This window comes from Paenibacillus apii (assembly GCF_011043685.1).
GTDB lineage: Bacteria > Bacillota > Bacilli > Paenibacillales > Paenibacillaceae > Paenibacillus_AQ > Paenibacillus_AQ sabinae.
Map to the genome: position 1 here is coordinate 1 of NZ_JAAKGU010000007.1, position 57,671 is coordinate 57,671.

Sequence of the window (57,671 nt, forward strand, 5' to 3'; positions counted from 1 at the left end):
TAATAGCAGGTATCCCCTCCAGTGAAAGCTCCAAGGCCGGAAAAAGATGTACAATTTCAGGTTTTCAGTGTCATTTGGTTCGTTTGGGTCATTTGGTTCGTTTCATTCATGTGGTTTGTTCGGTCCATCGCACCTCGCTGCTGCTTGTACCGGATACATTTTTGCTCGTTGCTCCGGTTTCCCCAATCCCCACTTCCGTCCGGTACGAACTCCCCTACCGGTCTCTCCCCAGCGGGTTCTGCCCGCCTGGCTGCCGTCCACTATGGCTTCCGCCCATGCGGGATTTAGTCCGTTTCCGGTTTTCACCTGCTACGAATTCCACCCTCCCGGCCTCCGCACAGCGGGTTCTACCCGTCCCTGGCTTCCGTCCGTCAGGCTTCTGCCCATCCCCGCTTCCGTCCACCACCGCTTCCGCCCCTCCCGCCGCCCGCTGCCGATTCGGCCGGTCCCTGCCTGCCGCACAGCAGGTGCCGCCTGAACATCCCCGGCACGGCTAACGGGCAGGATTAGCTACCTTCCCCAGCGAGCGCCAGATGCAGTCGATCACCCGCTGCTGCTGCTCCGCGCTCAGGCTCGATCCGGAAGGAAGGCAAATGCCAGATTGGAACAGGCGCTCGGACACGCACAGCGTCCCGCTGTGCGGATAGAAGCGCGAGCCCGCGAAGACCGGCTGAAGATGCAGCGGCTTCCACAGCGGCCGGGCTTCGATATTGTCAGCGGCAAGCGCCGCAAGCAGGTCGCTGATGTTCACCCCGGCTTCCTCTTCATCAAGGGTGAAGGCGGTCAGCCACCGGTTCGGGCGCGTACTCGGCAGTTCCGGCATGAACTCGATGCCCTTCAGCTCGCCGAAAGCGGCCCTGTAGTTCTCGAACACCGCTCTTCTGGCCTCCACCCGCTCTTCCAGAACCTGAAGCTGGGCCCGGCCCACTCCCGCGAGGAGATTGCTAAGCCGGTAATTGTAGCCCATGACGCTGTGCTGGTAATGCGGCGCCTGGTCCCTTGCCTGCGTCGCCAGAAAGCGCGCTCTGCTTAACGCCTCCTCGTCGTCGGATACGATCATGCCTCCGCCGGAGGTCGTAATAATTTTGTTGCCGTTGAACGAGTAGATGCCGAACTTCCCGAAGGTACCGCTCGCCTTGCCTTCATAGGTGGAGCCGAGCGATTCCGCGGCATCCTCAATCACCGGCACCTCATACCGGTTGCACAGGGCCAAAATCTCCTTCATCCGTGCGCTCTGCCCGTACAGATGAACGACGATGACCGCCTTGGGGAGACGGCCCTCCCGGTCGGCGTCCTCGAAGGCTTTTGTCAGCGCATCGACAGACATGTTCCAGGTCTCCGGCTCCGAATCGATGAAGACCGGCTCGGCCCCGACATACAGCACGGGATTGGCGCTCGCTATGAAGGTAAAGCTGGAGCAGAACACCCGGTCTCCGGGCCCGATATCCAGCAGGCGGAGCGCGATATGAATGGCGGCCGTGCCCGAGCTCAGCGCAGCGGCTCCGAGAGAGCCGGTATATTCGGCAATCTCCCTTTCGAAGGCGTCGACATTGGGGCCGAGCGGGGCAATCCAGTTCGTATCGAACGCTTCATCGATATATAATTGCTCTCGGCCGCTCATATGGGGCGGGGACAGAAAGATCCGTTCTTGTGCCATTTTCATCAACCTCGACTTCCTTCTTCTTTATTCACGCCTCCCTGAAATACGGGCATGGTCACATGATTTCCGCTGCTGATGCCCTCCGATTTGACGACTTTCAGCAGGGTCAAGGCCAGGATTTTCAGATCCAGAGCGAAGCTCCGGTGATCGACATACCACGTATCCAGCTTGAATTTCTCTTCCCAGGAAATGGCGTTTCGTCCGTTCACCTGAGCCCAGCCGGTGATTCCCGGCTTGACCAGATGCCGCCTGGCCTGCTCTTCCGAATACAGCGGCAGATAGCTCATAAGCAGCGGCCTGGGTCCGACGAGGCTGATGTCCCCCTTGACCACATTCCACAGCTGGGGAAGCTCGTCAAGGCTGTATTTGCGGAGAAACTGTCCAAACGGCGTCAGGCGGATATGATCGGACAACAGCTGCCCCGAACCGTCCCGCTCATCCGTCATTGTCCTGAATTTATAGACATGGAACGGATGGCCGTGCAGACCGGGCCTCTGCTGCTTGAACAGAACCGGCGAGCCGAGCTTCAGCCGGACCAGCAGCGCCGTAACCGCGATAACCGGAGAAAACAAGAGCAATACCGTGAGCGACACGGCGAGATCAAACCCTCTTTTCATCCTCTTCACGACCCTTGAGAAAATAATTTTCGCATTCTTGCGATATTGTCCGGACCAACCACCCGGCTGACCGTCCGCTTCACACCGCTCCTGATCCTGACGCGAAGCGGCAGCCAGGACTGGGCGAAATGGTGAATCGTATAGCTGTCCCCGGTCAGATAGCTTCCCCCGTTGATGTAGTCATAAGGGCTGAAGTAGGTCCTTGGAAAAAAGCTCACGCCATTCGCCGTCACCTGATACTTCCCGTTAAGCTCCAAACCGTGCCGCGTGCAAATCCCGCTGATTACCGCTGTGTTCGTCGTCGTATCGGGCGAGCCGTCCGGCAGCAGAAAGCTCCGGGTCTCGTAATAATCCAGAAGCTCCTTGATCCAGGGATGCCCCGCGACCGCGCCCATCGTGCCGGATTGCAGAAAATGCGCGTCCTCGAAGCCCGAGAAAGCCCCCAGCTCCAGAAAACGGTCCAGCGGTCTGATGACCTCAACATCCGTGTCCAGATAGATTCCGCCGTGGTCGTATAAGGCCTGCAGCCGGGCGTAGTCGCTGACAAACGCGTATTTTCGCCGCTCATAGGCTTCCCGCACATACCGGTTCACCGTGACATCGAAGTTGTCCTCGTTCCATTCCACGAACTTATATTCAGGCAGGTGCTTATGCCAGCTTCTGATGCACTTCCTCAGCTTTCCCGGCTTCTCGCCGCGGCCGAACCAGCAGTAGTGGACAACCTTGGGGATTTTCTCCGAAGAATTCATCCGGCTGCCTCCTTAATTGAACCAAGTAATGAAATTGCTTCGATATTCGATGCCGAGCGTAAGCACATTTTCATAAAAGAAATAGGCCAGATACACACCAAGCAGAATCATATAGACCAGCTTTTGATCCTTTTTCCGAAACGCTTTGACGATCCAGGCCACAAGCAAAACCTGATAAAGGTTAAAATATATCGCCAGCCTTGCGAAAATCCAGTTCTGGGTGGAAATCAGCATCAGGACAAAGCCGATCAAAGACATGTTCACGATCACATCGCTATCGGAAAAGATGGCTCTCAGCTTCTGCCTGCCGAGATAAGCGGCCACCAGCGGCAGTCCATAGAAGAGCACCCGCAGCATGTTGGCGCCACCCTCCGAGAACGTTTCATACTTGCCGTAGTTCGTGTCCTTGATCGCCGAGAACAGCAGCTCCGAAAATTGATTGAAGCCAAAGACGATAATAACCGCGACTCCCAGCAGCAGCAGCGTCGACAGGGTCCAGGCCTTCCGGCGGACTAGAAAATAGATGGGAATAAGGACCAGGGCGCTCTGATGAAACAAGGCGGCGAACAGGACAACCGGGAAATACCGCTTCCAGTCCCCCGCAAAAAGATATTTCGAAGCCGCAAAGACGATCGAAGCCGCCAGATACTGCCGGATTCCGTTCATCGAGACAATAAACGAGCCGGAAGTAATATAGATAAACACGCCAAGCTCGAACAGCCGGGCATATTTGTAGAGCACCAGAATAATGAGCATGTTGGTGACGAACGCCGTAATCAGGATCATGTATTGCGGGTTGCTCGTGTACATCTTCAGGATTTTTTGAAAAATATTGAACCCGATGTCGCCCGTCTTCCAGATATACTCCCAGGTAAAATCCACGGTCCGGTAGGTGCGGATATACGTTTCCGTGTCTCCGATATTCTTTCTCAGCCCGGAAATGAGGCAGAACCACAGCGCCGTCAGAATGAACAGCAGACGGTTCGGCCTGACGCCTGCCGGCAGCGCCCCGCTTGGCATCGAGAAGTACCTGGCCGACACCGAGAGCAGGAAAGCAAATGCCAAGTGAATCCATAACACGGTCATTGCGCGTCACGCTCCTGCAGCAGCCTGCCCGGACTCGGCGCTTCCGGTGCGGAGACCGGCGCGGAGCGCTGCGTCCGCCGGATGTACAGGTACAGCAAGAGTCCAAGCGGCGACGCGAGCAGCGTCACTCCCTTGCGGGGCGACTCGGCGACAAACCTGCGGTTCCCCATAATCAGGCTGCTCGACACATAATGAACGGCTTCGCGGAACCGTTCTTTAAACGACGGCGCATACCGCATCGCCACTTTCCGAAAAAAAGCGAAGCCCTGCGGGTTCCTGCGGTATTGGTTCAGCATGTTCAGGCTGGAGCCGTCGGTCCGGTATTCCACATGGCAGAGCACCTCGTTCATAACCAGCAGCGGAAGCTGCTGATCGATCAGCAAGTATTTATACGACAGCGGCACATACCGCTCGCCCGGAAAAACCGGATATGGCGGAACGCCGCTTGTCACCTGCGTGCGGTAGACCAGCTTCTTGTCGCCCTTGACCTTCCATTTGGCGTACAGCCCGTTCAGCGTAGACGCCTTCAGGTTCCCCGGCATTTCCGTCCCGATCACCTCTCCGTCCGGCGAGGCGTCCAGCCCCACGATGCCCGCATAGTCCAGGCTTCCGTGCTCTCTCCAGAACGAAATGATTTTGCCCACCGCATCATCGGCCAAATAATCGTCGGAGTCGATGCATACGTTAAGCTCCGTGTCGATCCGTTCATAGGCGGCGTTATGCGCGCCGTGCATCCCCTGATTGTCCTGGTAGTGGTAGCGGATCGGAACCTTGCCCTCCCGGATCCACCCCTCCACCAGCTCCCGGGTCCGGTCCGTCGAGCCGTCGTCGATAATCAGCCAGACAAAGTCTCGGCACGACTGCCTGATCAGGCTCTGGTAGCATAAATGCAGCGTATGGGCTCTATTGTAGGTTGGAGTAAAGACCGTTAGCGTTGGCGCCATTGTGCTCACCTCTGATTAAGAATCGGCTGACATTCCGTATGGTAAAAAGAAGCCAGCCACTCCGCGGTCTTCGCGGAGTCATACCCGCTCTCGCGAAGCTGCTCCGATGTATCCGCACGCTCGCAGGAGCTGTCCAGAATCTCCCGCGCCCAAGTGTCGGCCGGCTCCTGAAGACCGATGAAACGTACCCGGCCCGTCAAATCCGACTCCCGGGTAATTGAGCTTGAAGCGATGCACCTCAGTCCGGCCGCCTGCGCTTCCACCAGAACGACGGGCAGCCCTTCAAACAAGGACGGGAACAGGAACAGGTCCATGCCCTGCATCAGCCTCGGAATATCCGAACGGACGCCCAGAAAGGCGACATGGTCCTGTAATCCGAGCTGCTTAACTTTTTGCCGGATCGCCGGCTCCAGATAGCCCTCGCCGACCAGAACGAGAAGCGCATTAGGGTTCCGCAGATAAACGCTGTGAAAAATATCAATCAGGAACGTGTGGTTCTTCTGCTCGTTGAACCGCCCGACGTGACCGATAACGAGGCGATCGCCCGCCTGAAGCTCGCTTCTTACCTGCTCGCGGACGCCCGCGTCAAAGGCAAATTCCCGAAGGTTGATTGCGTTATTCATCACGACGAGAGCGCTCTCCCTCGCGCTGCCGAACAGCCAGCGTCCCGCCTTCTTCGAGCAGGCAAAGTACCGGTTCGGATTATCCTTCATCACCGCTTTGGCGTATACGCGGAAGGGAAATTTCAGATCCAGCTTCAGATCGCTAAGGTGGCTGTGGGCGATCCGGCACGGAATCCCGGCTCTTTTGGCCGCCCTCAGCACAAAGCTGCTGTTCTCGTTGATGTGGGAATGGACCACCCGGTATTCCGGGTGCACGTTAAAGAATTCCCTCAGCCTTCCAAAATACCGCCGGTAATTCCCCGGCTTGATCGGCGGCATCCGGTAGATGACTCCGCCCATGGCCTCGATTTCATCGTCGTAATGCCCCCTTTCCTCCCGGTGCACCATAAAATCAAACTGAATATCGCCCTGGTCCATCTGGCGATAGTAGTTCATGAGCATCGTTTCCAGTCCGCCCCTGTTCATGACGGTGACGACCTGAAGAATTCGAACGGGACCCATTGTCCGCACCTCCCGTCTTCCTCATTCGCAATCGGTTGATCGCGATCAGCATGAGATACATTCCTGCAGCCATTTTCCATTTCCCCATCAGGAAGAAGATTTTCCAGGCCCCCGCGCAGTACCGTAATTCAAATCCGTCAAAGGAGGCGGCGACGTCGGGCTTTGCAACCAGCGCGCGAATCTCTCTGATTTTGCCGAATGCCGAAGCCGTGTTGTCCTCGCTAATGATATTGAGGCCGAGCCCCAGCGTATTAACACAGATCCGGTTATGCAGCGCCGCCGTATATTCCTCTGGCAGCCCGCGCTCGCGGATATAGGCTTCCATGTGTGCGTACAGATTGTTGAATTTGCTCTCCAGCAAAGGGTTATGGCGTGAGGTGATGGAGGAACCGTTGGCCTTCCAGTAGTGATAGAACGGGCGGCCCAGAAAAACGAAGGAACGGGCATGGTGGCATACCTGGATGTTAAAGAGCGAATCCTCGTTGGTGCCGATCGTTTTAAGGTCGATAAAAGAGGCGGCCGCCCTCTTGATCAAATCCGTACGGTACAGCTTCCCCCATACTGTGCCCCAGGCGTCCAGATATTCGGGCTCCGCCAATTCCTCTCTCAGCGGACCGAACAGCCGCCTTGTAATCCGGTCCTGGACGTCTTGGTGACGGTATACCTTCATGTCCGGAAGCGGAAAGATTTTCTCTTTCGCATGCGTTCCGAATTCGCGCATATACGTGCACATGACGATATCCGCTTCTTCCCCCTCCGCCGCTTCGAACATCTCCATGAACATCTCGCGCTCGACCCAATCATCCGGATCGACAAAGGCGATGTACCTTCCTCTTGCGCGGCCGATCCCTTCATTGCGGGCGGAAGATACGCCGCCGTTGTCCCGGGTGACCGGAACGATTCGGCTGTCCCGGCCGGCATACTGCAGGAGGATGGAGAGGCTGCCGTCCGCCGATCCGTCATTGACGGCGATAATCTCCAGATCACTGAAGGTTTGGTTCAGCAGACTGTCCAGGCAGCGCGGCAAATAGGCCTCCATATTATATATGGGCACGATAACGCTGATTTCCGGTTTCATCGCTCTCCTCCTCCCGCATATGCCCTATGTAGATGGAGCTCAGCTCCCTGACGACCGACTTCAGCTGATACGTCTGGACAAGCTCCAGACTCTTGTTCCCCATCAGGCTCCGCAGACCGGCGGACAGGCTGAGCTCAAACATATATGCCGCCAGCCTGTCTTCCTGCCCGGGACCGGGCTCCACAAGATACCCGTTCTCCCCGGGCTTCACAAGCTCCGCATGTCCCCGGTTTCTTGTGGCGATAATGGGGAGTCCGCAGGCCATCGCCTCCATAATATTGACCGGCAGCCCCTCCCGCAGGCTTGAGGAAACCGCCGCGTCGCACAAGGGCAGCAGCCGGTCGATGTCTCGCCGGTAGCCGAGAAACTCGACCCGGCCGGCGACTCCAAGCTCCGCCGCCAGTTGGCGGCACGGCTCCTGAAGCGGACCCTCCCCCGCGAGCAGCAGCCTGATTTCGGCTCCTTGATCCTGAGCCCGGGCCAACGCGCGGATAAGGAGCTGATGGTTCTTGTTGCCGTTGAACTCCCCGGCATAGAACATCAGCACGTCCTCCGCTGCGTAGGGGGATTGCTGCCGGAGCCTGAGCTTTTCGGCAGGGGCGGCGGGCCTGAATTTGTCGGTATCCACGCCTACGCCGTGCACATGCTCGATCACCCCGGCTTTGAACCTCCGTCCCGCAGCCAGCCGGTAATCTTCTTCATTGATGGTAATCAGACAGTCCGTCAGCCGCGACAGGCCCCTCTCGACCGGATAATAGAGCAGCCAGCTCGCAAGCGAAGAACCCTTGCAGAAATGAAAGCCATGGGCGGTGTACAGCATCCGGGTTCCCTTCTTGCGCGAACCCGCCGCGGCCAGACGGGCCAGAACCCCGCCCATCGGCGTATGCGCATGAATCAGGTCATATTCGTTGGTCCTCATAATTTCCTTCAGCTCGCGGTAAGCCGCCCAATTCCCGCCGCGCAGCGGAGAGCGTTCAATGGGGATATTGAACTTCCTGTCGGTGAAAGGCAGATCAAGCTCGCCGCGCGCCGCGACATGAACCTCCCAGCCCCGCTGTTTAAACCATTCCATGACAGGCAGATGAAAGGCTCTGAAATGAAAGTCGACGGTCGCGCAAAACAACACTTTTCGGGACATGGGCGGCCTTCCTTTCCTTGGCGTCTACACAACCGTCGCTTTCTTCACAGGAACCTTCTCAAAGCGGTTGTTGGCGATATCCAGCAGCAGGCTTCTCAGCTCTTCGATGGACAGCGAATCATAGACTTGGAGCAGGTGATTGATGGCTTCAAAGTTCACTTCATATGACTTGCCGACATAAATCTTGGGGTAGACCTGCACATCATGAACCTCCGTATCTCTCAGAAGCTCCTCGTACAGCTTCTCTCCCGGTCTCATGCCGGTGAATTCGATGCCGATTTCCTGGGCGGAGTAGCCCGACATGCGGATGAGATTTTTGGCCAAATCGACAATCTTGACCGGCTCTCCCATATCCAGCACGAAGATCTCTCCCCCGCGCGCCAGCGCGCCCGCCTGTATGACCAGCCGCGACGCCTCGGGAATCGTCATGAAATACCGGACCATATCCGGATGGGTAACGGTCACCGGCCCGCCCTGTTCAATCTGTTTCCGGAACAGCGGGATGACGCTGCCGCGGCTTCCCAGCACATTTCCGAACCGGACGGCGACAAACTTGGTTGCGCTGAACCGGTCCATATGCTGGATAATCATCTCGGCGATCCGTTTGGTCGATCCCATGACGCTGGTCGGATTGACCGCTTTGTCCGTGGAGATCATGACAAACGTTCCCACTCCCGTCAGGCTCGACGCCTCGGCGATATTCATCGTGCCGATAATGTTGTTCTTGACCGCTTCCTCGGGATTGCGCTGCATCAGCGGCACATGCTTGTGGGCGGCGGCGTGATAGACAACATCCGGCTGATGAAATTTCATCAGGGTCATAATTTTGCTCTCATCCTGCAGATCCGCAATCTCGGTATAGAATTGGATGCCCGAGTCCCGGAACATCGCTTTGAGCTCGATTTCAATCGTGTAGATGCTGTTCTCCCCATGGCCGAGCAGCACCAGCTTTTTGGGCTTGAATCTGGAGATCTGCCTGCATACCTCCGAACCGATGGAACCGCCCGCTCCCGTGACAAGCACAACCTTGCCCGTTACATACCCGGAAATACTGTCAAGATCCAGGCGCACCGGCTCTCTGCCGAGCAGGTCCTCGACCTGAACGTCCCGGAACTGGCTGACCGCCACTTTGCCGCTCGCAATGTCCTCAAGCATCGGAATCGTCTGGGTCTTGGAAGAGGTCTTGGCGCATTCTTCGTAAATCGCCTTCAGCCGGGTTTTGGGCAGGGAAGGAATGGCGATGACGATATGCTCCACTTGATACCGCCCCGCTACGTATTCAATATCCTTGATTCGGCCGGCAACGGGAATCCCCATAATATCAAGGCCAAGCTTGCTCAAATGATCGTCAACAAAAGCGACCGGTTTCAGCTCCTTATCTGCTCCGGACAGAAGCTGCCTGGCAACCATGGTTCCGGCCGACCCTGCGCCGATGATCAGCGTCCGTTTAGCGCCGTCCGGCGCGCTGCCCGTCTCCTGCTTGGCATGTGCGGTTCTGAGCACCCGCCAGCAAAACCGCGATCCGCCGATCAGCATCATATGAAGCATCCAGGTGACCAGCAGCAGCCGGTACTGAACGTCGTACGAGAAGACGAACTGTACGGTGGCCGCCGCAAGCAAGGAGAAGGACACCACCTTCGCAATGAGTAGGCTTTCTTCAACGCCGGCATATTTCCAGGCTTTGCGGTAGAGATGGTACACAAAAGCGAAGATGTGATGACTGAGGAGCAATGTGACCGAACTGATAATCACCGGATATGTAAAGACGTCTAGAGTAGCGTTAACCAGAAAGCTGCTTGCGAAGATGGCCGTCAGCACAATAAACGAATCCACCACAATTAAAACGGATAGCCGATGCTTATAAAACAACGTTCACCCAACTCCTTCCTGAAAAGAAATGAACTGCGCATTCGTCCCTGTTCCTAACTCCGGTTAAGCACGGTGCCCAAGAGGTTCACCTTTCCAAAATCGAGCAGACGCTTCGCTTCAATGGCTTTCTTCTGCTGCGTCTTTCCGCTGCGCAGAACGAGCACAGCTCCATCGCATCGGCCTGCCAGCGCGATCGCGTCGGGCGTATCGAGTACCGCCGGGCTGTCGATCAGGATGACCGTATACTTGGCTTTGGCCCGCTCCAATAGCTCCTCCATCGCCAGGGAGTCCAGCAGATCGGCCGTTCCCGGCATGGGCGACCCGCCGGGAATGACGGCCAGCCCCTCAATGCTCGTCGGATACACGATTTCGTTAAAATCAATCCCGGTAGCCAGCCCGTCGGAGAGTCCGGGCCATTGCTTGATGCCGAACACCTGGTTCAGAACCGGGTTCCTGACATTGCCATCCACAAGCAGCACTTGATCCCCCCGCTGGGCGAAGCTTACCGCCAGGTTTGCGGCCGAGGTCGATTTCCCTTCCCCTGGCGAAGGAGAGGTAATGACCAGCGACAGCCGCTCTTTTTTCCCCGATGCTATCCGAATGTTGTTCCGTATCCTTCTGTACTGCTCGGAAGCCGCCGCGGCGGGAATGTGATGGACGAGAAGACAGCCGTACGCCGCACGCGAATCCAACTTTCTCTCCCTATGAGCCAATAGCCTCACCCCGTATATACTCATTTTTTCTTCGGGAATTGCCCGAGAAGTTCTTACGCTGGAATTTGGAGACCTGACCCAATGAATCTACGCCAAGTATCCGTTCAATGTCTTCCTCGGAGCGCAGGGTGTCGTCCAGCGAATCCAGCAGGAAGGCCAGCCCCAAACCAATGACAAGACCGGCGAATAGCCCCACCTTCAGCGCACGGTCGCTCGGCGGATTAATCGGTGCAGGATTCGGAGATTTGGCCGCTTCCGTAAGCATATTGATTCCGGTAAAGCCCATGCGCTTGTTTACTTCATCGGCGAACACGCGAACGACGGCATTGGCGAGCTGCGGCGCGACCGCAGGGTCGGGGTCAACAACTGAAATGAGCGTAATGATGGAATTGTCTACACTGTCCACGCTGATCTGGCCGCGCAGGCCTTCAGGCGATCTCGGGATACCGGTCTCCCGGATCACACGTTCCAGAACAACCGGTTCCCGAATGAATACTTTGATTGTGCTGAGCTGCTCGGGTGTAGTTGCGGGAATCATGATTCTTGCCGAAGAAGAGTACAGGGGCACTTCCGGCTGTGAGCTGTACAGCCCCCCCAGCACGGCAAAAAGGAGGGTTGGCAGGAGAATAATCCATATTCTCCGTTTGATGACTAAAGCCCATTCTTTCAAGTTGATTTCCTTGACCGGGGCTCTCGCTGGAGGTTCTTTTTCGTATGCCGTGTTCTCATCTTCCATGTTCTCACCCACTTTAAAGAGTAACGTAATAAAGAACGTTGTGCGTTAATTTTAGTTCTTTATATAGAACGTGTCAACTATTATCCCCTTATTTTCGGTGATTTTGTTTGTTATAAAGATCAGTACCTGTTCGTTCATGCGTACCAAAAAAAGCGGCTTCCACTCATCACAGGAATGACAAATGGAGCCGCTTCTTCGCCCGGTCAATATTTAAGCTGCTTCAATATATTGTTATTGACTCTATCATTCGCTTTTAAAGAGAGACGCGCATTAACTAGGATATTGCCTTCGATTTGATAGGGAGGCGCCTTTATTCCGGCATACTCCGTCGAGATCCCTACGGCCTGCAGGTTGCTCGTAATCTTGTTCTTCCGGATTACCGCGCCCAGCACATCATACGGTTCGTTCCGCTTCCAATAATCACCTATTTTGATCAACTCCGTGCCCTTGGAAGTCAGATGCTCCGCGTTCACCGCATTGTTCTCCACGAGGACGCTCTGCGCCGCTTGAATGCTGACAGCCTGCATGTTGCCCGGCAGCTCGAAGGTAGAATTCTTCACGGCCAGCTTTAACTGCTTGTTCTCGGCGTACAGCGTGCCCGCCCCGTCCGCATTCCCTCTAAACGTGCAGCCGTCAAACACGTACTCTCCGGCCAAGACGGCTGAAAGAGTCCCGAATTTCCCGCTTTCCGCCGCCTCGAAGCGGCTGTTCTTGTAGATTCCCGGCGGCAGGGACAGCCCGTAAGCGGCATTGTAGCCAATCACCTTCAACTGATCGAACACGCTTCCCGGGGCGGCGTTCCCCGAAACACTACGCAAAGAGGGCTCGCCGGTAATCGTAACATTGCTGAGGCGCACCGGCTGATTGTTAACGCTAAGCCCTGCATCCACTTTTTGCGTAATGGCGATGTCGACATTGGACACCTTGATTCCGAACGCCTGTTTCGCGCTTAAAGCAAGTGTGCCGTTCGTAATCTTCATTCCATCAATCACAATATTCGGCCCTTCGAAAAAGGTGACGGAATCGTTCATGCTGTTATTTTGCAGGGTCGCATCCCGGTAAGCATAAATGCGCGTACCATCAAATTGGTTGCCAGAAATCCAGGCGCCGCGAAACGGCTCGGATACCGCAAGTCCAATGGCTCCCCTGGAGGCAAAATGATTCCCGTCCACCCAGGCGTTCCGCCCGTCGTACAGAATGGCGTCATAGGCGGCGTTGTTGTAGAACTGATTGTTCCTGATCGTGATGTTAGTGTTAAGATTGCCGTTCTCCCCGTATCCGCCCTCCACATCGACGCCGGACTGCGGGGCCGTTCCCTTGATATCGTGGAGCAGATTTCCGGTAATCAGCACATTGTCGGCCCCGCCGACCGTGATCCCCTGGCGGCGGTTGAACGCGGACTCCGAGTTTCGTACCGTAATGTTCCGGCTGACGACCCGGTTCCACACCTCCAGATAGCCGCCCTTGGAGGACGCCTGATTCAGCACAAGATGACAATAGGCGGCTCCGGGCGGAATGGCGATTTGATCGCGGGCCTTGGCCGACATTTTCTTGATGAACTTGCCGCCGCTTTGGTAGAAATAGACTTCAAATGTATATGGCAGCTTTTTGACGTTTGAGATTTCGATAGTTTTTTCCGTTTGAAGAATGGGAGCGGTCAGCGGAATTGGCGTCTGGGTGCGGATTTTGTTCTTGTTGTTCACGGCCTGGCCTTTGGCGCCCAGCGCTCCGGAAACAAATCCTTTCTCATACAGGTCTTTAATCAACGTGCCAACGCCGCCGATCGTCATCCCGTCACCGGTAAAATTAACGGTCTTGACGCCGTCGACCACAACATTGGACGCTCCCTCCATCAAAATGCCGTATCCGTTCTCGTGCGTCCCCGCGCTGTGACGGTTGTCCTTCTTGGAGAAATCATGCCGGTCCTTGTCACCGCTGTAGGTTCCGCCCTTTAAGGTAACATTGTCCACACCGTAGCCAAGATACATCGTTTCGTACCGCTCTTTTCCGTTGGCTTCCTTCTGCAGCACGGCGTCATCCGGCAACACAAACGTCATATCGCTGACCATGTTAATGCGGCTGTCCTTATCAATCAGGTAGGTGCCGGACGGCAGCGTTACAGCTTGAACCCCGCTCTTATGCAGCGTGCTTAAAGCCGCGTTGATGCCTTTGGTCGTTTCCGCCGGATGGGTTCCGTCATTGTAAATCTGCCACTTGGACAGCTCGATCATCACCGGAGGCTGCGGTTCGGATGAATCCTGACCATAGATCTGGGGCGGCCCCCCCGAAAGCAGCAGCAAAACAAACAAAGGCAGAAGAAATCTCCATAAAGCTTTGCTCATTCCCATTTCGTCCTCCCGCTTCAAGATTCAATGTCTATATCAAACGTTCTTTAAAACGAACTATGCTATTTTAGACTATCACGTTTTTTTTCGAATGGAAAGGCTTAAGTCCCACTCCGCAAAAACGGTTCTTTAGACCTGCCCTTTTTCCTCCAAATCTCCTGTTTTCCGTCTTCAATCCTTTATAGCGAATTCCGATAAACTATGTCAGGCAACAATTCCGATTACAAATTACCTCAACAGAAGGGATAATCCGCATGAAAAAAATAGCAGGAACTCTCACATTGCTTCTGATCGCCGCCCTGCTCACGCCAAGCTTTCCCCGGGCGGAGGCAGCCGGTCCGGCGTTGTTCTCTGACATTTCGTCCAAGCACTGGGCGCAAAAAGAGATCTACCGCCTGAAAGATGAGCAGCTGGTCGGCGGGTACAACGATGGAACCTTCCGTCCGGACAATCCGATCACCCGGGCCGAAGCCGTCAAAATCATCGTTCAGGCAAGTCAGCTTGACATCGACCCGAATGATGGCGTTCCGCAGGCGATTTCCGATGTGACGCCGGCCTATTGGGCCTATCCGTACATCGAAGCCGCGAAGAAGTCCAATCTCATCACCGGCTATATGGACGGCTCGTTCCGTCCCGGCGAGACGCTGACCCGGGCCGACAGCGCCGTGCTTCTCGCGCGCGCCTTCGATCTGAACAGCCAGGGGGCGAATGATGCGGCCCTCGCCTCCGACGTCGGCAACCACTGGGCGGCTTCGTCCATCGACAAGCTCTTAACGAACGGCATCGCAGTCGGAGACGAGAACGGCAAATTCCAGCCGTCCAAAAAGGTAACCCGCTCCGAATTCGCGGCCCTGCTCGCAAGAACGCTCTACCAGGATCTGCGGTACGGAGACGCCGGATTACAAGAGGCATCGGCTGCTTCCAGCCCGTCCGCTTCGCCGGAAGGCGTATCCGCGAGCGAGCCTTCCGCCGCTGTTGCGATGGCCGCCATTGGCGGCGGCGGAACCGGAGGCGGGGGTGCTTCGGCTCCTTCGGCTGAACCGTCCCTTGAACCGACCGTAGCCCCGTCGCCCGGTACGACGCCCGGACCCGTGCCGACGCCGACTCCCGCGCCGACAGCCACGCGGACGCCTGCACCGACACTGACACCGGCGCCTGCGCCAACACCGACACCGACACCGGCGCCTGCGCCAACACCGACACCGACACCGGCGCCTGCGCCAACACCTACGCCAACACCTGCGTCCAGCCCAACGACTGTGCTGCAGGAAGTGTACGGCTTGAAGCCGCTCAGCGGTCCGACCAGCCTGTCCTTTACCTGGACCAATCCGGCTTATGCCGATTTTAAAGCTGTTAACATTTATAAAGAAGGCAGCCTGAAGGTATCAACGGCTGATAGATTCTATCAGGAGACCGGTCTGGTTCCCGGCACAACCTATCATTATGTACTCAAAACCGTTAACCGGGACGGCCTGGAGTCCGCAGGCACCAAATTAAGCGTGACGACGGCCACTGCCAGTCTCCCATCCCCTCCAGCAGGACTGTCCGCCTCCGCTACGGACAGCGCGGCGCTGTTAAATTGGACGGAGAGCGGCGAGAGCGGCATTATCGGCTACAATATCTATGTGGACGGCTTAAAGAACAATACCGATACGGTAACCGGCGTCACCTACAAGTTGAACGGATTGAAGAATGGCCAAACCTATAAGATGTATGTGACCGCTGTGAATGACGCCCTGCTGGAATCGAAGCCCTCCATCACAGTATCGGTCACACCGCTGGCTCCGGATTACGTGGAGCCCGAAGAAATCAGCGGGCTGACTGCTGTGGACGATGGCACATCGGTAACGCTGACCTGGAATAATCCCGTCTCTCCGGGCTTTGACCGGGTGGATATTTACCTGGGCGGCGTGCTGATCGGCTCTTCGAAGGACGGCAGATTCAAGGCGGAAGGACTATCCGGGGCGACTGAATATTCCTTCACGCTCAAAACGGTCTATACGGTTGTGAAGACTTCAAGCGGCATTGATCTTTCCATCCGGACGAAAGACATTACCCCGCCGGCCGTTCCCGCGGAGGTAACTGCGACAGGCGGTCCAAGCAAAGTTTCCGTCTCCTGGGCGGCCGGCAAGGAAAGCGATCTGGCCGGATACAACGTCTATGTGAACGGGCAAAAAAAGAATGCCGCGCCGCTCGCGCAGAACTTTTACGAGGCGAAAGGGCTGGATTTCGGCGTCACGTACAGCATTCAGGTCGAAGCCGTTGACACCAGCGGCAACCGCTCGCCCCTGAGCGCGCCCGTGACGGCCTCTCCCACGCACTATCTGATTGAACTGGCACGCTGGGGAATCTATAACGACGGCACGCATCCGGTGGAGACCGTCAAGGGCATTAACAACGCCTTGGTCTGGGCCCGCCAGAACGGTATTACCGCAACTACGCTTCCGGCCGGAACCTATCTTATTGACAAGGCGAGCCGGATCAACATGGTCGGCGATATGCTGTTCGATCTGCCGATGGATGCCGTCCTGCAGAAAGAAACCAACGGCAAGGAACGTTACGATGTCATGTATGTCGGGTACGGCGCCAACAATGTAACGCTTCGCGGCGGAACCTACCTTGGCGACAAGCTGACCCACGACTATTCCCAGAGAGACCCTTATAATACGGGTACTCACGAAGGCGGATACGGCATATTCGTCGAAGGCGCCAAGAACACGACGATAGATGGAGTCAAAGCGATGAATTTCACCGGCGACGGGCTGGTGCTTGGCGGCTTTGGCACCATGTTCAAGGATCTGTACGCCGCCAGCTTTGTGTCCGGCGGAATCAGCGCAACCGGCCAGCCGGTCAGCGACAGCGCCAAGGTCCGGACCAAAGACGGCATTTATTTTAGCCACGCCATCTTCAAGACCGAGCGGACCTTCGAAATATCCAATATCGCCAATTTGCCCGTCAGCTTCACCGTGTATTTCTATCGCGCGGACGGTTCCTTCATCAAGAATCAGCAAGCTATAGCCAGAGAAATCATGACAATACCGGATGGCGCGGCTTACTTCCACCTTGTCTTCAATAAAGCCGCGTCCACCGGAGCTTATCTGGAAGCCTGGAACCGGACTGTCACCCAGAATGCGGTCGTTAAGAACTCCGAGTTCGCCTTTAACCGCCGCCAGGGCATTACGGTCGGCGGGGCCGACAATGCGCTGATTATAAACAACGTCCTGCATGATATGAAAGGCATCGCGCCCCAATCGGGGATTGACGTTGAAGGCGGATATGGCGAGAATGGAAACCTGAACACCAATATTTTCATTAAAAACAACGAATTCTATAATAATGCGGTTTATGACGTTATCCTGTATGACGGGCATGACGCAACCGTTGAGGGCAACCATCTCGCTTCCAAAGGCATCATCGGCCTTGCCATATCCGAGCCGTTTAAGAACGCCAAGATCGTTAACAATCATTTTGACGGAACCCGGATCATGGCCTATCACGACGCCACTTTCCTTAACAACCGAATGAATGATTCCGGCACCTTCTTCCAAGGGCCCAATATCATCATCGACGGTATGGAGATCACCAACGGGAAGCTGTCCGTCAGCGCCAAGAATCCGAAAGGCATCAAAGTTTCCAATGTGAATATCCGGATTACCAAGAAGGTGGACGCGGGCTTTGCCCTAAGCGGAGAAGCCATTGACGTGTCCAACGTGACCATAACCGGGGAAGCCGCACTGGCCAGCTTCAACGGCAGCCCGAAACCGGGATCAACCTTCGAGAATATCAAAGTGCTCGGATTCAACTCCGCGCAAGGCATGACTTTACCGCAGGGAACGTACACGAGTTCTGTATTTAAAGCGGCGGACGGCAGCCGGTTCGGTTCCCCCATAGTTGCGAATGGCGTTTACAGCTTCGATAATTGCACCTTTACCTCTAACACCACCGGCAACACCGCCCTTATCGCAAGCCATGCCAATCTGGATCTGAAGATCACGAACTCCAAGTTCAACGTCAACGGGGATGCTTCAGCCATTACGGTTGAAACGGCCAACCGGGTCGTGCTCGAAAATAATACGGTGACGGCCATGAAGCTGGCCCGGACTTCGGTCGAATTGATCAAAATCAACGACTACTGGAAACGTAACGATCCCGCCGATGTCTTCAACGTCTCGATTATCGGCAATACAGTGTCCTCCAACATCGCCGCCATAGGCATTTCCACCATCTATGCGGGTGTAAATGCGCCGCCGTATACCGTCAAGAACAATATTCTGAATAAAGCCATACTTGCTCTGAAGAGCAATGACGTGCAGAGCGGCAATATCCTGAATAAGTAAAAAAAATGGCCCGGGGCATCCCGGGCCATTCTCATTTATAACTGTAATACTTTTTCCATAGCTTGTAGGAATCATGCTGATTGTCCTCCCACCAATCCTTTTCATCATCGCAGTCCCTGCCTTTTAGCCAACTGAACCAATTGCCGGATGTGTTGCTGCCGCTGTGGGACGTTGTTGCTTCCTTGTCAAACCAGGAGGCAATCACGTTGGTCAGTGAGGATAAAAAGGAGGTCGCATAAGAAGAGGAATACTTCGCTTCTGCCGGGCCGGAGGATGCATAGGCAGAGGCTGGCAGCATAATCGCGCTGGCGAGCAGCACAATCAGCGTTAGCCGTGTGTATTTCTTCATACACGTTACCATACTTCCAGGTCCTCTCTTTCACATAGTCTAAATTAACTACAAAGTGGTTCTTTATAAAGAATATTATGGAATCCGGAATTTGTAAATACATAACATAAGAGCAATCCGCCAAGCCGTAAAATCTCACACTTGATTTTTGATTGATCTTTGATAGACTTCACCTTAAGACCAGAGACATATTCCAAGTATTTACTTCCAGATGTTTTTTACAGCGAACGAACCCACACTTTAGTCCCTGCTTTACCCGTAACTATTTCCAGTAATCCGGCAGATTGGGGAGATTACGCATGAACAAACTCAGGCATCTCTTTAACACCGATATTTACCGCTGGCTGACGCAGTGCATGAAGGGAAAATGGGGTGCGCTGTCTGGGATCATCCTTTTAAATGTCGTCATTTCCCTGAGCGGCGCGGCCCTCGCCGTCGCCTCCAAGCAGGTCATCGATCATGCCGTACAGAGCAGCATGCGCCTAAGCGGAGTCTACGCCATAGCATTCGCCTTGATTCTGATTCTCCAGCTGGGCCTTTCCTCCTTGCTGACCCTGAGAACCGTTAGACTGAGAGAGACGGTAGCCAATGATTTGCAGCTTCGCTTTATGGACCGGCTATACCGGACGGAGTGGAGCGCTGCCGGTAAATACCACAGCGGCGATCTGCTGACCCATCTGACAAGCGATGCCGCCAATGTTACCGACGGATTGATCAATACCCTGCCGAACATCATCGCCTTGATTGTCCAGTTCGCGGCCGCCTTCCTTACACTGCTCTATTTTGACAAAACGCTGGCGCTGTTTGCCTTCGTGCTCGGCCCTGTATCCGTACTCATTAGTTGGTATATCGGCCGCAAGCTGAAGAGGATGCAGCATCAGATCCAGTCCGCCGAAAGCCGCTATCGTTCCCTGCTGCATGAATGCATCCAGAACCTGCTGATTGTCAAAACGTTCGAGAATGAACAAAACAGTCTGGAGAAGGTGCAGGCTTCCCAGCAGAACCGATTGTTCTGGATACTGAAACGCACGCGCTTTAACGCGGCGGCCGACCTGACCATGGGAATCGGCTACCGGCTCGGCTTCTTCCTTGCCTTCATCTGGGGCGCATTCCGCATTTCCACCGGGGCCGCGAGCTTCGGGATGTTTACCGCGTTCTTGCAGCTTGTCGGGCAGATTCAGGGACCTCTTGAAGGTCTGGCCCGCACGTTCCCGGTCCTCATCGCCATGATCACCTCGGCGGAGCGGCTGATCGTATTTCAACAGCTGCAGCCGGAAGCCAAAAAAGAGGCTCCTTCGTCTGTTGACGAGGAAAGCCTGTCCGAACTGCGCATGGAGCATGTCGCCTACAGCTATGAATCGAGCAAGCCGATTCTTACCGACGTTAACCTTCGCATAAAGCCCGGCGAGCTTGTCGCCCTGATCGGGACCTCGGGAGAAGGCAAAACCACGCTGCTCCGGCTTCTGCTGGCATTGCTCGAACCGCAAAGCGGAAACATCAGCATCATCGGCAAGAGCCGCGAACCCCTCCGTCTTTCGGCGGATACAAGGTCTTATTTTTCCTATGTGCCGCAAGGCAACACGCTGTTCTCCGGCACGATCGAAGGCAATCTGCGGATTGGCAATCCTGCGGCCACCGATGAGGAAATCCGTGCCGCCCTTGACACAGCCTGTGCTTCGAGCTTTATAGAGAAGCTTCCGCACGGCATTCATACGGTTATCGGCGAGCACGGCTCGGGCTTATCCGAAGGCCAGGCCCAGCGCATCGCCATTGCCCGCGCCCTGCTGCGGCCGGCGCCGATCCTCCTGCTCGACGAGGCGACATCGGCCCTGGATATGGATACGGAGTGGGCGGTCCTGCAAAATATCCGGAATGCCGAGCCTCCGAGAACATGCATCGCCATCACGCACCGCTTGTCCGTATTTGATGTCTGCGACCATATTTACCGGCTGTCCGGCGGCGTTTTATATGAACAAAAAGAGCTTGTCACTCAAAGCAAGTGACAAGCTCTTCCTATCAACATTAAAGGAGACCTCAAACCTTAAACCGTTTGAGGTCTCCTTCGTTTAAAATCAATTAGCTGAAAGAGTAAAAAATATGCGTTCCGTCCGTCCAGGTGGCGTCAACCTTAGGGGTAATTTTCGTGCCATACTCAGTGCCGCTCACCTTCAGTTCCTTCACTTCTGGCTTTTCCCACACCTTTTTAATCATATACTCCACCTCCTGATATTTAAATATCGCCATTGCCCCGCATATTCCCTGTTAACCTCGATGTCACTGGCAATATTTGATATTACAATACAATAGATAATTCGAAAAATCAAGAATTTTCGGACGTTATTGCGAACGATCTTGGCATAGCCGATTCCATAAATTCAATAAAATGCCACAAAAATTTACTATTACCCAATTATAAACCGCTTAATTTATGAACAATGTCCTTGATTTGTTCATCAACCGTAAAACCATTCTCCGGACGTTCGATATGGAAAACACGGATCCGGGCGGCAAGCGCAGAGCACCGCATAAAATGCTCTCCCTGCTTACCCCTCAGCTCCACAAACTCGGAACGGTAAATATTCCTTAATACGGCCATCAGCTTATCCGGTCCTTTCACCTCGGAGACAATGACCTCCGCTCCCAGATGAGTGGACAATTCAAAGAGGGCGTCAAGCCTTCGGGGGGCCTCGATAAACCCGCTGTCCATCGATACATGATACTTATCCCTTATACCCGGAATTCGTTCCAATGAATCCACACTGCCAAAAATCTGCTCGGCCGTATCCCGCCACAGCTTTTGTCTGGGAAAGGCGGGCATAATCCACGGCTCACCGTTTTCGTCCTCCTGGAGCGCCGCGATATCATCCGCCAAAAAAGCGCAGCCGCGCTGGATCAATGCCGCTGTAAGCGTAGACTTGCCCGCACCCGAATGCCCGGTCACGATCATATGCTTGCCCTCTAGCGCCAACGCGCTGCCGTGAACCGGAAGCAGGCCGCGCTGGAACAAGAGCACGCCCATGCAGGTCCCCAGAATGAACAGCACATGGGCACCCGGCTCGCAGCCTTCGGTTCGTTCCGCCAGAATCTGTGTGCCGCCCATTACGAGAAAGGTGCCGATATCCTTGACGCGAAAGGCAAAACCGTCATCTCCGACAAGAGTGTACCCATAAGAACCCGGGGGACCGGGCATGTCGACACGCACCTTTCCCTCACGGATATAGACTTCCGGCTCCCCGTCCGCGGGCAGCAGCCCTTCGAGCAGGAAATTAGAAGCGATATTCAGGCCAAACGCCTTATAACGAAACTCGAAATCGGGATCGCTCATTGTACCACCTCGGGTGTCGGATTAAATGCTCTTATAAATCTGGCGAAAATAACGGTAATGACAATCGACCGGATCAGATTTTCATCATTCTCGCTTGCGTCCCGGCTGGCTCTGGCAAGCTTCTCCTTCAGCTTATCCTTGTCCACGTATTGGTCCAGGCCGCCATGCGCAAGCGCCCTCTCCGCTTCGGCGAGAACCCCGGGCCACTGCGGAGCCAGCCTGTAGATCCAGTCCGCACTTTGCTGACCCTTGGTCCGGATATTGAGCCGGATCGGGTCCGGAAGGATGCCTTTCATGGCCCGCCGCAGCAAATAACGGTCCTGTCCGTTCCGCACAAACTGCTCGGGGGGAATAGCCATGCAGAATTCGAAGACCCGCTTATCCCGGGACGGATCGCGGATCGTAATTCCATGGGCCAGCGATAACTTGGTCTCCACCGCTCCAATATGCGCAAACGGCAGAGGGCTCGTTCTGGCCTTTCGGTCTTCCCCATAGTCTGGAAAACGGCTGATCAGCGTATTGGCTCCAATCCGGTCGAGCCCGCTCACGACATCCCATTTTTGGATTAGCGACCTTTTCACCACCATATTTTCAAAACGGTCGAACGTCCTAAGCTCCCTCCGGTGCTTCCAAACGCTCAAGCGGTACGGCATGACAACCGGAATTGCGCTTTTCAGCACCTTCCTTACCGGCGCCTTTACCAATTTGCTGAACTGATAGATTTCCCTGGCCGCCGCAGCGATTCTTCCTTGTCTGTACAGCGTCGCCAGCTGAACCCCGAAATTGCCGTATGAGATCGTGCTGTTCCCGGTCTGGCCGTTCAGCATCACCGTACATTTTTGGCCGGCGGCCATCTTCAGGAAGGAATGATACCAGGTCATGTTCTGAAAGATTTTATAAGGCTGCTCAAAAATTCGAAGCAGTTCATCGGCGTCGGTCAGGCAATCCTTGCCGGGGAAGCTGCCGTAAGTGATATCGATGTTGGGATAAGCCTGTCCGATCAGCTCCACTTCACGGGATTCGTTGTAGATGGCCGTTCCGGACGGCCGCCCGCTGAAACCGGACACCGGGACGGAGGTGAAGCCGTACAGCTTTTTTCCCTGATCCGCGAGCAATGGGGCCGCAACCGAGGCAATCGAACCGGAATCCATCCCGCCGCTCAGAAAAATCCCGGTCTCGCCCGCGCTTCTCAGCCGGCACGCCACCGCTTCAGAGAAGCACCGGTTAAAGGCCTCGACATACTCTTCGTCACTGCCATACACGATCGGCTTGATGTCCTTCAGCGGCTCCCAATACCTTTTTGTGACCAGACCCTTCATATTGACGATTCCATAGTGAGCGGGCGGCAGCTGGTAAATCCCCCGGTAAACAGTGCCTTCACATTCCAGTTCATGCTGTATTCCGTCAATCGCTAAAAAATCGGTGATCCACTTCTCATTCAGCTCGCCCGGCTCACCGGACAGACTGAGTAAGGGGGTCTCCACCGTGCAGAAGGCAAAATAACCGTTCTCGCATGTATAGTACAGCGTCCTCGATCCCATGGCGTCGCGGGCGACAAACAGCTCCTCCTTGCCGATATCCCAAATCGCAAACGCGTAATCGCCGACAAGATGCAGGGGGCAGGCGTGCCCCCAGGTCTCGTAAGCCCGGATAATCAGCTCGCTGTCGGTTATAACGTCCGAAGACCCGTCTTTAAGGTTGAACTGCTCCAGCAGCTCCGCCCGGTTGTCAATGATCGCATCCGCCGTAATGGCCAGGGTGCCGCCCGAGTTTAAGCGAGGCAGCTCCTCCCTTGCCGATTCAGGCGTGTTGTACTGAATGCCGCAGCCCAGATGCACGGACGAATCGGCCCATTCCGCGGACCGGTCAAACGCGAAGACTTTCAATTTTCCGAAAATGGACGCGCCGTCCGGGGCGGCATCCGTATCCATTCCAAACCTGTAAAATCCGCTGATCGCACCCATCCTGACCCTCCCGATCTGAAGCTTAACGCCCGATAATGCCAGGCGGCACAAATGCTTGCATCCAAGATTTGTACTTAATGTATCATCTTTTTCGTGCTTTATAAAGAACAAAGTCTCCAAACCAGGCTCAACAACATTTATCGCGTTCAATTTCAGCGGGAGATATTGTTTCTCCGCCCCACGAGATGCGTTTCATTCGGGCGGTGATTTTCAGCTGGCCCCTGTCATCCAAAAATCCCAAATCCCCGGATTTATACCAGCCGTCTACCGTGAACGAAGAGCCATTCTGCTTCTCCGTATAATAGCGCATGACCCGGTGGCTCCGGATTTGAATTTCGCCTTGCTCGAGGCAGGAAAGGACCGCCCCCGTATCCGGATTCACGATACGGACCTGCACTCCGCGGTCCACCTTTCCCCCATGGATCCAGTCTCCGGCTTCAAATTCGCCGGGGTCGATGCGCCCGCTGAGCAGATTGGAGTAGTTCAGCAGCTTGAACAGCATGGACAACGCCGCATTCTTTCGGCGATTCACGAAGCAGACGCCGTTCGAAACCGAGCCTGCTTCGGACGAGCCGTAGCTGACCATAAAGAAGACGAGCTTCAATTGCGGGTCATGTATTATATTTTTCAGAAAAGCGCTGTTCTCCGTAGGCGACGTAAACACAACGCCGAGGAGTGACGACAAGCTGCAGCCTTCCCGTCCCGGAACGGCAAGCATGTGCTGAATCATAAACGGGGTTCCTGACAGGATCGAACACTTCTCCCGCTCCAGCACCGATAAAGCGTTCACAGGATGAAAATAGCTGAGCATGACGATCCGGATATTACAGGCTTTCAGCCCGGTAAATATCGCGGTAAAGCCGCCCAGATGGTGCAGCGGAAGCAGGTTCATGAGTGAGAATTTCCGGATGATGCGGTCACTTAGACGGGTAAGCCACTCGGCTGCTCTGCCGCGCTGCGCTAAGCCGCCTTCCGATACCAGAAAAGATGAGGTTGTACGAAGGACGCCCTTGGGCCGTCCCGTCGTTCCCGAGGTGTATAGAAGAATTAGCGGATCTACAGACCTTACCGCTTGGCACGCTTCCAGGAACTCCCCTTCCCGGATTTGGCCAGCCAGCGTATATAGATCGGAAAAAGGAAGAAACGGCAGTTCGGTCTCCTCATCCCCGCCCGCCACGAATACATGGGAAGGAATCCACGGGTGTTCTTGGTCCGATTCGGCGATCAGTTCCCGGACAAGCGCGGGATAGCACTGACCATACCCTTCCGTTCCGATAATCAGAACTTCAGGCTTGGCATCGTCCAGATAACCCCGGAGCTCATTCTTTTTGGAGTATGCATTAAGCGGAACGATGATGGCGCCGATACAGGCCGCACCGAACATCGCCAGGATCATCTCCATTCTTCCCTGCATGAGCAGCGCGATCCGGTCGCCCTTTGCCACTCCAAGGCGCAGCAAACCTTTGGCCAAAGCGGAGGCGTTCTCCCACATGTCGGACCAGGTGTAATGCTGCTCCCATTCCGGGTAACTGTAGGCTATATCTCGAGGGGCGCAGGCCGCCCGCTTCCTGAGCAGCTCCGAAACCGTATCCCTGCTGGACTCCTGTGTATTCTCCATGATCCGTTCCCCCAATGTACGATGGATTATTCGGACTTGTATTAATGTATCATCTTCACTGTACTCTATAAAGAACACGAACGTTTATTATAAAGCTCACGTCCGGATAGCGGCACCAAGAATATTTTTTTATATCGACATTTAAATTAGCATCTGGTACTAAGAGTTCATGCTACAATAAGAGTGATCATGAAGACACCTAGCGCCTATAAAGGAGATGTTGGTATTGGATTATAAGCAATGGATAGCTCCGGAGCGTTACAATATTACGTCGGAGATGGAACGCCATCCTTCCGGCAAGCTTGCATTGAAATGGTTAAGCGACAAAGGGGAATATGAGGAAATTACGTATGGTGACCTGCTGAAGCGGGCCAATCGGCTGGCCGGCGGGCTGGCGGAGCTTGGGCTCCGCCAGGGCGACCGGGTGCTCGTTATGGTTCCGCGCCGGATTATCGCCTATGTGATCTACCTGGCATGCCTGAAGCTTGGGCTCGTCATCATTCCTTCGTCGGAAATGCTGCGCGCGAAGGATCTGTCCTACCGCCTTCGCCACTCTGAAACCAGAGCCGTGATCTGCTGGTCGGAGGCTACGGGAGAAGTGAATAAAATCGCGGAGGATCTTCCGGCTCTTGATTTCCGCCTCTCGGTGTCCGAGGACGCCGGAGAAGCCGAAGAAGGCTGGGTGGATCTGAACGAACTGATGGAAGGCCGGCCGGATACTTATGCCGCCGTTCCCACCGGCCGGGATGACATGGCGATCCTCGCCTACACTTCCGGCACCACCGGCAACCCGAAGGCGGTCGCCCATACCCACGGCTGGGGCTACGCGCATTTGCGCATCACTTCGCTGTGGCTCGACATCCGGGAATCGGATACGGTATGGGCCACCGCCGCTCCCGGCTGGCAAAAGTGGATCTGGAGCCCGTTCCTGTCCGTGCTGGGCAACGGAGCCACCGGCTTTGTCTACAACGGTTCGTTTCATCCGAACCGGTATTTGCAGCTGATTCAGGACCGGGAAATCCACGTCCTGTGCTGTACGCCGACGGAGTACCGGCTTATGGCCAAGATTGACGGACTCGGCCGGTACGACCTCTCCCGCCTCCGCTGCGCGGTGTCTGCCGGGGAGCCTCTGAACCAGGAGGTCATCAACGAGTTCAACCGCCACTTCGGCATCACGATCCGGGACGGCTACGGACAGACGGAAAGCACGCTGCTGATCGGTACGCTGAAGGACATGCCGATCCGGATCGGCTCCATGGGCCGGGCGACGGCGCAGGGCATGATCGATGTGGTGGACGAGAACGGTGTTCCGCTTCCTCCGGGAGAGGTCGGCGACATTGCTGTGCATGTGAACATGCCGGCTCTGTTCAAGACCTACTACAAAGACCCGGAACGCAAAGCGAGCTCCATCCGCGGCGATTACTTTATTACCGGCGACCGGGCATCCAAGGATGAGGACGGCTACTTCTGGTTCGAGGGCCGGGGCGACGATATTATAATCAGCTCCGGTTACACGATCGGGCCTTTTGAGGTGGAGGAAGCGCTCATGAAGCATCCCCTCGTCAAAGAATGCGCGGTCGTAGCCAGTCCCGACGAAATCCGGGGCCATGTGGTCAAAGCCTTTGTCGTTCTGCGGGATGAGAGCGCCGCTTCGCCGGAGCTGGTAAAAGAGCTGCAGGCCCACACCAAGCAAATTACGGCTCCTTATAAATACCCGCGCAAAATCGAGTTCGTCTCCGACCTTCCGAAGACTAGCTCGGGCAAAATCCGCAGGGTCGAACTGCGGGCGAGAGAATTTGCTCACGCCTGAGCGACTAAAGCTTCCGGCTTTAGTCCGCTTGAATACCAACAGCCCAGTCAGGCATCAGGCCTGGCTGGGCTGTTTTTGCTTGTCTTTTTTTGCCGGTTAGCCGCTGCTTTATTTCTCCTGCCTCCCCGCAAAATCCGGAGGTATCCGGCGCGCCGATCCGGTACGGATGGCTGCTTCAATGACAGCGGCGCGCACGTGCTCAACCACTTTTTCATTAAAAATGCTGGGGATAATGTACAGCTCGTTAAGTTCATCGGGCTGAACGACCGCTGCGATCGCCTGAGCGGCCGCCAGCTTCATCTCCAGATTCACGGTCCGTGCCCGGCAGTCCAGCGCGCCGCGGAAGATACCGGGGAAGCACAGCACATTGTTGATCTGGTTAGGATAGTCGCTCCTTCCCGTCGCCAGAACGCGCACATGCGGCTCGGCCAGCTCCGGCTGGATTTCGGGAATCGGATTGGCCATCGCGAAGATGATGCTCTCCGGGGCCATGCTCTGGACATGCTCGACGGTCAGAATGCCGGCTCCCGCCACCCCGATGAACACATCGGCCCCTTTTACCGCTTCCCCCAGCAGGCCTGTTATCCCTTCCGGATTGGTAGATTCGGCAAGCAGCTGCCATTCTTCGTTGGTGTAGGGCACGTTCTTGCAGAGAATGCCCTCCTTGTCCACCGCGCAGACATGTCCCGCCCCGGCCGACAGCAGCAGATTGCAGATGGAGACGCCCGCCGCGCCGATTCCGGCAACGACGATGCGGGCAGTCTCAAATGGCTTGCCGACCACTTTGAGCGCGTTCAGCAGTCCCGCCAGAACGACGACCGCCGTCCCGTGCTGATCGTCATGGAAGACGGGGATATCCAGCGCCTCCGCCAGCCGGCGCTCAATGCCGAAGCAGCGGGGCGAGGAGATATCCTCCAGGTTGATGCCGCCGAAGCCCGGGGCGACCGCCTTGACGATTCGGACGATCTCATCCGGATCTTTCGTATCGAGACAGAGCGGAAAAGCATCAATTCCGGCCAGCTGCTTGAACAGCATCGCCTTTCCTTCCATCACCGGCATGGCCGCTTCCGGTCCGATGTCTCCGAGGCCAAGCACTGCCGTTCCATCCGTCACAACCGCCACCGTATTGCGCTTCATTGTCAATGTATACGCTTTCGATTTATCCTCCGCGATAGCCATGCTGACACGCGCCACTCCCGGCGTATAGACCTGGGACAAATCCTCGCGGTTCTTGATCGGCAGCTTTGGGCTGACCTCGATTTTCCCGCCAAGATGGGCCAGGAATGTCCGGTCGGATACATTGACCACTTTAATCCCGGGCATGCCGGACAGCACGCGGATGATTTCCTCGTTGCCGGCATCCTGCACGTTGACCGTAATGTCCCGGGTCGTGATCTCCCTGCCCGCGCGGATCACGTCGATGGCGACAATATCCCCGCCAGCCGCGGCAATCGCGGAAGCGACATCTCCGAAAGAAGCGACCGATTTCTCGATATCCAGCCGGATAATCATCGTAGTTGCAATCGTCATGGTAAGCCCCCTTTTGTCCTGTGACTCCTGCTTTCACTATACCATAGACAACGCTTTCATAGGACTGTGCCGGCCATGGATTTATCAAATTTTAATGATTGAACTAGATACTTCGCCAAGAGCATTAATGTAAACTTATGTTATTTATAACAATAGATGTTTGAAATTTCTTCACTTGATTTTACTTTTTTTGGTAATATAATAGGTGTTGGCATTGCGCTTTCTGTATATTCATGGAAATTTTGAAAAGGAAATGGATTTTCAAAGATTTCAGAGACAAGGAGATGGATAGGATGAGTGCGGAAGCAGAATCAACTCTCTCTACGGCGATCGCCGCGACAAATGGTGCCAATCTGGTTGTTGACAGTTTGATATCGCAAGGGGTTCGGTACATTTTCGGAATTCCCGGAGCAAAAATCGACGCCGTATTTGACGTTTTGCGGGAACGAGGCCCGGAACTTATTGTTTGCCGGCATGAGCAGAACGCCGCTTTTATGGCGGCGGCTGTCGGACGCCTGACCGGAAAGCCGGGGGTATGCCTGGTCACTTCCGGCCCTGGGGCTTCCAATCTGGTCACGGGGCTCGCGACGGCCAACTCCGAAAGCGACCCGGTTGTGGCGCTGGCGGGAGCCGTCTCCCGGGCAGACCGGTTAAAGCATACGCATCAATCGATGGACAATGCCGGCCTGTTCAAACCGGTCACCAAATACAGCGTGGAAGTCGAACATCCGGACAATATCGCCGAAGCGATTACCAACGCGTTCCGCGAGGCTTCCACCGCCCAGCCGGGAGCGGCCTTCGTCAGCCTGCCGATGGATGTCCTTCACGGCGAAGCAGCCCCTTTCAGCTTCGGGCCCCTGAACACCCCTCAGCTTGGGACCGCCCCCTCCGTCCTTATCGAAGCGGCTGCAGACAAACTGCGCAACGCCAAACTCCCGGTTATTCTGCTCGGTATGAAGGCAAGCTCGCCGGAAGTGACCTCCGCGATCCGGAATCTCATCCGGGGCACTGACATTCCGGTTGTTGAAACCTTTCAGGCCGCCGGCGTCATCTCACGCGACCTGGAAGAGCATTTTATGGGCAGAGTCGGTCTATTCTCGAACCAGCCCGGCGATCTTCTGTTGAAAGAAGCCGATGCCGTATTAACGATCGGCTATAATCCGATAGAATACGATCCCTACCTGTGGAATCGCGAAGGCGTCCGGCAGGTGTATCATTTGGATAACCGGCATGCCGACTTCGATCAGGATTATCAGCCGGTGATCGAATTAATCGGCAACATTGCGCTGACTGTCGAAGCATTAACCTCCCATTTGGCCAGTTATCACCTCCCCCCGGAATCGCTCTCCTTGCTGAACGGGCTTCGGCAGAAGCTGGATCAGGACGGAACCGGCGTCCGCTCTCCCCACGCCGAGCGGGTTCACCCGCTGGATTTCATTCTCACCCTGCGCAAGCTCATTGACGACCAGGTAACGGTCACCTGCGATGTCGGTTCGCACTATATCTGGATGGCGCGCTACTTCCGGTGCTATGAGCCCCGCCGGCTGCTCTTCAGCAACGGCATGCAGACCCTCGGCGTAGCAATGCCTTGGGCCATTGCCGCGGCGCTGGTGCGTCCGGGCGAAAGAGTCGTTTCCATATCCGGGGACGGCGGGTTCCTCTTCTCCTCGATGGAGCTGGAAACGGCGGTCCGCCTGAAGCTTCCGCTTGTGCATATCGTTTGGAGCGACGGATCCTATAATATGGTCGCCTTCCAGCAAATAGGCAAATACGGCAGAACCTCAGGCGTAGACTTTGGCAGCATTGACGTTGTCCAGTATGCCGAAAGCTTCGGCGCGGTGGGGCTGCGGGTCAACAAGCCGGAACAGCTCGAAGAAGTGCTGCGCTGCGCGCTCGACCAAATCGGCCCCGTGGTTGTCGATATCCCGATTGACTACCGGGACAGCGGCAAACTCGGGGAAAAGCTGCTGCCTGATAAAGCAAACTGATATGATCATTTCATACCATCCAGAAAAAGGAGCTGCAGACAAATGGATAATCATGTAATCTACCAAGCCTCGACTATGATTGCACTGCTTAGCGGACTGTATGACGGGACGGTCACTTTTGGAGAGCTCCAAAAGCACGGGGATTTCGGTATCGGCACGTTTCATGAGCTGGACGGCGAGATGATCGCCTTTGACGATCAATTCTTTCATTTGTATCCGGACGGAACCGCCAAAAAAGTCAGTCTTGACGAAACCACACCGTTCTCTACCGTGACTTTTTTTGAAAAACAGCAGACCTCCCGGTTGAATAAGGCGGTTACCCGTCCCGAGCTGGAGAAGGTGCTGGACGGGCTGGTTGAAAGCCCGAATCTGTTTCATGCCATCCGGATCGACGGACATTTCCGGGAGGTCAATACCCGCACGGTCCCGCATCAGGCCAAACCGTATCCGCCCTTTGTGGAAGTGACAAAGTCCCAGCCTTCCTTTCATTTTGCCGATGTGGACGGTGTGATTGCCGGTTTCTGGACGCCCGCTTTCGCGCAAGGGATTGGAGTGGCCGGGTATCATCTGCATTTTATCAATGAGGCTCGCAACGGTGGTGGACATGTGCTGGATTTTGTCCTTGAAGGAGGTGATATTTCCATTTGCAGCGGCCGTGATTTCCAGCTGGCCCTTCCACATGATGACATGTACCTGAAACAGGATCTATCCGTTGCCAACCTGGAAGGCGATATTATGATCGCCGAAGGCTCTTACTAAAGAGGCTGGCGTTCGCCAAACCGCAGCTTTCATTACCGACGATGCTAACACTTAGAGCCATAGCCCGCCTTCTCACGCCTGAAAAAGCGGGGCTATGGCCCCTTTTTAATCCACTTTCTTGCCTTTACCGTGCAAAATCTTCAGCTTGCCGTTCTCTACCCCCACCGAATAGCTCATCTGGTACGTCTGATACACGGTTCCCGTGTCCCGGCGTTCTTCCGCCGTAATATCGACCGTAACCAAGGCTCCGTCCCCCTGCTCCTCAGCCGATAGGGTACCGACAGAAATATAGCCGGTCTCCAGATAGCCGCTTCGGAAATCTTCATAAGCGGTCCCGCTCTGCCATTCGCTGCCAAGCAGGGAGTACGCCGTCACATAATCGCCGTCATTCAGGCTCTGATAGAAGGACGCCACGAGGCTCCGGCTGCCCTCTAGCCCATCGCTTTCAGCCGTATCGTAGCCGCCGCCGCTTGCACCCGGCAGCTCGGCCATCGGCCGCTGCGACCATTCTTCCGCCTGCTTCAACACATTCGCAATCGGAATGCTGAACCCGATGCCCGCTTCCTCTGTTGCGGCGGCAGAGTTGATTCCCAGCACCTCGCCGGTATCGGCACTCACCAGCGGCCCGCCGCTGTTGCCGTGGGTGATCGGAGCCGAAATCTGGTACAGATTACTGTAGCTATAAGGCTCGATGTCGAAGCTGCGGCCCACACCGCTGATAATACCGGTCGTTACCGTATTCTCCAGGCCCAGCGGACTGCCCAGAGCCAGAACTTCGTCTCCGACCTCAGCCTTACCGCTGCGGGCAAGCGGAAGCGGCTGGGTGTCCTTAAGCTCCGGCACACGTACGACTGCCACATCCAAATCCGTGCCGATACCGATTACCTGTCCTGTGTATTCCCGGTGGTCCATCGTACGCACCATAACCTCCCGCGAGCCAGCCACCACATGGGCGTTCGTCAGCAGATCTCCTTTGGCGTTGTACAAAAAGCCCGAGCCAAGCCCGTCCCCGCTCTCTATCGTGACGACGCGCTTCTGGCTGTCTTCGATAATCTCTTTACGCGTCTTCTTCGCATTAACGGCCGTCTTCGGCGCAGCGGCCGCTTGCGCCTTGACCTGTCCCGTCGCCAGCAGCGGCCCCCCGCTGAGCTGACGCTCGGTCCAAAGATGAATGCCGTATGCGCCTACAGCTCCTAAACCTATGATCAGCATGCTGAAAAATACGCTTATCGCAGTTCCTTTACGCATGTTATTCCGCCCCCTACTCCAAATACCAGGTCGCATTGGCCACGGAAACCTTGGCCTTGCTGTATACCCCGTAATACGAAGCGGAAAAATCCCCCGACTCTCCCGGCTCCAGACGATAGGGAGATACGCTCGCATATGTATTCCCCAGATAAGCCCCCGATAAATCGTAAATATCGAGACTGATGCTTACAGATTCAATCGGCCGCGTCGCCTTGTTGGTAACCGTTCCGCTGATTTGCAAATCGCCGTAATCGTCCAGAACCACCTGCAGCCCGGATACCTCCACAGCCGCCATCCGGTTATTCAAGTCTTCCTCCGCGGCTTTCTGCTCGGCGAGCCGGATGCGGTTCGCCTCCGCCTCTTCGAACTCCTGCTTGGCCTGTACGATCTGCTCCCGGTACGCCGTCAGCTTCTCGTTGTCCGCGGCGTACAGCAGGCCGCCGTCCACCTCATCCAAGGCCCCGGCAAAGTCCTTGTCCCTAAGCTTCTTCTCGGCTGCCGCATAGCTGATCCCGACAATTTTGCCGATGATCTGCGCCTTTACCGCGGCCGCCTCTTGACCGGAAAGTCCGTTAAGCGAGTCCAGCTTCTCCGCCAAGGCGTCCACCGTATGAAGCTTGTCCAGTCCGCTCTTCACCTTCATTACCGTAAGCTTCACCTGATCCGCCGCCAGCTCCTTCTTGAGCGGCGCAAACAGCGGTTCCTCCCGCTCGCTTACCGCGGCGGCGATTTGCTTCAGCGCCTTTTCTCCGGAATCCAGCTTCTGCGCCTTCAACTGCTCCGCGGCCTCCTTCAGCTGGCTCTGCAGTCCCGCCGCCTTGGCCGCAAGGTCGCGGTCCCGGCGCAGAGCGGCGAAACCGGGACGCTTCGCCGAAGCCTCATCCAGCAGCTTGACCGCCTGCGAATATCGCCCGGCCAAGGCCTCCTTCTTTGCCTGCTGGTGCAGTGCCGCCACCGTCCGGTTCACGGACTGTTCATGGCTGTAATACAGCATGAGACCAAGACCTACGCATCCCGCAAACAGCAGCGGAATCAGCCACTGAAAGACGCCTCCGGCTCCCGAGGCCTTATCTTCGCGCTTTGCCACCGGCTCTCCCTGCCGGTACGCCGGCGGCCGCTGCATTGCCTCCGCTCCCGCAGCCACCTCCAGAACCGCCTGCCGCACCTCCGCCGTCAGCAGTCTCGCGCCGCATTTGACGCATGTTTTTTGTTCCGGAGCGTTTTTCGCCCCGCACTGATGACAATACACCCTTGCTCCCCCCAAAAATCTTTATCTATCGAAACGCCGCGCTCCCCAAGCGAAGACTGTAAGAACTAAGGCGAATCTTGCCGGTTCTTAAGACCTATAGTCGATATCTATCACTATATCATATGTTCGAAGGGAATATATGGGTGGATGAGGATTGACAGCGCTCAATTATGCGACTGGGGCGGAGTGAACAAGGAGTTCAAAGCGTTTAACGGAATTCGTATTCCTTCAAGGTCGGATATCGTGTGGAAGGAAAAGACCGGAGATTTCACCTGGTTTCAGTGCGAGATTACGGAAATCGAGTACAATGAATCCGAGCTGTTTTAGGAGATATTTTAAAAGGAGGAGCTCTGAGGGTTATGGTCTGGATCGTTTTTGCGATTATGGTGCTGCATGGGTTGGTTCATTTAATGGGAGGTCTTAGCGAGCTGGGGATTGCCGCGATTCCGGAGCTTTCAGGGGAGACGCTGATCCGGCTTCCCGGGTATATGCACCAGATTTTGGGCGCTATATGGTTCCTTTGCGTCGTTCTGTTCATTCTGTCCGCTATCGGCCTTGCGGCCCGGCGACCGTGGTGGAAGGTATTGGCCGTTATCGCTGTGGCCGTTTCCCAAACGCTGATTATTCTCTGGTGGCCGGATGCCAAAGCAGGAACCGTCGCCAACCTTCTCATTCTGGCCGCCTTATTATACAATCCGATCCATCAGGACCGGCCCAACCGTTCCAGCTTATGAATGGATGCTCAAACGGATCTTCCTTTCAGTTTCGATTTGGCTTCCGCCTTTGCGATGTTGCTTGCAGCCCGGTATTTCACGATTCGGCTGATAAGGTCATACGGGAGCGGCTCATCAATGGGAAATTGCAGGGTTCCCTTCGACTTGTGATATTTCTGTACCTCTTCCTGGAACGCTTCGATTCCGCTCGGGGCCGGATAGAAACCGATGTGCTTTTTAAACGCCGCAAAATGTACAAGATTGCCGTAGAGATCAAATGTAGGCATCTGGTAGCTAATCTTTTCCTTCGCGTCCGGCGCCGCCTCCTGGATCACTTTTCTTAACGTTTGAAGTGTTTCCTGAACCTCCGGAGCACAGGTTGAAATATACTCATCAATTGAGCCGTAAGTGATTTTTTCTTTCATGCAAATCCTTCTCCTTTCCGGGGTATGCCCTCACATTACATCGACAGCGTCAACACGCCAGCGACAGTCATTATATCCATAATATAATGGACGATCATGATGGGAACAAGCCTTCTTATTTTTATGTAAATAAAGCCTACAGCAAGCGCCAGCGGAATCATTCCGAGAAAGTGCCACTTTTCTTTGATCCACTGAACCGCCAATTTAACCGCCCCTAAAGATTTTACCGGAGGAAAACGAAATATTCTGTCTTTATTTTATTCCAGTTTTCACAGCGCGCAATAGTTTCCTCCGCTCCTCAATGGAGGCATTCGATGGAGTTGGGGATGAAAATCATATGTATTTAAAATTCTACTTCAATAAGCTTAGAACAGCCTCCGACATCTGGTTGGCTTGAGCCAAAACAATTCTCGAAGCTTCTTCCAGTATCCCATTCCTTATATTCATCATAGCTTCTTGCGCCATATCGGCGTCTTCGATTCTGGAATTTGCCGCCGTCAGGTTCACCTCAGCATTGGATGCGTTATTCATCGCATGCTCCAGCCTGTTCTGATAAGCCCCAAGTTTAGCCCGTTCCGCAGACACTTTGTGAATGGCTTGATCAAAATAGCCAAGCGCCGTTTCGGCAAGAGTCGCCGTTTTAACCGAAGCCTGCTTAATTCCCAGCACGGTTAAATCGAGGTCGGGCATATCCAATGTCATCGTCTGGCCTGCGTTTGAACCTAATTGCAAGATAAGCTGATGAGGGGGAACAACCTGTGATGGTCCGGTAAATGTTCCATATTCGCTCAGAACCGTTGGCACTCCGGTATCTTCATTCAAAATGATGCCCAGGAAATCATCCGTCGAGTTTGAATTCTGCTGAGTCCAATTCACTCCGTTCAATGAAGTGACAATTACTCCATTATCCCCTGCCGCAGTGTAATAGGTGCCATTCCATACGACTTTATTTAAATGGTAGCCCGTTGATTGCTGCACATTCCATGTGAATCCATCCTGCGAAGACATGATAATATTCCAACCAACCGCTACATATTGACTACCGTTCCAAATCACATCATTCAGATGTTCACCGGAGGCTCCGTACTGTGTCTGGTTCCATGTGATTCCGTCTGGTGAAGTCAATACTTTCGCGTTCGTGCCTACAGCCAGGAACTGATTTCCATTCCATGTCATCGCAAAAAACTCGTCGACACTAGGCGTTGGACGATTCGTCCAATTGAACCCATCGGGCGAGGTGACGATGGTACCGTCATAGGCTGCCATTACATACTGGCTTCCGCTCCACAGAATATCCAGCGGCCGCTTAGTCGTTGTAGAATTTTGCTGGGTCCAGTTCAATCCATCCGGAGAAGTGACAATCATTCCGTTATCGGCTCCGATTGCGACATACTGGTTGCCGCCCAGATCACTTTGATCAGCTGCTCGCTGCTGTTCGATACCTGAGGGCTCCAATTCATTCCATCTGAAGAGGTCGCAATGAAGCCTGCTGTGGAACCGTCTACCCCGCCGACGGCCACATATTGGCTGAGCTGTTCATTCCATAGGACATCCATGGCGTATCCGCCCGAAATATCCGATTCTTTATTCCAGCTAATGCCGTTCGTGGAATGATAAACTTCCGACCCGCCGGGACCTCCCGGCAGGTCCAAAACGACATATTTATTCCCGTCCCAAACTCCGTTCGGCATGAAGACAGACGAAACAGCAACATTGCTCCAGTTAAAATCAATCGAAAGCGTTTCTGCCTTGGGTTTGGTCAACAAAGGTATCGTATTGAACTTGGTATCGGCAATCGTTTTATCAATGCCCTGCTTCAATTGAGTGATTTCCTCATCAATCGCCGTGCGATCCGAATTGGTTAACGTTCCGTTGGCTGCCTGAACGGCGAGCTCTCTCGCCCTGTCCAGCATCTCGTGTATATTTCCGAGAGCGCCCTCGGAGGTTTGAATGAGAGATATTCCGTCCTGAATATTTCTTTGCGCTTGTGCGAGCCCTCGGATTTGTGCCTTCATTTTCTGAGAAATCGATAACCCCGCAGCATCATCCGCCGCTTTATTGATTCGCAGTCCGGAGGATAGCTTCTCTAGAGTTTTCCCCTTGCTTTCGCTGCTCTTCCTTAGCTTGTCCCATGTATTTAAAACCGCCAGGTTATGCGCAATGATCATAGAGTATCCCCTTACAGAAATTTTCCGATCTAAATTTTTACCTTTGTTATCGGAAAAAAAGAACACAGACTTTAGCCCTAAATCGCCAAGCAGCACCAATAAGATATAGAATTCCGACAGAGAAACTGAGTGGCTACATGATACAAAAATCTAAATCCACATGTGTGGAGAGCACAAAATAGATGCAGAATAATAAACTCCGGGTATCTATCAAATCAGGGTTCAATAACCAAATTTCATGTATGATGATTCACGCACAAACCCTAGTTTGCGTAAGGAATAATATATTGTGAAGTAAAAATCATTGCTAGCATCGCTTCATAAATACCTCTATAAGGAGAAGAAAAATGCCGACAAAAAAATCTTTGGACCAGGCAGCTCTTGTACCAGATCCGAACACAGGGTATCTTATTCCGGACTACTTCGGTACCGCCAACTGGGCTTACAGTCCGCCGCTTAGAAAATTCGTTGATGCAATGCCGGGACTTGGACAAGGCAGCAAAAATGCTTTAGGCCAGTACATCCCGGTTGCTGTCCCCGATACGAAGACTTATCCGGGCTCTGACTACTACGAAATTGCCGTGGTCGAGTTTAAAGAAAAGATGCACTCGGATCTGCCGCAAACCACGCTCAGAGGCTATGTGCAATTGTCTACAGCGGTCATTCCCGGTGCTCATATTGCTTTGACCCATAATGGTGCACCGATTTTAAAAGGTGATGGCACTCAGGCTTATGGAGTGGATGCTCCCCATTATATGGGGCCTGCCATTATCGCCGCCCGTGATGTGCCGGTGCGCATCAAGTTCTATAATCTGCTTCCTACCGGAGCCGAAGGCAATCTGTTCCTCCCGGTGGATACAACCGTTATGGGAGCTGGGCATGGGCCTCTAGGACATGATGCCATGCCTATGAATTACACACAAAATCGTGCCAACATCCATCTTCATGGCAATAATACCATTTGGATTAGCGACGGGACGCCTCATCAGTGGATTACACCGGCGGGAGAAGATACTCCCTATCCTCAGGGTGTCAGTGTAGTCAACGTCCCGGATATGGGGAATGCAGACGACCCCCGCGATGGCATACAGACCTTGTATTATACCAATGCACAATGCGCACGGCTGATGTTCTATCATGATCACTCCTATGGCATCACCCGCCTTAATGTCTACGCCGGAGAAGCCGCAGCTTATCTATTAACAGACAAGGTCGAACAGGATCTTATTAACGGCACCAATACAACCGGGGTGAATCCGGGCTTGCAAAAGCTTCTTCCCGATCTGGGAATCCCCCTGGTTATCCAAGACAAAACTTTCGTTGATGCAAGCACCATCCTGAGTACGGATCCCACTTGGGCATGGGGAACAACGCCAGGTACACCTAATACCGGCGACCTTTGGTATCCTCATGTCTACAGCCCGGCCCAGAATCCCTGGGACCCAAGCGGGGCAAACGCGTTTGGCCGATGGATGTACGGCCCGTGGTTCTGGCCGCCAACGACGGATATAGAGCATGGACCGGTTCCGAACCCCTACTACGATCCCGCAAATCCGTCCTGGCGCCCGCCAATGATGCCTGCTACGCCAAACCCCTCGATGCCGGGTGAAGCCTTTATGGACACCCCGCTTGTCAATGGTACAGCCTACCCCTACCTGGAAGTGGAGCCCAAGGCTTACCGTTTCCGCATCCTTAATGCTGCCGATGACCGTTTTCTTAATTTGCAGATGTATGTAGCCGATTCTTCCGGCTATATCTCACCTGATACGGGATATGCTACAGAAGTCAAGATGGTACCCGCTTGTGGAACACCGGGTATTCCTGCAGACTGGCCAAGCGGCGTGCCCGATTCTGCCTTAAAAGGACCGGATTGGATTCAGATCGGCACCGAAGGCGGGTTCCTCCCGGTACCTGTGGTTATACCCAGTCAGCCGATCACATGGAACCTCAATGCGACAAATTTCAACTTCGGAAATGTTGATCAGCACTCGCTTCTCCTCGGAACCGCAGAACGGGCAGATGTTATCGTCGATTTTTCCCAGTATGCAGGGAAGACCCTCATTCTTTACAACGATGCTCCAGCAGCTTTCCCGGCTTCCGATCCGCGCTATGACTATTACACGGGCAACCCGGACCAGACGGCCGAGGGCGGCGCTCCGTCCACGCAGCCTGGCTACGGTCCCAACACCCGTACAATCATGCAGATCAGAGTGGCCGCTTCCGCTCCCGCACCTGCGTATGACCTCTCTACGCTAGAAGCAGCATTTTCTAAAACAGCTACAAAAAGAGGTGTCTTTGAAGCGACTCATGATCCGATCATTATCCCGCAGGCTGCCTACAACTCCGCCTATAACGTTAACAACTTGCCTACAGATGCAGCCAGCGCCTACGTGCAGCTTCAAGAGTTCTCCAAAACCTTTAGTCCGATTGACGCGAGCGGAGTTCTTCAGCCGCCTGTTACTCTGCAGATCCAACCGAAAGCTTTGCAAGATGAGATGGGCGAAGTCTATGACACCGGCTATGGACGAATGAGCGGCATGCTTGGACTGGAATTCCCCGCCACGAACTCAAATTTAAATCAATTCGTAGTCTATGGCTATGCCAGTCCGCCCGTTGAAATTATCAAGGGCACAGCAAATCTTAATGCGACTCCGATTGGCTCTCTTCAGGATGGAACCCAGATTTGGAAGATCACTCACAACGGTGTGGATACCCATACGATTCACACTCACCTGTTCTCTGTGCAGCTCATTAACCGTGTCGCCTGGGATGGAGCTATGATGCCGCCTGATCCCAATGAGCTGGGCTGGAAGGAAACCTTCAGGGTAAACCCGCTGGAGCACACAATCATTGCGCTCAGACCCAATATTCCCACTCCTGAACAAGTACCATTCGAAGTGCCAAACAGTGTCCGCTTGATCGACCCGACAATGCCCGAGGGCGCTGTACTGACACCGCCGCCGCCCGCAGGATGGTTCGATCCAATGGGGAATCCGGTTACCGAAGTTACCAACCATTATGTGAACTTTGGCTGGGAATACGTGTATCACTGCCATATTTTAGCTCATGAAGAGATGGATATGATGCATTCTATGGCATTTGTCGTCCCGCCGAAAGCGCCCTCGGGTCTCGCTGCCAATCTTACCGGTTCCTTCTTCAACAAGCGTGTAGTTTTGACCTGGACGGATAATTCCGCACACGAGACCGGCTTCACTGTCCAGCGGGCAGTCAGCAGTTCCGGCCCTTGGACTGCTTTAGCAACGCTGCCCGCCAATTCAACTTCTTATACCGATTTTATCGGCATGAGTAATAACACTTACTACTACCGGGTGGTTGCCTCCAACACGGTCGGCGACACCGCCACTCCCGGTTTTCCGGTGGTGACAGTTGACTCCGGCTTTTCCAATGTCGTGAAGGTTATTCCCAATCCGGTTCAGCCCCCGGCTGCTCCATCCAATTTGACTGCAATACGGCTTACCGGATTACGAGTCCGTCTGACATGGAGAGACAATGCCAATAACGAGACCGGTTTTGTAATCGAACGCTCTGATAATGGCGGAGCCTACACCGTAATTGGGCTGGGATATTTGGGCAGCGTCAGCTTTACCGACAGATTCGTCTTGCCTGGTCATAAGTACACCTATCGGATAGCAGCCGTAAATACAGGAGGAATGTCCGCTTACTCGAACACGGCAACCGTAAATATGTAACCTTCACCATCATTTCGTGAGATGATCAGTCCGCTTAGGTGATGCTTAACCATTCATGATCATCAAACTGCGAATCGTTAACAAGCAGCCGAAGATGGAGGGAGCCTATGCTCCCCCCATCTTTAGTGCGCCCTTAAGAGAGCAGAACAATGACCAGCAATTCAAAAAGAACCAAAGTGAGGATGGCTTCATCGCTGGGTCCGTAAAAGGCACGAGAGTAGCCCGGACTTTTAACTCTCAAATACAGCTGCCGGTCGTCGCAGCCTACAATGACGCCTTCATGGACATGGCCTGACAATGTCTGAATACGAACGCGCCGATTAATATACGTTCTGCAAATGTGATGGGTCCGATCCTTAATGGATTTTAAAGTCTGTACGCTGCTCGGATCTGCCTGGTAAAGAACCTGCTGCTGCATAGCCGGATATGGAACACTCATGAACATAACCTCCGTAAAAAAGCTTCATAGTCATTCGCTCCATCCTATGCGGATACCCAGCCCAAGGTTCTGTCATTGCCCGGCTGCCGGCCGCAAACACTTCAGGAAATACGAAAAATGCTCCAAAAAAGAACAGACCGTCCACCCCATGTGTCATGAGCGGACGGTCTGTTTATCTATAAGGCTCAACCGGCTCAAAGCCTGCAAAATAGAGCATCCCATGATGAATCCGATAAAGGATTTTCTCATGAATATCCCCATCCATTCCGTATGGAGTAAATGCCTCTCTTGGAGATCCGGTTGTCGTCGATACCATCGCTTTTCTGCCTTGGAGTCCGCCCTTATGACCTGATGGTCAGAGCGGCAACGGCCAGATCCTTCAATGCTCCGTTGAATGACTTCGGTTCCGGGTGGGCGTAGACAATGAGTACGTTCATTACGGTTCGCCTCCTTTTAGCCTGCTATGGAGTTAGATTGAGACTCCGCACTGGATTTATGAAATCCCGGTTTTCTTAGTATCTTTTTAATATCGATCTGGGCGGCTAGCACACTGAGCAGCACGAGACCGGCTCCCGCATAGCCTTGCAGGGTCAGTCTTTCACCCGCAAAAGCAAACGCGAACCATGCTGCAAAAACAGGCTCCAATGAAAAGAGCAGCCCCGTATGAGTTGGGGTCGTGTATTTCTGGGCCGCCGTCTGGACGATAAAGCCAAATGCGCTGCAAAATAGACTCAACCCCAGAACCGAAACCCAAGCGTCTGCTGTTTCCGGAAGCTGCGGCTGCTCCAGCAAAGCGGAGAATACCAGCCCCCATGCTCCGGCGAACCCCAGCTGCAGAATGCCAAGAGTAAGGGAGTCCACGTTCTTTGTCAGCTTTCCCGTAACGACGATGTGAATGGCATACATCAACGCGCCCAGGATGCACAGCAAGTCCCCGCTGCTGATGACGAACCGGCTTGTTAACGTTAACAGTCCTATGCCCGTCAAGGCCAGGAACACGCCAACAATCACCCTGTTCTCGGGCATCTTTCTATAGCGGAGAGCGATCAGCAGCGGAACAAATACGACCGTTAAACTTACCAAAAATCCGGCATTGGACACCGATGTGGATTTCACGCCAAACGTAATCGCGGCGAATACGAGAAATAAAATCGTTCCCTGCCAAAATGCATATTTTACAGTTTTGAAATCGGCATGAATGAGGCGCCTGTGAAAGACTATTCCGGATAAAATAAAGGCCAGTCCAAACCGCAAGGCAATCAGGTTAAATTCCTGTACATCCGTCAGCCCCATCTTCATAAACAAGTAGGATGAGCCCCAAAACATCGTCACGATCAACAGCATCACATTCGCTTTTAACCCTGTGTTCATACAATACTTCCTTTCAGCCTGAGATATTGCTTACTTCGAAGTATACGTGTACATTTTATATAAAGAAAATGAATGTTATTCATGCCTTAGTTGAAAAAAAATAATACGAACAGGGTGATCAGAACATGTCACTGGCCAAGTATGAGATCTTTCATGCGGTTGTGGAATTGGGGAGCCTGTCCCAAGCCGCGGCGGAACTGGGTTTTACCCAATCTGCCGTGAGCCATGCCATTGCCAGCCTGGAAGCGGAGTGGGGATTTTCGATCCTTAGCAGAGGGCGCGCCGGCGTCCATTTGACGAGCACCGGAGAGCTGATCCTGCCCTATATCCGTGAGATTTTAAAAGGGAACGAGCGGTTAAAGCAGCAGATTGCAAATATTAACGGGCTGGAAACAGGAACGGTACGTATCGGCACGTTTGCGAGCGTGTCCATACAGTGGCTGCCCCGAATCATGAGTTACTTTGCCGAAAGCCACCCCTCGATTGAAATGAAACTGCTGGAAGGAAGAAGCTATGAAGATATCGAGCACTGGATAGCCAGCGGCGCCGTTGATTTCGGCTTTCTCTCGCTGCCCGCCTCCAAGTCATTTGAAGTCATTCCATTGAAAAAAGACCGGATGGTGCTGATCGTTCCCGATAAACACCCTTTTGCTGCACTGCATGAGGTTCGTTTTGAACAAATCAAAGAAGAGCCGTTCATCCTGCCCAAGAAAAGCTGCGATAACGATGTGAGGCGTATCCTCAAAGAAAACAACGTGTCCCCCGCCATTAAATTCGAGTTCGAAGATGACCAGGCGATTATCTCTATGGTTCAAAATGGTATGGGAATCAGCATCCTTCCCGAAATGGTGCTGCATCAAGTTCCGAGCCATATCCGCATCCTTGATCTGGAAGGCGATCATTACCGGTCTATCGGCATCGCCGCCCCATCCTTGAAATCCATGTCTCCGGCAGCGAGAAAGATTGTTAAATATGTTCAGGCATTTTTGAGCGGGGCTTAGTGGGGGCTATATAATAATCTAAGGAGCGGTGACCTCGTTGATTACGAATCTTTATTTTGTTCGACATGCTCACTCTATTTATTCTGCTGATGAATTAAACAGACCCTTATCTGAACGCGGAAAAGCGGATGCTGGGAAAGTTACTGAATTACTGAAAAATGAATGTATAAGTGTCCTAATTTCAAGTCCGTATAAAAGAGCAATCCAAACGATTGAGGGATTAGCCGATATCATTGGGGTTGATATAGCCATAGAAGAAGATTTTAGAGAAAGATTACTAGCTGAAAATCCTGTCGATGACTTTGAACACGCTGTAGCAAAGGTATGGGAGGATGATTCTTTTTCCTGGGAGGGCGGAGAATCCAACATGGTTGCCCAAAAAAGAGGGGTTCGAGCACTCGAAGATGTATTGGAACGATATGAAGGCAAAAATATAGCAATCGGTACACATGGTAATATCATGGTTTTAATGATGAACTACTTCGATAAAAGGTTTGATTATACATTTTGGAAGCAGTTGGATATGCCTGACATATACAAGTTAAGTTTCGACAATCTAAGGCTTAGTGAAGTAAAACGCATATGGGACAGGAGTTAGTCAATAACATTACCTTGCAAACAAAAAAGAGGGAACTTTTCCCTCTCTGAAGTGGTATTGCTCATATGAAGACTGGCTAGTGGTATCCCTCTATCTTATTTTCATTACAACTATTTATCCAAGACCAAGAACATCCCTGTCATTCCGGGCGAATGGTCTTTGAATCCGAATTTTTCGTAAAATTCATCTTTTCCGTGTGATGCGAATAGACCGACAAAACCGGCTCCAGCACAATTATCATTGATATAGTTCAGCAGTTTTCCGATAATTTCCTTGCCGATTCCCTTGTTTTGATGCTCAGGCAGTACAGCTACATCTTGGATATAATAGTACATTGCTCCATCGCCCACAATCCGTCCCATACCGATTACATTTCCATCACTTATTGCAACTACGCCATAGACTGAATTGGCAATGGACTGTTCGGTCATCTCTATATTAACTTTTCCCCATCCAACCGCTTCCCATAAAGTTTTATGTTCCAGAACAGTCGGCGGGCGTTCGATAATTGTTAACTCCATGTTGTTCATCCCCTTTCAAATACTTGTGAACATTAATTGTATATTTGCAGGTTTTTTATGATTCTTACCTGTTTGATCTTCCATTTGAAAAAAGATTGGCGAGTCATTTCAATAGCAAGAGCCCCAACAATAATTTGTCTGATTTGGTTAATTTGATTATATTCAATATATTCGAAATTATAGAGCAGTTCAGGTAGATTCGGGTTCATATGTGTGAATTCTCCGGAAAAATCCAGATCTTTTGTAGCATATTCACTTTTGAAAAATTGCTGTAGGGTTTCCTTATCTTGTGTCCTTATATTTAAATCAGAAAAATTACCTTCGATTGATTTCTGAATAATACGATTCACCATTGATTTTGGAAGTTGGTAGGAAAAATAATAACCTCCGGCTGAACTTAATATAAAAATTGATACAAGTGATAGTATGATTATTTTTTTTATATTCATAAGTTATACCTCTCTGAACATAGTTCCAAGGCCCCTTAAATTAAGGGTTCATATAATATTTAAAAGGGTTTACGACACATCAAGTAGAAAGTAAGAATCAGTAAATCCGGACAAAGGAGCGATGGATCATGAATTTTCATTGTTTCAGGTACATCCGAATTCGTAACTTCTCTCAATAAGAATTTATCTTAGAGAGGAGAAACGACTTGGAACAGGAAATCAAATCAAAATTTAATGCTGAGATTGTACGATACGGAGCAGCCCTATATGACATATCTGCAGAGGAACTGACCAGCATTGGCGGTTCCATGAATTTTGTATATGAATACCAAAGAAATGGACACCCGTATATTCTACGGTTTACGCCGACTGAACACCGCAGTATGGATTTAGTCAAAGGCGAATTAGATTGGCTGCTATACTTGCATTGTAACGGTCTCTCTGTATCTATACCAGTTGAATCCACACAAAAAAATTTAGTTGAATATGTCCATGTAAAGGATTCCTCTTTTATCGTTACCTCTTTTCTCAAAGCAAAGGGAAAAGCCGTTTCTTACCCTGATTGCCTTCATGACCATGAGCTGTATTACAAATGCGGTGCAGCCGTTGGGAAATTACATGCTCTCTCCAAGGCTTATACCCCTTCAACTCAGACCATACAACGAAAAGACTGGCAACACAATTTTTACTTGATGAATATGCACAAGTTTATTCCCGCTGATCAAACCAAGGTAATTGCTGGGTGTACGAATACAATATCTTTAATAAAAAAAGAATTGCCGATTGACGCTGAATCCTATGGATTGACTCACGGGGATATTCATGTTGGAAATTTGAGGGTAAATGAGGGCGGCATTACGTTGTTTGACTTCGATGAAGCTCAGTACAGCTGGTTTGTTGATGATATTGTTACTCAGCTGTACTATCTGGTTTATGTGTACGGCGGGGATGACGGAAGAGAGCTGCGCGAATCCCAGGCAACCCGTTTCATGGAGCATTTTATGAGGGGTTACACTCTCGAAAATGTAATCGATGATTATTGGATCAAAAAGATCCCGTGGTTTCTGCTTCTTCGGGAAATCATTGTATACATCGGCATGTACAAAAATCATCCTGATTTATCTAAGTTAAATCAATGGGGCAAAGATTATATTGCTGAAGCCAAAATAAGAATTGAAAATGGCATTCCCATTGTTGATATTTGGAATTGATGTATGTAACAAAAAAGGGGGGCGGCGCCCCTCTTTACTATTTCCGCCAATACATCTGCGTTTAACATATAACTTTTCATATTAATGCGGTATACAGTGGAGGTTATGAAGATAATGAATTTACAGCTAAAAGATATTTTCCCTAAAATATGTGGTGATAATACACCTGGTATGGGAGTTATTGCAAATCATAAAGGTCAAATTGTATATCAGGACACGATCGGTCTCGCAAACTGTGAGCATAATATACCGATAAACATAGACACCGTTTTTAATTTAGCATCTATTTCCAAACAATTTACTGGAATGGCTATTCTTCAATTAATTGAAAAAGGAGAAATTTGTCCATCTGACAAGATAACAAAATATATACCAGAAGTTCGACATTATGCTGGTGATGTTACCATTTATCAATTGTCTCACCATTCGGCTGGGCTAATAGATTATAATGAGCTTCTTTGGCAAAAAGCCAGAAATAATTCTTTGTATTCCAGTAATACAGAAGTTTTAAATTTACTGAAAAATGAAAACAGCCTCTGCTTTGTTCCAGGTAGCAAATTTGACTATTCTAATTCCAACTATGTGATGTTAGCCATTATCATTGAAAGAATAACAGGCTTAACCCTCAGAGATTACTTAAAGCAATATATATTTGACATCATAGGTATGCAGAACACTACTGTCTTTAACGAAGAACAACCAATTGTACCCCATAGAGCTTATGGGTATGAGAAGAGTGGGGAATACTGGAAGTGTTTCTATGCAGATACGTTTGCTACAGGTTGTGCAAATGTATTTTCCTCTCTTCTGGATTTAAAGAAGTGGGATGATGCCTTATACGACGATAGTCTTCTTAAAGAAGAAACAAAAAGAACAATATTTGAAGCTGGTCTGGATTCATCTGGCAATCCGTTAACTGAGTTTTGGGGCGGATATAGTTATGGTTGGATGATACAAGAACGCTGCGGCGAAAAGACTATATGGCATACAGGTGGAGATGCAGGCTTTAGAAGTATTATTGTCCGATTTTATGAAAAAGAATTCAGTGTTATTTTACTATGCAATTTTGCAAATTTAGATTGGCAGGATACATATAAGCTTATTGAAAGTTTATTTAAAGAATTCAGTTATTAAGTTAACTATATTAAACGTTTCCGACCCCATTTTATCCGACAAAATACCCATCACAGGGATGGCAAGAGTGATGACAAGCGTGCGTGGCTACAGAATCCGCATTCAGATCTATCAAGCTTTGTCGCTGATGATCATGTTTAGCATGTTCGTTTTGGCTCTGCTTACGTACCTCAAAAAGAAATAGACCGCCCTGCTCAAGGATAACGGTCTATTTCTCGAGGCCTACCTTATAAGCCGCCGCCCTTAAAAGCGGCTATTGCTCGGAGAGTCGTGTTCCCGCACGGCTCTCTTTGCGTTGTACGCTGTTTCTGAGTTGAGTATACCACAGAGGAAACAAATGTTAACACGGTTAATGCTGTTAGCTGGTGCTAAGATTCGTTTTTGGGTTAGCTTATTTTCGCCATTTACTGGCGTTTATTTAGTTTGAGGATATGCGGAAATAACTCTCGCGATCCATACTTGATCTGTTGGCAAATTCGCCTGATCCGCATATTTTGCAATTCAGGCCTCCCTGCCAGTTCCAGCCTGTATCAAATCACCTTGCAAAGTGACTTCAGGCTGCTTTGTTTTCTTAATGAAGAAGGACATCACCAGCCCGATTGCTCCAAAAATAATTACGGCTAAATAGGCATCGTTCATCCCCGCTATAGAGGCCTTCTTCAGCAATTGCGCCTGATCGTGAATCACTCCTTCGGCAGCTATCCTAACCGCATGAAACTGCGCCCGGTTGGTCAGAATCGTAACCAGAAGCGCTGTGCCGATGGCACCCGACACCTGCTTGACCGTATTGGAAATGGCGGTTCCGTGAGCATGGTACGAAGCCGGAAGTTGATTGAGTCCCGCGGTTGTAATCGGCATCATGAACATTGCCATTCCGATTCGTCTGCCGGTGGACAATAGCAGAAGATAGGTATAGCTTGTGGAGTCCGTTAACGAAGTAAAGCCGATCGTTGTCACAATCGTAATGGCGATGCCGATAACCGACAGCCATCTTGCTCCAAACCTGTCGAATAGTCGGCCCGCAACGGGCATAAGCAAGCCCATAAGCAAGGCTCCTGGCAGCATCAAAATTCCGGCATCGAATGCCGTGTAGTGCCTCATGTTCTGCAAATAGATTGGAAGCAGCATCATATCCGCATACATGACCACCGTCACAACAACATTAATTAGGGTAGTCAGCGTAAACATGTTGTATTTGAATGCTTTCAGTTCCAGCAAAGGATTTTTGCTCTTTAGCTGGGTTATTGAAAACAGAACCAGCGAGATCACGCCAACGAGCAAGGTTACAATCACTTCGGTCGTTGTCCAGCCGATTGCGCCTGCTCTGCTGAATCCATATAGTAAAGTGCCGAATCCAACAGTGGACAATATCATTCCGGCAATATCCAGTTTGGGATAGGCCCGCTCCGTTACATTTTTCAAGTAAAAAAAGGCCAGAAGGATAACCAGCGCCGCAAACGGAATAATGACATAGAACAGCGAGCGCCAGACGTAATGATCCAGCATATACCCGGCATAGGCCGGACCGATTGCAGGGGCAAAGATAATGGCTACTCCAATGAGCCCCATTGCGCCTCCACGCTTCTCCTCAGGATAGATGGCAAGCACAACATTCATCAGGAGCGGCATAATGATGCCTGCTCCCGCAGCCTGCACAAGACGGCCGATGAGCAGCAGTTCAAAACCAGGAGCTACTCCAGATACAACAGATCCGGCAAGAAACGCAAGCATAGCCGAAAGGAATAATTCACGGGTCGTAAAACGCTGCATTAGATAGGCTGTTATAGGAATAAAAACTCCATTTACAAGCATGTACCCTGTTGTCAGCCATTGAGCCGTTGTGGCCGCGATGTTAAAATCTGTTATTAACTCTGGAATAGCCACACTCATAATCGTCTGATTCAGAACGGCTATGAAAGCGCCCAATATCATGATGAACAACAGAGGTCCTTTATTAATCTTGTTCATTAATTCAGCACTCCTTTTTGTTCCAAAAGATCTGCGGTTACCCTCCATAGCTTGTTCTGCATTTCGACATCCCCACCTGGGCTCACAGGCCCAATGGAATCCCCGGTTCCAACGTTAAAATATCCTCCCGTCACCTTCTGGTACTTCGGGTCCACAACCAACCGGGTGATGATTTCAGCTCCTTTTCGCGGATCGCCAATATGGAGCAATTTTAAGATGCGTTCAAGTATGGGCGCGAACCAAAGCTCACGTCCAAGTCCTGTAACATTGAACCCGGGGTTCAATGCATTTACACTGATTCCGGTTCCGGTTAACCGGCGGCCCAGTTCAGCTGTGAACATAATATTGAGGAGCTTGGTTTTTCCGTAGATGGCAGATGAGCCTCTGGCTGTAAACGGAGTGGTATCGGTTAAATCACCCGGCAGCTTTAGAATCCCGTGATTTCGCGAGGCTTCTGAAGCCACATTTACAATTCTGGCCGTTCCCGCGTTTCTTAAGGATGGTTCCAGCACTTGCGACAATAACCACGGGGCCAAGTAATTCACCGCAATCATTTCAGGAAATCCCTCAGAGGTACTCCGTTGTTCAAAGGCATGGAGCCCCGCATTGTTCACTAGCACATCAATCTTGGGAAAAGCGGCTGAAATTTCCTGTCCAACACGTTTCACATCCTTCATCAGGGACAAGTCCCCGTAAAAGAAATCTACTTTTGTTGAAGGTGAGCTATCTTTGATCCATTGCCGGGTTGCCTCAGCCTTCTCCTTACTTCTGGCCGTCATGACAAGGTGAGCGCCGCGTTTCGCCAAATCCATGGCGACAATTCGCCCCAGCCCGCTTGTTGCTCCAGTGATGACGACGATGGGTTTAGTCATAATAAGTCTCCTCTGTGTGGTATACTTTTTTGTGCAATAATTCCTAAGCTTTAGAAAACAGGCTATAGTCAGTATTTGATTGACATATGTCAACTATATTGATTTAATGGATATATGTCAACTACTTACACAAATTAAATCTTATCGTTAGAGGATGTGGGCAAAGCAGTGGAACATTATCAAGATCATGACCTAGGCAAAAATGAGATAAGAGAGCAATTGGAACTTCAGCTTGGCGAACAGCTTCATGCGCTTATCAGCGCCTCCCATGCGCTAAGTGTCAGAACTGCAGGACGTTTCGATCCTTCCATCCAGCCTGCGGCCTTCCATATTATTCGTTGGCTCTATTCCTACGGACCAACAAGCGCTGCCGCTCTCGCGGAATCCACAGCCATGGACCGCAGCTCCGTCAGCCGCCTTGTTAAACAGCTTGAGACTTTGGGTTATGTGAATAGAGAAAATTCGCCCGATGATGGACGAGGGGTCCTTCTGTCTCTCACTGAGCTTGGACACCAAATGACCATTCATGCCCTTAAGGAGAAAGAGAACGCATTCTATGAGCGAATTTCCAATTGGAACAATGATCAGCTTGACGCGTTCATTACGATGCTCAGAAAATTTAATGGATTTGATCAGCCTCACGCATAAAAAAGAACCTTCATCTCCACTTCATGTGTGGATTTGAAGGTTCTTTTGCGAATAGAATATCCTGCCCTATCCTTGGATTTCTTCATTATCACCAACGATTCTGACAAAAGATAAGGAGATCAAGGAGATCACTCGGACCACCGATTTCACTCCTCAATTTAGATGGGACCTATATTCAAATGCTGTTGTTCCATATACGCTTTTAAAGTGTTTATTTAAATGAGTTAAATCAACAAAGCCACAATCTGCTACTGCTGTATAAATATCTCCGTTTTTTTCTATTAACTGCTTTGCACGTTCGATCTTGCAGTTAAGAAAGTATTGGTATGGTGAAATTCCAGTATGAGCCTTGAATAATCGGATAAACTGAAATTTCGATAAATCAAGCTCTTTACATATCTCATCAAGTTTAAGTACAGTTTCCAAGTTGGAATGAAGCATATCCTTTGCTTTTCGAATTAGAGCGTTATCTTTCTTATATTCTGTAGACAGATTCGTTTGAACAAGGCTATCCGTGAGAGATAAGAGTAACTCGCTGCACAAAGCCTCATCTTTTTCGCTTAATATTGCATTAGAAAGACTTAATATTTTTTGTTCGAGTCCACAATCATACACAATGGGGGTTGAAAAACGTACGATTTCCTTTTTCTCAATAACCTCCAAAAGCAATTGCGGCTCAATATATAGCATTACATAATCCAGGCCGGTCTCATCATGGGCCATTCCGTCATGTGCCTGCTCCGGATTAAAAAGCATAACACCATTCTGATAGGATAATTGTAGACTGCCATCCAGGTTATACTCTTGAATACCACGCAATGTTACACCTACTGCATACTCCTTGTGGGAGTGCTTTTTATACGTAAAATCAGTCATGCTTGCTGACAACGCAGTAATACCTGCCGATTTTTTATAAATAAATTTGTCCACTTCACTCACCTCGCAATAGCTTGCCTAAATCCATATCATTACTGCAGCATAAGCTAAAAATAGAGCCATCATTACATTAACAGCCCTTGTATGCTTTTGTAAAACCACCTTGAAGATTGTGCCGAAAAGAACCCATGTAATAAAGGCTAAAAATCCAATAAGAGTTATAGTTATAACACTTATTGTCACCGCAGGCATTGCGGTATAGTAGGGCAGAATAAAGCTGGGGATTACAGTCATTGTAAATAGTACGACCTTTGGATTTAAAAACTGCATAAGGAAGCCTGACATAAAGGTACCGGTTTGGTTTACAGTTGGTTTCGATGTATCCATTTTGTAAATTTGATAAGCGAGATAGAACATATAAAAGCTTCCGATGATCTGCATAACAATTAAAATTTTAGGCATTACCGTGATAAGCATAGTATTCACCATAGCGGAAATAACAAGCAATAGACCAAAAGCAATAGTTGCTCCATACGTATATTCCATTGCCTTTTTTGTCCCAAAATTATGCACTGTGGATAATATGACGATATTCGTAGGCCCTGGCGTTATAGTAATGATAATACAGTATAATAAAAAAGATGTAATATTCATGAGGAAAACTCCTTTCGAGATATTCTCACATGACTATACATCTTAAAATGAAATGGCCTATAGTATATTATTGCAGGACTTACCCAAGGACGAGCGAGAACTCATTGGATTGAATTCATCAGCTCATAGAAATATTTGGATTCATGAGACTTATTAAGACTATACCAGGCATCTAATGTTTTTGAAGAAAACACACCCAGAGCTCTCAAGACGTGTACAGAAAATTCTAACGGAGCTATTCCAGATGCAGTGATCAGTTTTCCATCAGTTACAGCAGACTCCATTTTGTAATACTTTTCGCCCGTGTAACTGGGACAGATCATTTTAAGGTATTCCAGATCATTGCTTGTATGCCAACGTGAATTCAGCAATCCTGTCTGGGCAAGTGCCATTGTAGCACCACAAATCGCTGCAACCAATACACCTTCCTTTAAACACTTCTCAACGATTTTTAAGATGGGTTGGTGAATTGTTTCTGTCCATGTATCTCCACCGGGTAAAATCAATGCATCTGTGCTTTCAATGCTGCACTCATCCAGTTTGATGTCAGGCAGTATTTTCAATCCGCCCATTGTAGTCACAGGAGTTTTTTCAATTCCCACGGTAACTATTTTTGATGGGGCCAGCCCCTTTTTATAATATCTTCCCGAGTTCAGTTCGGCAGTTAAGTAACCTATTTCCCAGTCTGACATTGTGTCAAACACATAAAGATATACCGTATTATTCATTTGCAAGTTCTCCTTATTTTACAATTCATCAAGTGATACCAACCATTCACCGGTAATCAATGATTATCATTATAATAAAATAGCTTCACTGACATCTGCTGTCAGTGAAGCTATTAAAGTTGATAATATTCTATTAACTCCGACGCAACAGCAACAAGTTTTTCTTTCAAACTCTGTGGTTCTATTACTTGAATGGATTTCCCGTAGGATAGGAGAAAATTAGGGACATATGTATGAATTGATTTTTCCTCAAGTAAAAAGATTGCTTGATTTGATGTCCGCTCTTTCAGATGATGCCCCAAAAACCAATGCAGGCATAAGTCATCCAATGCCTCTGACCTGCCTTCGATAATTAAAGAAATTAACCCGTCCTTGCCTGCTAAATCTGGTAACAGATTTTGCATAAAAAATTCACGGGCCGAAAATGCTTCGGAACGCTTAAATATGATTTGAGTACGCTTGATTTGTAGAATCCGTTCTGCCCGGAAGCTGCGAATCTCATTCCTTAGATGGCAAAATGCAACAGTATACCATTTATTGTTCCAGTAAACCATTCCATACGGGTCTATCACCCTATTCTTGGGTTGTTCTTCCTGCCTTGTGCGATAATCAATTTCTACAGAGAATTGGTTTGCTACAGCCTGCTCCAATTCCGCCAATACTGGCTGAACAGAAGGGTTTCCCATGCGGTTTATAACTTCAAATCCGGCTAAATAACGGCTTAGTATACTTTCCTGCTTCTGATTCGAATACATTTTCAATTTTGATGTCGCATTGCCTAATGCCTCACTCAAAGGGTATCCGGCTTCTTTTGCAAAAACAGCAGCATGAAGGAGTGCCTTTTTTTCCTCAATATCAAATAGCAGAGGTGCTCTAATAAAATGATTCAGCAAGCTATACCCACCATTATGACCTGTGTCGGATATTATAGGTACTCCACTGGCACATAGTGCATCAATGTACCGATAAACTGTCCTTATATTTATTTCTAACTTTTCGGATATTTGTTTTGCAGTCATTTTTACGCCCGAATTCAGCATCCATAGAATTGCCAGCATATTATCCTTTTTTGGCATAACATAAACCTCATCTTTTATTAAACCTCAATATTTTATAAATAATTTAGAAATAAGGGATACAAATATTTTAATAACTTTTCCTACATGTACTTTATAATAATAATCTTCTTTTTTCTGCAGCCAACCTTTTTCCTTCCAGAATTTAAAATCAGCCAAGTCTTGAGGTGCATTTGAAAATGCTTTTTGCTGCATTTTAAATACTAAAAGTTTTAAAAAAGATGGCTTTACGGGGCTTGTATCATTTAATTTTTTATAGAATACATCAGTTTGCTTAATTAATCTATTTGTTTCCTTTTTCAGTTTCTCATCATTTTTTTCATGGGGTGGTGCAAAGGTTACTCCTACTTTTGCACAGGTTATAAATCCCATTGTACCTAGCATAAAAGATAACAGCGAAGCAACGAAGCTAAGACCAACTCCTCCCGTTGACACTACTACCATTGCTTTTTTCCCATGGAAATCTGGTCGATGGCAGCGGTAAGCAAAGCGGTCCAAAAAGTTCTTCATTATCCATGATACATTATATGTATACACCGGCGTTGCAAATATAACTGCATCAGCCTGTTTCATTTTTATTTCCAGGCTTTCTCTATCATCCTTTAACGGACACTTTTCTTCTCCCCTTTCGATGCATACATAACATCCTTTACAGGGTTCAAGCCTGATCCTGCTTAATTGGATATACTCAAATTCAATTTCATCATTCTTTTCATTCAATTCTCTTTCTATTTGATTAACAGTCCTATACGTATTTCCATTTGATTTAGGACTCCCGATTATTGCAAGTATTTTCAATCTTCACACCTCCTTGGCTTATTAATGTTTCAACTTTCAAAAAGAAAAGGCATGATAGTAATCACTCTCACGCCTTAACTCCAATATATTCCATTCAATCAACCATTGTAAAATTTGCATCTTCGATTCATTTGATAGAGCCTTGAAGATTTCGATTGGTTTCATGCGTTTCATTACCCTTTGATAGATCCGACCAGAGCACCTTTGACGAAAAAGCGTTGAAGGAACGGATACACGAACAGCACAGGCACGGTGGCGATGATGATTGTCGCGTATTTGATCGTTTCGCCGATTTTCAGCGCTTCCCCCACGCCGGTGCCGGAGGAAATCGTATCCGTCTGATTGTTAATGAGAATTTCGCGGAGCACGAGCTGGAGCGGATACAGCGTACGATCCTGGATGAACATCGACGGGAAAAACCACATGTTCCATTTGTCGACAGCCGTATATAGCAGGATGACGGCAATCACTGGCATGGAGAGTGGCACGACAATCCTCGTCAACATCGAAAGATGGCCGGCACCGTCGATCTGGGCAGCTTCCTCCAGGCTGGGAGGCAATGACAGAAAGGCCGTTCTCATAATGATGAGGTGAAACGTCTTCACTGCGAACGGAAGAAGAAGCGCCCATAACGTGTTCATCAGGCCAAGCTGCTTGACGACCAGATAGAACGGAATCATGCCTCCGCTGAAGAACATCGTCACGACCACGAAAATCATTAGAGCCTTATTCCACAGCACGTTGCTCCTTGACAGGACGTAAGCCCCCAAAATAGTCATCGTCAAATTTAGGACGCCCCCGCCGGCGACCAGCCGGATTGTGTTCCAGTAACCCGTCCAGACGGCCGGGTTGGATAAAGCACGCTCATACGCAAATGTGACGAATCCGAGAGGCTTCCAGAGGAGCCCCCGGTGGGCAAGCAGCCGATCCCCGTCGCTGAGTGAAGCGAAGAGCACATAGAGAAGCGGATATAACGTGGCCGCGATAAGTACCGCCAGCAGCGTATAGACGACGAAGTCCAACAAACGATCGGATAAACGCATAGGTTCCTCCTTACCATAAACTGTTTCGGCTCAGTCTGCGGCTCAAGCCATTCGCAATTAGGAGTACGGCCAAATTAATCACGGAATTAAAGAGACCGACCGCCGAGCTAAAGCTCCAGTCGAAGTCGATCAGCCCTTTTCGATATACGAAGGTGGATATCACATCCGCCGTCTCGTAGGTAACGGGGTTGTAGAGCAGGATGATTTTCTCGTAGCCGACCTCGAGCATGTACCCGAGCCGCAGAATCAGCATGATGATAATCGTCGGTGCAAGACCGGGCAGCGTAATGCTCCACATCTGACGCAGCCAGCTTGCGCCGTCGATGCGGGCGGCCTCGTATTGCTTCGGGTCAATCGCGGTCAGCGCCGCCATGTAAATAATCGATTCCCACCCTGCCCGCTGCCAAATTTCCGATAGTACATAGACGCCCCGGAAAAGGCCCGGCTGCTGAAGCATATCCTGGCCGTCCGTTCCGCTTATAAACGTGTAGACTAGATTCACAAGCCCGTCGCTTCTGGTCAGATCCTTCACAATGCCGCAGACGACGATCAATGAAACAAAATAGGGCATGTACGAGACGGTCTGGACAACATTCCTGAAAAGGCGGCTGCGCACCTCATTAATGAGCAAGGCCAATACGATCGGTGTCGTAAACTCGAACAACAGAGAGTAAGCGCTCAGCAGCAGCGTATTGCGCAGCAATCGCCAGAAATAATGACCATTGACGAACGCGTAAAAGTGGTCCAGGCCGACCCATTCGCTGCCCCATATGCCTCTCATCGGCGAGAAATTCTGAAAGGCAATGACCGCTCCAACCATCGGCCAATAGAAAAATACGATGTAGTAACCCACGATGGGAAGCGCCATCAGGTAAAGCAGCTTGTTGCGCTGGAAATCCGAGGCGATGCTGGACCGTCGTATTCGGCTCTGAACTTTCTTCTGACGGGTGTCTGATGCCGGTCTTCGTTCCACGGATGAGACCCTACCTTTGCTGGAAGCGGTCATACGCGGCTTGCTGGATTTCGATGGCG

The 57,671-nt window shown here is 51.4% G+C and carries 55 protein-coding genes (1 of these 55 running past the window's edge); 14 read left to right on the forward strand and 41 right to left on the reverse strand.

Annotation, left to right across the window (positions count from 1 at the left end; genetic code table 11):
• Positions 1-309: 309 nt before the first annotated feature.
• The 13 genes from G5B47_RS15405 to G5B47_RS15465 form a co-directional block, all read right to left on the reverse strand.
• Entirely contained in the window at positions 310-462 is a 153-nt protein-coding gene (locus tag G5B47_RS15405; protein WP_165099701.1) for a hypothetical protein, read from the reverse strand.
• Positions 463-493: 31 nt separating this feature from the next.
• Entirely contained in the window at positions 494-1,657 is a 1,164-nt protein-coding gene (locus G5B47_RS15410; protein ID WP_235957196.1) for a DegT/DnrJ/EryC1/StrS family aminotransferase, read from the reverse strand.
• Positions 1,658-1,662: 5 nt separating this feature from the next.
• Positions 1,663-2,277, reverse strand: coding sequence for a sugar transferase (locus G5B47_RS15415; protein WP_025333349.1), 615 nt, complete (start codon positions 2,275-2,277; stop codon positions 1,663-1,665).
• Between the two features lie 5 nt (positions 2,278-2,282).
• Positions 2,283-3,026 (reverse strand): glycosyltransferase family 32 protein, encoded by a 744-nt coding sequence (locus G5B47_RS15420; protein WP_165099706.1) that lies wholly within the window; start codon positions 3,024-3,026, stop codon positions 2,283-2,285.
• Between the two features lie 12 nt (positions 3,027-3,038).
• Positions 3,039-4,112 carry an EpsG family protein gene (locus G5B47_RS15425; protein WP_165099708.1) on the reverse strand — a complete coding sequence of 358 codons (1,074 nt, stop codon included), beginning with the start codon at positions 4,110-4,112 and terminating at the stop codon, positions 3,039-3,041.
• Positions 4,109-5,056 (reverse strand): glycosyltransferase family A protein, encoded by a 948-nt coding sequence (locus G5B47_RS15430; protein WP_165099711.1) that lies wholly within the window; start codon positions 5,054-5,056, stop codon positions 4,109-4,111. Before G5B47_RS15430 ends, G5B47_RS15425 begins: the two co-directional genes overlap by 4 nt.
• A gap of 5 nt (positions 5,057-5,061) precedes the next feature.
• On the reverse strand, positions 5,062-6,180 hold the full coding sequence (locus G5B47_RS15435) for a glycosyltransferase family 1 protein (protein WP_165099714.1): 1,119 nt from the start codon (positions 6,178-6,180) through the stop codon (positions 5,062-5,064).
• A complete protein-coding gene (locus tag G5B47_RS15440; protein ID WP_165099716.1) occupies positions 6,071-7,258 on the reverse strand; it encodes a glycosyltransferase in 1,188 nt (395 codons plus the stop codon). Before G5B47_RS15440 ends, G5B47_RS15435 begins: the two co-directional genes overlap by 110 nt.
• Positions 7,221-8,396: a glycosyltransferase family 4 protein gene (locus G5B47_RS15445; RefSeq protein WP_165099718.1), complete on the reverse strand. Its 1,176-nt coding sequence runs from the start codon at positions 8,394-8,396 to the stop codon at positions 7,221-7,223. Before G5B47_RS15445 ends, G5B47_RS15440 begins: the two co-directional genes overlap by 38 nt.
• A gap of 24 nt (positions 8,397-8,420) precedes the next feature.
• Positions 8,421-10,265 carry a polysaccharide biosynthesis protein gene (locus tag G5B47_RS15450; RefSeq protein ID WP_165099720.1) on the reverse strand — a complete coding sequence of 615 codons (1,845 nt, stop codon included), beginning with the start codon at positions 10,263-10,265 and terminating at the stop codon, positions 8,421-8,423.
• Between the two features lie 53 nt (positions 10,266-10,318).
• On the reverse strand, positions 10,319-10,957 hold the full coding sequence (locus G5B47_RS15455; RefSeq protein ID WP_165099723.1) for a CpsD/CapB family tyrosine-protein kinase: 639 nt from the start codon (positions 10,955-10,957) through the stop codon (positions 10,319-10,321).
• Positions 10,958-10,967: 10 nt separating this feature from the next.
• Complete coding sequence (locus G5B47_RS15460) at positions 10,968-11,714, reverse strand: YveK family protein (RefSeq protein WP_165099725.1); 747 nt, start codon at positions 11,712-11,714, stop codon at positions 10,968-10,970.
• A 203-nt stretch (positions 11,715-11,917) separates the two neighbouring features.
• Positions 11,918-14,056 carry a right-handed parallel beta-helix repeat-containing protein gene (locus G5B47_RS15465; RefSeq protein WP_165099728.1) on the reverse strand — a complete coding sequence of 713 codons (2,139 nt, stop codon included), beginning with the start codon at positions 14,054-14,056 and terminating at the stop codon, positions 11,918-11,920.
• 257 nt (positions 14,057-14,313) lie between these two features.
• On the opposite strand from G5B47_RS15465, the gene G5B47_RS15470 reads away from it, so the two are divergent.
• Complete coding sequence (locus tag G5B47_RS15470) at positions 14,314-18,396, forward strand: S-layer homology domain-containing protein (protein ID WP_165099730.1); 4,083 nt, start codon at positions 14,314-14,316, stop codon at positions 18,394-18,396.
• Between the two features lie 31 nt (positions 18,397-18,427).
• Here G5B47_RS15470 and G5B47_RS15475 read toward each other — a convergent pair whose 3' ends face one another.
• Positions 18,428-18,745, reverse strand: coding sequence for a hypothetical protein (locus G5B47_RS15475; protein ID WP_165099732.1), 318 nt, complete (start codon positions 18,743-18,745; stop codon positions 18,428-18,430).
• Positions 18,746-19,044: 299 nt separating this feature from the next.
• On the opposite strand from G5B47_RS15475, the gene G5B47_RS15480 reads away from it, so the two are divergent.
• Positions 19,045-20,748, forward strand: coding sequence for an ABC transporter ATP-binding protein (locus tag G5B47_RS15480; protein WP_165099734.1), 1,704 nt, complete (start codon positions 19,045-19,047; stop codon positions 20,746-20,748).
• Between the two features lie 73 nt (positions 20,749-20,821).
• Here G5B47_RS15480 and G5B47_RS25930 read toward each other — a convergent pair whose 3' ends face one another.
• From G5B47_RS25930 to G5B47_RS15495, 4 genes are all read right to left on the reverse strand, one after another.
• Positions 20,822-20,956 (reverse strand): hypothetical protein, encoded by a 135-nt coding sequence (locus G5B47_RS25930; protein ID WP_264370891.1) that lies wholly within the window; start codon positions 20,954-20,956, stop codon positions 20,822-20,824.
• Positions 20,957-21,155: 199 nt separating this feature from the next.
• Positions 21,156-22,070, reverse strand: a complete 915-nt coding sequence (locus G5B47_RS15485; protein WP_165099736.1) for a phosphoenolpyruvate carboxykinase (ATP) — start codon at positions 22,068-22,070, stop codon at positions 21,156-21,158.
• Positions 22,067-24,034 (reverse strand): asparagine synthetase B family protein, encoded by a 1,968-nt coding sequence (locus G5B47_RS15490; RefSeq protein ID WP_165099738.1) that lies wholly within the window; start codon positions 24,032-24,034, stop codon positions 22,067-22,069. Before G5B47_RS15490 ends, G5B47_RS15485 begins: the two co-directional genes overlap by 4 nt.
• A gap of 127 nt (positions 24,035-24,161) precedes the next feature.
• Complete coding sequence (locus G5B47_RS15495) at positions 24,162-25,652, reverse strand: class I adenylate-forming enzyme family protein (protein WP_165099741.1); 1,491 nt, start codon at positions 25,650-25,652, stop codon at positions 24,162-24,164.
• A gap of 277 nt (positions 25,653-25,929) precedes the next feature.
• Between G5B47_RS15495 and G5B47_RS15500 the strand changes: the two genes are divergently transcribed.
• Positions 25,930-27,462 (forward strand): acyl-CoA synthetase, encoded by a 1,533-nt coding sequence (locus G5B47_RS15500; protein WP_407945227.1) that lies wholly within the window; start codon positions 25,930-25,932, stop codon positions 27,460-27,462.
• Positions 27,463-27,570: 108 nt separating this feature from the next.
• On the opposite strand, the gene G5B47_RS15505 is transcribed toward G5B47_RS15500, so the two are convergent.
• Positions 27,571-28,992 carry an NAD-dependent malic enzyme gene (locus tag G5B47_RS15505; RefSeq protein ID WP_165099745.1) on the reverse strand — a complete coding sequence of 474 codons (1,422 nt, stop codon included), beginning with the start codon at positions 28,990-28,992 and terminating at the stop codon, positions 27,571-27,573.
• Between the two features lie 293 nt (positions 28,993-29,285).
• Here G5B47_RS15505 and alsS point away from each other — a divergent pair, with 293 nt between their 5' ends.
• A complete protein-coding gene (gene alsS, locus G5B47_RS15510) occupies positions 29,286-30,980 on the forward strand; it encodes an acetolactate synthase AlsS (RefSeq protein WP_165099748.1) in 1,695 nt (564 codons plus the stop codon).
• Positions 30,981-31,022: 42 nt separating this feature from the next.
• On the forward strand, positions 31,023-31,739 hold the full coding sequence (gene budA, locus G5B47_RS15515; protein WP_025333330.1) for an acetolactate decarboxylase: 717 nt from the start codon (positions 31,023-31,025) through the stop codon (positions 31,737-31,739).
• A 105-nt stretch (positions 31,740-31,844) separates the two neighbouring features.
• On the opposite strand, the gene G5B47_RS15520 is transcribed toward budA, so the two are convergent.
• Positions 31,845-32,987: a S1C family serine protease gene (locus G5B47_RS15520; protein ID WP_025333329.1), complete on the reverse strand. Its 1,143-nt coding sequence runs from the start codon at positions 32,985-32,987 to the stop codon at positions 31,845-31,847.
• Between the two features lie 13 nt (positions 32,988-33,000).
• Positions 33,001-34,236 carry an FxLYD domain-containing protein gene (locus tag G5B47_RS26055; protein ID WP_025333328.1) on the reverse strand — a complete coding sequence of 412 codons (1,236 nt, stop codon included), beginning with the start codon at positions 34,234-34,236 and terminating at the stop codon, positions 33,001-33,003.
• Between the two features lie 147 nt (positions 34,237-34,383).
• On the opposite strand from G5B47_RS26055, the gene G5B47_RS15530 reads away from it, so the two are divergent.
• Together G5B47_RS15530 and G5B47_RS15535 are read left to right on the forward strand one after the other, a co-directional pair.
• Positions 34,384-34,563 carry a DUF6920 family protein gene (locus G5B47_RS15530; RefSeq protein ID WP_165099750.1) on the forward strand — a complete coding sequence of 60 codons (180 nt, stop codon included), beginning with the start codon at positions 34,384-34,386 and terminating at the stop codon, positions 34,561-34,563.
• A 32-nt stretch (positions 34,564-34,595) separates the two neighbouring features.
• Positions 34,596-34,970, forward strand: a complete 375-nt coding sequence (locus G5B47_RS15535) for a hypothetical protein (RefSeq protein ID WP_165099753.1) — start codon at positions 34,596-34,598, stop codon at positions 34,968-34,970.
• Positions 34,971-34,978: 8 nt separating this feature from the next.
• Here the strand turns inward: G5B47_RS15535 and G5B47_RS15540 are convergent, their stop codons facing one another.
• From G5B47_RS15540 to G5B47_RS15555, 4 genes are all read right to left on the reverse strand, one after another.
• Positions 34,979-35,374 (reverse strand): iron chaperone, encoded by a 396-nt coding sequence (locus G5B47_RS15540; protein WP_165099755.1) that lies wholly within the window; start codon positions 35,372-35,374, stop codon positions 34,979-34,981.
• Positions 35,375-35,409: 35 nt separating this feature from the next.
• Positions 35,410-35,577 (reverse strand): hypothetical protein, encoded by a 168-nt coding sequence (locus G5B47_RS15545; RefSeq protein ID WP_165099758.1) that lies wholly within the window; start codon positions 35,575-35,577, stop codon positions 35,410-35,412.
• Between the two features lie 148 nt (positions 35,578-35,725).
• Positions 35,726-36,829, reverse strand: coding sequence for a flagellin (locus G5B47_RS15550; RefSeq protein ID WP_165099760.1), 1,104 nt, complete (start codon positions 36,827-36,829; stop codon positions 35,726-35,728).
• On the reverse strand, positions 36,736-37,542 hold the full coding sequence (locus G5B47_RS15555) for a flagellin (RefSeq protein ID WP_165099762.1): 807 nt from the start codon (positions 37,540-37,542) through the stop codon (positions 36,736-36,738). The genes G5B47_RS15550 and G5B47_RS15555 overlap by 94 nt, the downstream gene beginning before the upstream one ends.
• 347 nt (positions 37,543-37,889) lie before the next feature.
• Here G5B47_RS15555 and G5B47_RS15560 point away from each other — a divergent pair, with 347 nt between their 5' ends.
• On the forward strand, positions 37,890-41,252 hold the full coding sequence (locus tag G5B47_RS15560) for a multicopper oxidase domain-containing protein (protein WP_165099765.1): 3,363 nt from the start codon (positions 37,890-37,892) through the stop codon (positions 41,250-41,252).
• Positions 41,253-41,385: 133 nt separating this feature from the next.
• Here the strand turns inward: G5B47_RS15560 and G5B47_RS15565 are convergent, their stop codons facing one another.
• The 4 genes from G5B47_RS15565 to G5B47_RS15575 all read right to left on the reverse strand — a co-directional run bounded on the left by G5B47_RS15565 (position 41,386) and on the right by G5B47_RS15575 (position 43,062).
• Entirely contained in the window at positions 41,386-41,691 is a 306-nt protein-coding gene (locus G5B47_RS15565; protein ID WP_165099767.1) for a hypothetical protein, read from the reverse strand.
• 172 nt (positions 41,692-41,863) lie between these two features.
• A complete protein-coding gene (locus tag G5B47_RS25645; RefSeq protein ID WP_235949966.1) occupies positions 41,864-42,007 on the reverse strand; it encodes a hypothetical protein in 144 nt (47 codons plus the stop codon).
• A 25-nt stretch (positions 42,008-42,032) separates the two neighbouring features.
• Positions 42,033-42,128: an NAD(P)H-dependent oxidoreductase gene (locus tag G5B47_RS25650; RefSeq protein WP_235949964.1), complete on the reverse strand. Its 96-nt coding sequence runs from the start codon at positions 42,126-42,128 to the stop codon at positions 42,033-42,035.
• A gap of 16 nt (positions 42,129-42,144) precedes the next feature.
• Entirely contained in the window at positions 42,145-43,062 is a 918-nt protein-coding gene (locus G5B47_RS15575) for a DMT family transporter (RefSeq protein WP_165099769.1), read from the reverse strand.
• A 125-nt stretch (positions 43,063-43,187) separates the two neighbouring features.
• Here G5B47_RS15575 and G5B47_RS15580 point away from each other — a divergent pair, with 125 nt between their 5' ends.
• Both G5B47_RS15580 and G5B47_RS15585 read left to right on the forward strand, forming a co-directional pair.
• Positions 43,188-44,063 (forward strand): LysR family transcriptional regulator, encoded by an 876-nt coding sequence (locus G5B47_RS15580; RefSeq protein WP_165099771.1) that lies wholly within the window; start codon positions 43,188-43,190, stop codon positions 44,061-44,063.
• Positions 44,064-44,103: 40 nt separating this feature from the next.
• Positions 44,104-44,661 carry a histidine phosphatase family protein gene (locus tag G5B47_RS15585; protein ID WP_165100180.1) on the forward strand — a complete coding sequence of 186 codons (558 nt, stop codon included), beginning with the start codon at positions 44,104-44,106 and terminating at the stop codon, positions 44,659-44,661.
• A gap of 110 nt (positions 44,662-44,771) precedes the next feature.
• Here the strand turns inward: G5B47_RS15585 and G5B47_RS15590 are convergent, their stop codons facing one another.
• Together G5B47_RS15590 and G5B47_RS15595 are read right to left on the reverse strand one after the other, a co-directional pair.
• A complete protein-coding gene (locus G5B47_RS15590) occupies positions 44,772-45,182 on the reverse strand; it encodes a GNAT family N-acetyltransferase (protein ID WP_165099773.1) in 411 nt (136 codons plus the stop codon).
• 32 nt (positions 45,183-45,214) lie between these two features.
• Positions 45,215-45,631: a hypothetical protein gene (locus G5B47_RS15595; RefSeq protein ID WP_165099775.1), complete on the reverse strand. Its 417-nt coding sequence runs from the start codon at positions 45,629-45,631 to the stop codon at positions 45,215-45,217.
• A gap of 206 nt (positions 45,632-45,837) precedes the next feature.
• Between G5B47_RS15595 and G5B47_RS15600 the strand changes: the two genes are divergently transcribed.
• From G5B47_RS15600 to G5B47_RS25935, 3 genes are all read left to right on the forward strand, one after another.
• A complete protein-coding gene (locus tag G5B47_RS15600; RefSeq protein WP_165099777.1) occupies positions 45,838-46,842 on the forward strand; it encodes a phosphotransferase enzyme family protein in 1,005 nt (334 codons plus the stop codon).
• 114 nt (positions 46,843-46,956) lie between these two features.
• On the forward strand, positions 46,957-47,976 hold the full coding sequence (locus tag G5B47_RS15605; RefSeq protein ID WP_165099779.1) for a serine hydrolase domain-containing protein: 1,020 nt from the start codon (positions 46,957-46,959) through the stop codon (positions 47,974-47,976).
• 70 nt (positions 47,977-48,046) lie between these two features.
• Complete coding sequence (locus tag G5B47_RS25935) at positions 48,047-48,160, forward strand: putative holin-like toxin (RefSeq protein WP_268958505.1); 114 nt, start codon at positions 48,047-48,049, stop codon at positions 48,158-48,160.
• Positions 48,161-48,477: 317 nt separating this feature from the next.
• Here G5B47_RS25935 and G5B47_RS15610 read toward each other — a convergent pair whose 3' ends face one another.
• Together G5B47_RS15610 and G5B47_RS15615 are read right to left on the reverse strand one after the other, a co-directional pair.
• Positions 48,478-49,944, reverse strand: a complete 1,467-nt coding sequence (locus tag G5B47_RS15610) for a DHA2 family efflux MFS transporter permease subunit (protein ID WP_165099780.1) — start codon at positions 49,942-49,944, stop codon at positions 48,478-48,480.
• On the reverse strand, positions 49,944-50,816 hold the full coding sequence (locus tag G5B47_RS15615) for an SDR family NAD(P)-dependent oxidoreductase (RefSeq protein ID WP_165099782.1): 873 nt from the start codon (positions 50,814-50,816) through the stop codon (positions 49,944-49,946). Before G5B47_RS15615 ends, G5B47_RS15610 begins: the two co-directional genes overlap by 1 nt.
• Before the next feature lie 168 nt (positions 50,817-50,984).
• Between G5B47_RS15615 and G5B47_RS15620 the strand changes: the two genes are divergently transcribed.
• Entirely contained in the window at positions 50,985-51,464 is a 480-nt protein-coding gene (locus G5B47_RS15620; protein WP_165099785.1) for a MarR family winged helix-turn-helix transcriptional regulator, read from the forward strand.
• Positions 51,465-51,617: 153 nt separating this feature from the next.
• Here G5B47_RS15620 and G5B47_RS15625 read toward each other — a convergent pair whose 3' ends face one another.
• The 8 genes from G5B47_RS15625 to G5B47_RS15660 form a co-directional block, all read right to left on the reverse strand.
• On the reverse strand, positions 51,618-52,394 hold the full coding sequence (locus G5B47_RS15625; protein ID WP_165099787.1) for an AraC family transcriptional regulator: 777 nt from the start codon (positions 52,392-52,394) through the stop codon (positions 51,618-51,620).
• Positions 52,395-52,418: 24 nt separating this feature from the next.
• The gene (locus G5B47_RS15630) at positions 52,419-52,994 is read right to left on the reverse strand and encodes a LysE family translocator (RefSeq protein ID WP_165099790.1); all 576 of its coding nucleotides are present in this window, start codon (positions 52,992-52,994) and stop codon (positions 52,419-52,421) included.
• Between the two features lie 101 nt (positions 52,995-53,095).
• A complete protein-coding gene (locus G5B47_RS15635) occupies positions 53,096-53,722 on the reverse strand; it encodes a type 1 glutamine amidotransferase family protein (protein ID WP_165099792.1) in 627 nt (208 codons plus the stop codon).
• A gap of 113 nt (positions 53,723-53,835) precedes the next feature.
• On the reverse strand, positions 53,836-54,798 hold the full coding sequence (locus G5B47_RS15640; RefSeq protein ID WP_165099795.1) for a helix-turn-helix transcriptional regulator: 963 nt from the start codon (positions 54,796-54,798) through the stop codon (positions 53,836-53,838).
• A gap of 27 nt (positions 54,799-54,825) precedes the next feature.
• Positions 54,826-55,596 (reverse strand): flavodoxin family protein, encoded by a 771-nt coding sequence (locus G5B47_RS15645; RefSeq protein ID WP_165099798.1) that lies wholly within the window; start codon positions 55,594-55,596, stop codon positions 54,826-54,828.
• 173 nt (positions 55,597-55,769) lie between these two features.
• Positions 55,770-56,639 carry a carbohydrate ABC transporter permease gene (locus G5B47_RS15650; RefSeq protein ID WP_165099800.1) on the reverse strand — a complete coding sequence of 290 codons (870 nt, stop codon included), beginning with the start codon at positions 56,637-56,639 and terminating at the stop codon, positions 55,770-55,772.
• Positions 56,640-56,649: 10 nt separating this feature from the next.
• On the reverse strand, positions 56,650-57,507 hold the full coding sequence (locus tag G5B47_RS15655; RefSeq protein ID WP_235957198.1) for an ABC transporter permease: 858 nt from the start codon (positions 57,505-57,507) through the stop codon (positions 56,650-56,652).
• Between the two features lie 115 nt (positions 57,508-57,622).
• Positions 57,623-57,671 carry the final stretch of an extracellular solute-binding protein gene (locus G5B47_RS15660; protein WP_165099806.1) on the reverse strand. It continues 1,574 nt past the right edge of the window, so only the last 49 of its 1,623 coding nucleotides appear in the window; its start codon lies off the right edge, out of view; the stop codon is at positions 57,623-57,625.

Coding starts and splice junctions, on each gene's coding strand:
- G5B47_RS15410 (WP_235957196.1), bottom strand. CDS start 1,657: ATGGCACAAGAACGGATCTTTCTGTCCCCGCCCCATATGAGCGGCCGA.
- G5B47_RS15415 (WP_025333349.1), bottom strand. CDS start 2,277: ATGAAAAGAGGGTTTGATCTCGCCGTGTCGCTCACGGTATTGCTCTTG.
- G5B47_RS15420 (WP_165099706.1), bottom strand. CDS start 3,026: ATGAATTCTTCGGAGAAAATCCCCAAGGTTGTCCACTACTGCTGGTTC.
- G5B47_RS15425 (WP_165099708.1), bottom strand. CDS start 4,112: ATGACCGTGTTATGGATTCACTTGGCATTTGCTTTCCTGCTCTCGGTG.
- G5B47_RS15430 (WP_165099711.1), bottom strand. CDS start 5,056: ATGGCGCCAACGCTAACGGTCTTTACTCCAACCTACAATAGAGCCCAT.
- G5B47_RS15435 (WP_165099714.1), bottom strand. CDS start 6,180: ATGGGTCCCGTTCGAATTCTTCAGGTCGTCACCGTCATGAACAGGGGC.
- G5B47_RS15440 (WP_165099716.1), bottom strand. CDS start 7,258: ATGAAACCGGAAATCAGCGTTATCGTGCCCATATATAATATGGAGGCC.
- G5B47_RS15445 (WP_165099718.1), bottom strand. CDS start 8,396: ATGTCCCGAAAAGTGTTGTTTTGCGCGACCGTCGACTTTCATTTCAGA.
- G5B47_RS15460 (WP_165099725.1), bottom strand. CDS start 11,714: ATGGAAGATGAGAACACGGCATACGAAAAAGAACCTCCAGCGAGAGCC.
- G5B47_RS15465 (WP_165099728.1), bottom strand. CDS start 14,056: ATGAGCAAAGCTTTATGGAGATTTCTTCTGCCTTTGTTTGTTTTGCTG.
- G5B47_RS15470 (WP_165099730.1), top strand. CDS start 14,314: ATGAAAAAAATAGCAGGAACTCTCACATTGCTTCTGATCGCCGCCCTG.
- G5B47_RS15475 (WP_165099732.1), bottom strand. CDS start 18,745: ATGAAGAAATACACACGGCTAACGCTGATTGTGCTGCTCGCCAGCGCG.
- G5B47_RS15480 (WP_165099734.1), top strand. CDS start 19,045: ATGAACAAACTCAGGCATCTCTTTAACACCGATATTTACCGCTGGCTG.
- G5B47_RS25930 (WP_264370891.1), bottom strand. CDS start 20,956: ATGATTAAAAAGGTGTGGGAAAAGCCAGAAGTGAAGGAACTGAAGGTG.
- G5B47_RS15485 (WP_165099736.1), bottom strand. CDS start 22,070: ATGAGCGATCCCGATTTCGAGTTTCGTTATAAGGCGTTTGGCCTGAAT.
- G5B47_RS15490 (WP_165099738.1), bottom strand. CDS start 24,034: ATGGGTGCGATCAGCGGATTTTACAGGTTTGGAATGGATACGGATGCC.
- G5B47_RS15495 (WP_165099741.1), bottom strand. CDS start 25,652: ATGGAGAATACACAGGAGTCCAGCAGGGATACGGTTTCGGAGCTGCTC.
- G5B47_RS15500 (WP_407945227.1), top strand. CDS start 25,930: ATGGAACGCCATCCTTCCGGCAAGCTTGCATTGAAATGGTTAAGCGAC.
- G5B47_RS15505 (WP_165099745.1), bottom strand. CDS start 28,992: ATGACGATTGCAACTACGATGATTATCCGGCTGGATATCGAGAAATCG.
- alsS (WP_165099748.1), top strand. CDS start 29,286: ATGAGTGCGGAAGCAGAATCAACTCTCTCTACGGCGATCGCCGCGACA.
- budA (WP_025333330.1), top strand. CDS start 31,023: ATGGATAATCATGTAATCTACCAAGCCTCGACTATGATTGCACTGCTT.
- G5B47_RS15520 (WP_025333329.1), bottom strand. CDS start 32,987: ATGCGTAAAGGAACTGCGATAAGCGTATTTTTCAGCATGCTGATCATA.
- G5B47_RS15530 (WP_165099750.1), top strand. CDS start 34,384: ATGAGGATTGACAGCGCTCAATTATGCGACTGGGGCGGAGTGAACAAG.
- G5B47_RS15535 (WP_165099753.1), top strand. CDS start 34,596: ATGGTCTGGATCGTTTTTGCGATTATGGTGCTGCATGGGTTGGTTCAT.
- G5B47_RS15540 (WP_165099755.1), bottom strand. CDS start 35,374: ATGAAAGAAAAAATCACTTACGGCTCAATTGATGAGTATATTTCAACC.
- G5B47_RS15555 (WP_165099762.1), bottom strand. CDS start 37,542: ATGATCATTGCGCATAACCTGGCGGTTTTAAATACATGGGACAAGCTA.
- G5B47_RS15560 (WP_165099765.1), top strand. CDS start 37,890: ATGCCGACAAAAAAATCTTTGGACCAGGCAGCTCTTGTACCAGATCCG.
- G5B47_RS15565 (WP_165099767.1), bottom strand. CDS start 41,691: ATGAGTGTTCCATATCCGGCTATGCAGCAGCAGGTTCTTTACCAGGCA.
- G5B47_RS25645 (WP_235949966.1), bottom strand. CDS start 42,007: ATGGTATCGACGACAACCGGATCTCCAAGAGAGGCATTTACTCCATAC.
- G5B47_RS25650 (WP_235949964.1), bottom strand. CDS start 42,128: ATGAACGTACTCATTGTCTACGCCCACCCGGAACCGAAGTCATTCAAC.
- G5B47_RS15575 (WP_165099769.1), bottom strand. CDS start 43,062: ATGAACACAGGGTTAAAAGCGAATGTGATGCTGTTGATCGTGACGATG.
- G5B47_RS15580 (WP_165099771.1), top strand. CDS start 43,188: ATGTCACTGGCCAAGTATGAGATCTTTCATGCGGTTGTGGAATTGGGG.
- G5B47_RS15590 (WP_165099773.1), bottom strand. CDS start 45,182: ATGGAGTTAACAATTATCGAACGCCCGCCGACTGTTCTGGAACATAAA.
- G5B47_RS15595 (WP_165099775.1), bottom strand. CDS start 45,631: ATGAATATAAAAAAAATAATCATACTATCACTTGTATCAATTTTTATA.
- G5B47_RS15605 (WP_165099779.1), top strand. CDS start 46,957: ATGAATTTACAGCTAAAAGATATTTTCCCTAAAATATGTGGTGATAAT.
- G5B47_RS25935 (WP_268958505.1), top strand. CDS start 48,047: ATGACAAGCGTGCGTGGCTACAGAATCCGCATTCAGATCTATCAAGCT.
- G5B47_RS15610 (WP_165099780.1), bottom strand. CDS start 49,944: ATGAACAAGATTAATAAAGGACCTCTGTTGTTCATCATGATATTGGGC.
- G5B47_RS15615 (WP_165099782.1), bottom strand. CDS start 50,816: ATGACTAAACCCATCGTCGTCATCACTGGAGCAACAAGCGGGCTGGGG.
- G5B47_RS15630 (WP_165099790.1), bottom strand. CDS start 52,994: ATGAATATTACATCTTTTTTATTATACTGTATTATCATTACTATAACG.
- G5B47_RS15635 (WP_165099792.1), bottom strand. CDS start 53,722: ATGAATAATACGGTATATCTTTATGTGTTTGACACAATGTCAGACTGG.
- G5B47_RS15640 (WP_165099795.1), bottom strand. CDS start 54,798: ATGCCAAAAAAGGATAATATGCTGGCAATTCTATGGATGCTGAATTCG.
- G5B47_RS15650 (WP_165099800.1), bottom strand. CDS start 56,639: ATGCGTTTATCCGATCGTTTGTTGGACTTCGTCGTCTATACGCTGCTG.
- G5B47_RS15655 (WP_235957198.1), bottom strand. CDS start 57,507: ATGGCGCTTCCCATCGTGGGTTACTACATCGTATTTTTCTATTGGCCG.